This window comes from Lacinutrix undariae, assembly GCF_052934785.1.
Genome location: NZ_CM128809.1, coordinates 376029 through 433699, shown reverse-complemented (window position 1 = coordinate 433699; position 57671 = coordinate 376029). Strand labels below are relative to the sequence as shown.

General features: G+C 32.0%; 55 protein-coding genes and 6 tRNA genes (1 of these 61 only partly in view). 47 read left to right on the top strand and 14 right to left on the bottom strand.

All coding sequences use genetic code 11. From position 1 onward, the window contains the following. On the bottom strand, positions 1–732 hold the 5' portion of the coding sequence (locus ACU4C5_RS02050; RefSeq protein ID WP_446845387.1) for an exo-beta-N-acetylmuramidase NamZ family protein. 507 nt of this gene lie to the left of the window's left edge; the window shows 732 of its 1239 coding nt (coding positions 1–732); it begins with the start codon at positions 730–732; the stop codon falls past the left edge of the window. An 8-nt stretch (positions 733–740) separates the two neighbouring features. Here ACU4C5_RS02050 and ACU4C5_RS02045 point away from each other — a divergent pair, with 8 nt between their 5' ends. The 27 genes from ACU4C5_RS02045 (at position 741) to ACU4C5_RS01915 (ending at position 26846) form a co-directional block, all read left to right on the top strand. Continuing rightward, positions 741–1979 (top strand): ABC transporter permease, encoded by a 1239-nt coding sequence (locus ACU4C5_RS02045; RefSeq protein ID WP_446845386.1) that lies wholly within the window; start codon positions 741–743, stop codon positions 1977–1979. A 118-nt stretch (positions 1980–2097) separates the two neighbouring features. Further along, positions 2098–3078, top strand: coding sequence for a PLP-dependent cysteine synthase family protein (locus ACU4C5_RS02040; protein ID WP_446845385.1), 981 nt, complete (start codon positions 2098–2100; stop codon positions 3076–3078). Between the two features lie 106 nt (positions 3079–3184). Further along, a complete protein-coding gene (locus tag ACU4C5_RS02035) occupies positions 3185–4456 on the top strand; it encodes a DUF2851 family protein (protein WP_446845384.1) in 1272 nt (423 codons plus the stop codon). 17 nt (positions 4457–4473) lie between these two features. Next, positions 4474–4701 (top strand): PspC domain-containing protein, encoded by a 228-nt coding sequence (locus ACU4C5_RS02030; RefSeq protein ID WP_446845383.1) that lies wholly within the window; start codon positions 4474–4476, stop codon positions 4699–4701. 2 nt (positions 4702–4703) lie between these two features. Beyond that, positions 4704–5726 (top strand): potassium channel family protein, encoded by a 1023-nt coding sequence (locus ACU4C5_RS02025; RefSeq protein WP_446845382.1) that lies wholly within the window; start codon positions 4704–4706, stop codon positions 5724–5726. Positions 5727–5832: 106 nt separating this feature from the next. Then, positions 5833–7518 (top strand): alanine/glycine:cation symporter family protein, encoded by a 1686-nt coding sequence (locus tag ACU4C5_RS02020; RefSeq protein WP_446845381.1) that lies wholly within the window; start codon positions 5833–5835, stop codon positions 7516–7518. Positions 7519–7532: 14 nt separating this feature from the next. Beyond that, positions 7533–8405: a ComEA family DNA-binding protein gene (locus ACU4C5_RS02015; RefSeq protein WP_446845380.1), complete on the top strand. Its 873-nt coding sequence runs from the start codon at positions 7533–7535 to the stop codon at positions 8403–8405. Positions 8406–8417: 12 nt separating this feature from the next. Further along, the gene (locus tag ACU4C5_RS02010) at positions 8418–9590 is read left to right on the top strand and encodes an acyl-CoA dehydrogenase family protein (RefSeq protein WP_446845379.1); all 1173 of its coding nucleotides are present in this window, start codon (positions 8418–8420) and stop codon (positions 9588–9590) included. Between the two features lie 361 nt (positions 9591–9951). Beyond that, complete coding sequence (locus tag ACU4C5_RS02005) at positions 9952–11379, top strand: carboxypeptidase-like regulatory domain-containing protein (RefSeq protein WP_446845378.1); 1428 nt, start codon at positions 9952–9954, stop codon at positions 11377–11379. A gap of 87 nt (positions 11380–11466) precedes the next feature. Further along, the gene (gene rpsU, locus ACU4C5_RS02000; protein ID WP_446845377.1) at positions 11467–11661 is read left to right on the top strand and encodes a 30S ribosomal protein S21; all 195 of its coding nucleotides are present in this window, start codon (positions 11467–11469) and stop codon (positions 11659–11661) included. Positions 11662–11775: 114 nt separating this feature from the next. Next, positions 11776–12663, top strand: a complete 888-nt coding sequence (locus ACU4C5_RS01995; RefSeq protein WP_446845376.1) for a tyrosine-type recombinase/integrase — start codon at positions 11776–11778, stop codon at positions 12661–12663. A gap of 40 nt (positions 12664–12703) precedes the next feature. Further along, positions 12704–13006: a ribosome hibernation-promoting factor, HPF/YfiA family gene (hpf, locus tag ACU4C5_RS01990; protein ID WP_446845375.1), complete on the top strand. Its 303-nt coding sequence runs from the start codon at positions 12704–12706 to the stop codon at positions 13004–13006. Positions 13007–13107: 101 nt separating this feature from the next. Beyond that, a tRNA-Thr gene (locus ACU4C5_RS01985) sits at positions 13108–13181 on the top strand. A 70-nt stretch (positions 13182–13251) separates the two neighbouring features. After that, positions 13252–13333: transfer RNA gene (locus tag ACU4C5_RS01980), tRNA-Tyr, on the top strand. A gap of 148 nt (positions 13334–13481) precedes the next feature. Then, positions 13482–13554: transfer RNA gene (locus ACU4C5_RS01975), tRNA-Gly, on the top strand. Between the two features lie 81 nt (positions 13555–13635). Beyond that, positions 13636–13707: transfer RNA gene (locus tag ACU4C5_RS01970), tRNA-Thr, on the top strand. Between the two features lie 65 nt (positions 13708–13772). Further along, a complete protein-coding gene (gene tuf / locus ACU4C5_RS01965) occupies positions 13773–14960 on the top strand; it encodes an elongation factor Tu (RefSeq protein WP_446845374.1) in 1188 nt (395 codons plus the stop codon). Positions 14961–15019: 59 nt separating this feature from the next. Continuing rightward, positions 15020–15092 (top strand) — tRNA-Trp (locus tag ACU4C5_RS01960). 15 nt (positions 15093–15107) lie between these two features. After that, complete coding sequence (secE, locus tag ACU4C5_RS01955; protein WP_446845373.1) at positions 15108–15305, top strand: preprotein translocase subunit SecE; 198 nt, start codon at positions 15108–15110, stop codon at positions 15303–15305. 14 nt (positions 15306–15319) lie between these two features. Beyond that, complete coding sequence (gene nusG, locus ACU4C5_RS01950) at positions 15320–15877, top strand: transcription termination/antitermination protein NusG (RefSeq protein WP_446845372.1); 558 nt, start codon at positions 15320–15322, stop codon at positions 15875–15877. A gap of 73 nt (positions 15878–15950) precedes the next feature. Further along, positions 15951–16391, top strand: coding sequence for a 50S ribosomal protein L11 (rplK, locus tag ACU4C5_RS01945; RefSeq protein WP_446845371.1), 441 nt, complete (start codon positions 15951–15953; stop codon positions 16389–16391). A gap of 12 nt (positions 16392–16403) precedes the next feature. Continuing rightward, entirely contained in the window at positions 16404–17093 is a 690-nt protein-coding gene (gene rplA / locus ACU4C5_RS01940) for a 50S ribosomal protein L1 (protein ID WP_446845370.1), read from the top strand. An 18-nt stretch (positions 17094–17111) separates the two neighbouring features. After that, positions 17112–17633 carry a 50S ribosomal protein L10 gene (gene rplJ, locus ACU4C5_RS01935; protein WP_446845369.1) on the top strand — a complete coding sequence of 174 codons (522 nt, stop codon included), beginning with the start codon at positions 17112–17114 and terminating at the stop codon, positions 17631–17633. Between the two features lie 64 nt (positions 17634–17697). After that, positions 17698–18072: a 50S ribosomal protein L7/L12 gene (gene rplL, locus ACU4C5_RS01930; RefSeq protein ID WP_446845368.1), complete on the top strand. Its 375-nt coding sequence runs from the start codon at positions 17698–17700 to the stop codon at positions 18070–18072. A gap of 122 nt (positions 18073–18194) precedes the next feature. After that, on the top strand, positions 18195–22007 hold the full coding sequence (gene rpoB, locus ACU4C5_RS01925; RefSeq protein WP_446845367.1) for a DNA-directed RNA polymerase subunit beta: 3813 nt from the start codon (positions 18195–18197) through the stop codon (positions 22005–22007). Between the two features lie 75 nt (positions 22008–22082). Beyond that, the gene (gene rpoC / locus ACU4C5_RS01920) at positions 22083–26384 is read left to right on the top strand and encodes a DNA-directed RNA polymerase subunit beta' (RefSeq protein WP_446845366.1); all 4302 of its coding nucleotides are present in this window, start codon (positions 22083–22085) and stop codon (positions 26382–26384) included. A gap of 144 nt (positions 26385–26528) precedes the next feature. Then, positions 26529–26846 (top strand): DUF3467 domain-containing protein, encoded by a 318-nt coding sequence (locus ACU4C5_RS01915; RefSeq protein WP_446845365.1) that lies wholly within the window; start codon positions 26529–26531, stop codon positions 26844–26846. An 87-nt stretch (positions 26847–26933) separates the two neighbouring features. On the opposite strand, the gene ACU4C5_RS01910 is transcribed toward ACU4C5_RS01915, so the two are convergent. Continuing rightward, a complete protein-coding gene (locus ACU4C5_RS01910) occupies positions 26934–28523 on the bottom strand; it encodes a peptide chain release factor 3 (protein WP_446845364.1) in 1590 nt (529 codons plus the stop codon). 129 nt (positions 28524–28652) lie between these two features. Here ACU4C5_RS01910 and idi point away from each other — a divergent pair, with 129 nt between their 5' ends. The 3 genes from idi to ACU4C5_RS01895 are packed head-to-tail and all read left to right on the top strand — an operon-like array spanning position 28653 to position 30555. Continuing rightward, complete coding sequence (gene idi, locus ACU4C5_RS01905; RefSeq protein ID WP_446845363.1) at positions 28653–29174, top strand: isopentenyl-diphosphate Delta-isomerase; 522 nt, start codon at positions 28653–28655, stop codon at positions 29172–29174. Further along, the gene (locus ACU4C5_RS01900) at positions 29174–29584 is read left to right on the top strand and encodes a 6-pyruvoyl trahydropterin synthase family protein (RefSeq protein WP_446845362.1); all 411 of its coding nucleotides are present in this window, start codon (positions 29174–29176) and stop codon (positions 29582–29584) included. Before idi ends, ACU4C5_RS01900 begins: the two co-directional genes overlap by 1 nt. After that, entirely contained in the window at positions 29584–30555 is a 972-nt protein-coding gene (locus ACU4C5_RS01895) for a type I phosphomannose isomerase catalytic subunit (RefSeq protein ID WP_446845361.1), read from the top strand. The genes ACU4C5_RS01900 and ACU4C5_RS01895 overlap by 1 nt, the downstream gene beginning before the upstream one ends. 51 nt (positions 30556–30606) lie before the next feature. Here ACU4C5_RS01895 and ACU4C5_RS01890 read toward each other — a convergent pair whose 3' ends face one another. Further along, positions 30607–30987: a hypothetical protein gene (locus tag ACU4C5_RS01890; protein WP_446845360.1), complete on the bottom strand. Its 381-nt coding sequence runs from the start codon at positions 30985–30987 to the stop codon at positions 30607–30609. Between the two features lie 455 nt (positions 30988–31442). On the opposite strand from ACU4C5_RS01890, the gene ACU4C5_RS01885 reads away from it, so the two are divergent. After that, a complete protein-coding gene (locus ACU4C5_RS01885; protein ID WP_446845359.1) occupies positions 31443–31712 on the top strand; it encodes a hypothetical protein in 270 nt (89 codons plus the stop codon). Between the two features lie 59 nt (positions 31713–31771). Beyond that, positions 31772–31845: transfer RNA gene (locus ACU4C5_RS01880), tRNA-Thr, on the top strand. Between the two features lie 189 nt (positions 31846–32034). Here the strand turns inward: ACU4C5_RS01880 and ACU4C5_RS01875 are convergent. The 3 genes from ACU4C5_RS01875 to ACU4C5_RS01865 all read right to left on the bottom strand — a co-directional run bounded on the left by ACU4C5_RS01875 (position 32035) and on the right by ACU4C5_RS01865 (position 35244). Then, positions 32035–32736 carry a DUF4369 domain-containing protein gene (locus ACU4C5_RS01875; RefSeq protein ID WP_446845358.1) on the bottom strand — a complete coding sequence of 234 codons (702 nt, stop codon included), beginning with the start codon at positions 32734–32736 and terminating at the stop codon, positions 32035–32037. Positions 32737–32787: 51 nt separating this feature from the next. After that, positions 32788–34053: a DUF819 family protein gene (locus ACU4C5_RS01870; protein WP_446845357.1), complete on the bottom strand. Its 1266-nt coding sequence runs from the start codon at positions 34051–34053 to the stop codon at positions 32788–32790. A 258-nt stretch (positions 34054–34311) separates the two neighbouring features. Then, entirely contained in the window at positions 34312–35244 is a 933-nt protein-coding gene (locus ACU4C5_RS01865) for an alpha/beta hydrolase (RefSeq protein ID WP_446845356.1), read from the bottom strand. Positions 35245–35720: 476 nt separating this feature from the next. Between ACU4C5_RS01865 and ACU4C5_RS01860 the strand changes: the two genes are divergently transcribed. Then, the gene (locus ACU4C5_RS01860) at positions 35721–36401 is read left to right on the top strand and encodes a M15 family metallopeptidase (protein WP_446845355.1); all 681 of its coding nucleotides are present in this window, start codon (positions 35721–35723) and stop codon (positions 36399–36401) included. A 2-nt stretch (positions 36402–36403) separates the two neighbouring features. Here the strand turns inward: ACU4C5_RS01860 and ACU4C5_RS01855 are convergent, their stop codons facing one another. The 6 genes from ACU4C5_RS01855 to htpG all read right to left on the bottom strand — a co-directional run bounded on the left by ACU4C5_RS01855 (position 36404) and on the right by htpG (position 42723). Then, positions 36404–36757, bottom strand: coding sequence for a DoxX family protein (locus ACU4C5_RS01855; RefSeq protein WP_446845354.1), 354 nt, complete (start codon positions 36755–36757; stop codon positions 36404–36406). Beyond that, positions 36750–37733, bottom strand: coding sequence for a hypothetical protein (locus ACU4C5_RS01850; RefSeq protein ID WP_446845353.1), 984 nt, complete (start codon positions 37731–37733; stop codon positions 36750–36752). Before ACU4C5_RS01850 ends, ACU4C5_RS01855 begins: the two co-directional genes overlap by 8 nt. 105 nt (positions 37734–37838) lie before the next feature. Continuing rightward, positions 37839–38777 carry a sterol desaturase family protein gene (locus ACU4C5_RS01845; RefSeq protein WP_446845352.1) on the bottom strand — a complete coding sequence of 313 codons (939 nt, stop codon included), beginning with the start codon at positions 38775–38777 and terminating at the stop codon, positions 37839–37841. A 184-nt stretch (positions 38778–38961) separates the two neighbouring features. Further along, entirely contained in the window at positions 38962–40203 is a 1242-nt protein-coding gene (locus ACU4C5_RS01840) for a DEAD/DEAH box helicase (protein WP_446845351.1), read from the bottom strand. Positions 40204–40247: 44 nt separating this feature from the next. Further along, positions 40248–40724: a nucleoside deaminase gene (locus ACU4C5_RS01835; RefSeq protein WP_446845350.1), complete on the bottom strand. Its 477-nt coding sequence runs from the start codon at positions 40722–40724 to the stop codon at positions 40248–40250. Between the two features lie 82 nt (positions 40725–40806). Next, positions 40807–42723: a molecular chaperone HtpG gene (gene htpG, locus ACU4C5_RS01830; protein ID WP_446845349.1), complete on the bottom strand. Its 1917-nt coding sequence runs from the start codon at positions 42721–42723 to the stop codon at positions 40807–40809. A 192-nt stretch (positions 42724–42915) separates the two neighbouring features. On the opposite strand from htpG, the gene ACU4C5_RS01825 reads away from it, so the two are divergent. The 10 genes from ACU4C5_RS01825 (at position 42916) to ACU4C5_RS01780 (ending at position 52697) form a co-directional block, all read left to right on the top strand. Further along, the gene (locus ACU4C5_RS01825) at positions 42916–43926 is read left to right on the top strand and encodes a 3-oxoacyl-ACP synthase III family protein (RefSeq protein ID WP_446845348.1); all 1011 of its coding nucleotides are present in this window, start codon (positions 42916–42918) and stop codon (positions 43924–43926) included. Between the two features lie 285 nt (positions 43927–44211). Beyond that, complete coding sequence (locus ACU4C5_RS01820) at positions 44212–44958, top strand: hypothetical protein (RefSeq protein WP_446845347.1); 747 nt, start codon at positions 44212–44214, stop codon at positions 44956–44958. A 213-nt stretch (positions 44959–45171) separates the two neighbouring features. Next, complete coding sequence (gene xerA / locus ACU4C5_RS01815; protein WP_446845346.1) at positions 45172–46338, top strand: site-specific tyrosine recombinase/integron integrase; 1167 nt, start codon at positions 45172–45174, stop codon at positions 46336–46338. Between the two features lie 66 nt (positions 46339–46404). Continuing rightward, the gene (locus ACU4C5_RS01810; protein ID WP_446845345.1) at positions 46405–47430 is read left to right on the top strand and encodes a hypothetical protein; all 1026 of its coding nucleotides are present in this window, start codon (positions 46405–46407) and stop codon (positions 47428–47430) included. Between the two features lie 7 nt (positions 47431–47437). Next, on the top strand, positions 47438–47569 hold the full coding sequence (locus ACU4C5_RS01805) for a hypothetical protein (RefSeq protein ID WP_446845344.1): 132 nt from the start codon (positions 47438–47440) through the stop codon (positions 47567–47569). Between the two features lie 147 nt (positions 47570–47716). Further along, positions 47717–48274 (top strand): hypothetical protein, encoded by a 558-nt coding sequence (locus tag ACU4C5_RS01800; protein ID WP_446845343.1) that lies wholly within the window; start codon positions 47717–47719, stop codon positions 48272–48274. Between the two features lie 158 nt (positions 48275–48432). Next, positions 48433–48822, top strand: coding sequence for a hypothetical protein (locus ACU4C5_RS01795; RefSeq protein WP_446845342.1), 390 nt, complete (start codon positions 48433–48435; stop codon positions 48820–48822). Positions 48823–48976: 154 nt separating this feature from the next. After that, positions 48977–49798 carry a hypothetical protein gene (locus ACU4C5_RS01790; RefSeq protein ID WP_193701527.1) on the top strand — a complete coding sequence of 274 codons (822 nt, stop codon included), beginning with the start codon at positions 48977–48979 and terminating at the stop codon, positions 49796–49798. 350 nt (positions 49799–50148) lie between these two features. After that, positions 50149–50520 carry a hypothetical protein gene (locus ACU4C5_RS01785; RefSeq protein WP_446845341.1) on the top strand — a complete coding sequence of 124 codons (372 nt, stop codon included), beginning with the start codon at positions 50149–50151 and terminating at the stop codon, positions 50518–50520. Positions 50521–50678: 158 nt separating this feature from the next. Continuing rightward, on the top strand, positions 50679–52697 hold the full coding sequence (locus ACU4C5_RS01780) for a reverse transcriptase domain-containing protein (protein WP_446845340.1): 2019 nt from the start codon (positions 50679–50681) through the stop codon (positions 52695–52697). A gap of 46 nt (positions 52698–52743) precedes the next feature. Here ACU4C5_RS01780 and ACU4C5_RS01775 read toward each other — a convergent pair whose 3' ends face one another. Beyond that, the gene (locus tag ACU4C5_RS01775; protein ID WP_446845339.1) at positions 52744–53715 is read right to left on the bottom strand and encodes an IS110 family RNA-guided transposase; all 972 of its coding nucleotides are present in this window, start codon (positions 53713–53715) and stop codon (positions 52744–52746) included. 361 nt (positions 53716–54076) lie between these two features. Here ACU4C5_RS01775 and ACU4C5_RS01770 point away from each other — a divergent pair, with 361 nt between their 5' ends. The 3 genes from ACU4C5_RS01770 (at position 54077) to ACU4C5_RS01760 (ending at position 55639) form a co-directional block, all read left to right on the top strand. Then, on the top strand, positions 54077–54358 hold the full coding sequence (locus tag ACU4C5_RS01770) for a hypothetical protein (RefSeq protein WP_446845338.1): 282 nt from the start codon (positions 54077–54079) through the stop codon (positions 54356–54358). 11 nt (positions 54359–54369) lie between these two features. Beyond that, complete coding sequence (locus ACU4C5_RS01765) at positions 54370–54888, top strand: hypothetical protein (RefSeq protein WP_446845336.1); 519 nt, start codon at positions 54370–54372, stop codon at positions 54886–54888. Positions 54889–55042: 154 nt separating this feature from the next. Next, positions 55043–55639: a hypothetical protein gene (locus ACU4C5_RS01760; protein ID WP_446845335.1), complete on the top strand. Its 597-nt coding sequence runs from the start codon at positions 55043–55045 to the stop codon at positions 55637–55639. Between the two features lie 7 nt (positions 55640–55646). Here the strand turns inward: ACU4C5_RS01760 and ACU4C5_RS01755 are convergent, their stop codons facing one another. Further along, entirely contained in the window at positions 55647–56618 is a 972-nt protein-coding gene (locus ACU4C5_RS01755; protein ID WP_446843784.1) for an IS110 family RNA-guided transposase, read from the bottom strand. A 343-nt stretch (positions 56619–56961) separates the two neighbouring features. Here ACU4C5_RS01755 and ACU4C5_RS01750 point away from each other — a divergent pair, with 343 nt between their 5' ends. Then, on the top strand, positions 56962–57579 hold the full coding sequence (locus ACU4C5_RS01750; protein WP_446845334.1) for a hypothetical protein: 618 nt from the start codon (positions 56962–56964) through the stop codon (positions 57577–57579). The last annotated feature ends 92 nt before the right edge of the window (positions 57580–57671 follow it).

Sequence of the window (57671 nt, the reverse complement as noted above, 5' to 3'; positions counted from 1 at the left end):
AATTTTTAATTCACATTTTACATTGTTTTCTAGCCAGTTTTCACCATTTATCATTTGTGCATATTCTCCAATTGTCATCCCATGAACTACAGGAACAGGATGCATACCTACAAAACTTTTGTGAGCAGCTTCCAAAATTGGTCCGTCAGTATAATGACCGTTTGGATTAGGACGATCTAAAATTAATACCGGAATATTAGCTTCAGCACAAGCTTCCATGACATAATGTAAAGAAGAAATGTATGTGTAAAAACGTGCGCCAACATCTTGAATATCAAAAATCATCACCTCAATATCTTTTAATTGAGCTGCCGATGGTTTTTTATTTTTTCCGTAAAGCGACACTAAAGGTAAGCCTGTTTTGGTATCAATACCATCTTTTATATGCTCGCCAGCATCTGCAGTTCCTCTAAAACCGTGTTCGGGAGCAAAAACTTTAGTGACATTTATATTTGTAGCTAATAAAGAATCTACCAAATGGGTATAACCTTCAGTTTTAAAAATCACACTAGTTTGGTTGGCAACAATTCCAACTTTTTTATCTTTAAGAAAAGGAAGATAGTTTTCAGTTTGATTCGCACCAACAATTGGCGAGTTGTTAATAACTAATTTACTTTCAGAACTTGCTAATTGTGCAGAATTTGTAGCCGTTTCTTCTTTAGATTTAGAACCGCAGGAAATTCCTATTAAAACAAATAATAAAACTGTATTTTTGAGCATCTTTAATTGCATATTATATTTTGAATTACGAATTTTTTATAGCTAAACGCATTATTAGTAGTAAAGCGTATAAAAGTAGTGTATCGGCACCAATAATAAAAATTGGAATTACCGCAATTACTATTGGAATTATAGTAATGCTTATTGCAATTGCTACTGGATTAGGGCTGCAACAAAAAGTACGCGATAAAGTAGTGGCTTTTAATGGTCATGTAAATATTACAAATTACGATTCTAACGTATCAGATGAATCTGATATTCCTATAGATATTAATCAAGAATTTTATCCTGAATTTAAAAGTGTAACCGGAGTTTCTCATGTGCAAGCGGTTGCTAAAAAATTTGGAATTATTAGAACTACTACAGATTTTGAAGGTGTGGTTTTAAAAGGTGTTGGTGCAGATTATGATTGGCATTATCTTGAAGAGTTTTTAGTTGAAGGTCGCCTGCCACAATATACTGATGAAATAAGTAACGATGTCTTGATTTCTAGTTACCTAGCAAACCGATTAGATTTTAAAGTAGATGACAGTTTTCAAATGGTTTTTGGAAAAGAAACTGTAAATAAATTACCAACGGTAAGACAATTTAATATAATAGGGATTTTTAATTCTGGATTTCAAGAATTTGATAAAACCTTTATTGTTGGAGATTTAAAACATGTGCAACGTCTTAATAAATGGAAAGCTAATGAAATTGGAAACTTTGAAGTTTTTATTGATAACTTTTCTGATTTAGATAGAAAAGGTGTCGAAATATACCAAGCTACACCATCGCTTTTAAATGCAGAAACCATTACTCAAAAATACTATTCAATTTTCGAATGGATAAAAATATTTGACAGTAATACTTACGGGATTATTTTTATAATGATTGTAGTTGCCGGAATTAATATGATTACCACATTATTAGTACTTATTTTAGAACGCACACAAATGATTGGTATCTTAAAAGCCTTAGGAAGCTCAAATTGGAGCATCCGAAAAATGTTTCTTTACAACGCGGCTTACTTAGTAGGATTAGGGTTGTTTTGGGGAAATCTTATAGGAATTAGTTTATTATTCTTACAAAATCATTTTGGATGGTTACAATTTCCAAACCCCGAAGAGTATTATATGACGGTTATTCCGGTGCATATAGCCTTAGATTATATCATACTATTAAATGTAGGAACTTTTATCGCTTGTTTAATTATGTTGTTGATTCCTTCAATAATAATTTCAAAAATATCACCAGTTAAGGCTATAAAATTTCAATAATTTTTAAGAATTCTTAACATAATAAAAATAAAGTTTATGGTTTAGTCTTTAACTTTTACTGTAAATTTGCACGTTCGTATTGTGTAGTAATTCACGCACTACTTCAAAAAAATAAAATATGGAATACGCAAATAATATACTTGAAACCATTGGGAATACGCCATTGGTAAAATTAAATAAATTAACAGCAGAATTACCTTGCTTAGTCTTATCTAAATATGAAACTTTTAACCCAGGTAACTCGGTAAAAGATCGTATGGCTTTAAAAATGATTGAAGATGCAGAAGCAGATGGTCGCCTAAAACCAGGAGGAACTATTATTGAAGGAACTTCAGGAAATACAGGAATGGGGCTTGCACTTGCAGCAGTTGTAAAAGGTTACAAATGTATTTTTGTAATGGCAGATAAGCAAAGTAAAGAAAAAGTAGATATGCTTAAAGCTGTTGGAGCAGAAGTTGTAGTTTGTCCTACAGCCGTTGAGCCAGAAGATCCGCGTTCTTATTATTCAGTATCAAAAAGATTAGGGGAAGAAACACCAAATTCTTGGTATGTAAACCAATATGATAATCCAAGTAATGCTGCAGCACATTATGAAAGCACAGGTCCAGAAATTTGGAAACAAACCGAAGGGAAAATCACACATTTTGTAGCAGGAGTTGGTACAGGTGGAACAATTTCTGGTGTGGGAAAATACTTAAAAGAGAAAAATCCTAATATTAAAATTTGGGGAATTGATACTTACGGAAGTGTATTTAAAAAATACCACGAAACAGGTGAGTTTGATGAAAATGAAATTTACCCTTATGTAACCGAAGGTATTGGTGAAGATATATTACCAAAAAATGTAAACTTTGATATTATTGATGGTTTTACAAAAGTAACCGATAAAGACGCCGCAGTTTACACACAAAGACTAGCTAAAGAAGAAGGTATGTTTTTAGGAAACAGTGCTGGTGCAGCTATAAAAGGAATATTACAACTTAAAGAACACTTTACTAAAGATGATGTTGTAGTCGTGTTATTTCATGATCACGGAAGTCGTTATGTTGGTAAAATGTTTAATGACGAATGGATGAAAGAAATGGGTTATATTGAATAATAAAATCCTTAAAATATAATTAAAGCCTGAACGAAAGTTTGGGCTTTTTTGTTTCAAAATCAGAACGTTATTGATAATTTAATCAAAATTGTATACCTTTAGTTGCATGCAAGAAGACGTTTTACATTATATCTGGCAATATAAAAAGTTTGACAGTTCACAATTAGAAACCACACAACATGAACGTGTAAGCCTTTTGCATGTTGGTGAACATAATTTTAATTCGGGACCAGATTTTTTTAATGCACAACTTAAAATCGATGCCCAACTTTGGGCAGGTAATGTTGAAATTCATGTAAAATCTTCCGATTGGTTTGTACATCATCATGAACAAGATCCCGCTTATGATAATGTGATTTTACATGTGGTTTGGGAACATGATACAGATGTCTTTAGAAAAAATAATACAGTAATTCCTACTCTAGAATTAAAAGATGTTGTGGATTCTCAACTTATCAACAATTATAAAACTTTAATGAATAGTCATGAAAAGTGGATTAATTGTGAAACAGACTTTAAGGATATTGATGAATTTGTATTTAATAATTGGATGGAGCGTTTGTATTTTGAACGATTAGAGCGAAAATCAAATACCATTAATACACTTTTACAAGAATCTCAAAACAATTGGGAAGCTGTCTTATTTAAAATGTTGGCTAAAAATTTCGGATTAAAAGTAAATGGTGATGCATTTTATAGTTTAGCACAATCGGTAGATTTTTCAATAATTAGAAAATCGCAAAGCAAAATCATACAATTAGAAGCGTTGTTTTTTGGACAATCAGGTTTATTAGACGCAGATGAAGAAAGTGGATATTTTAAAAACCTTTCAGATGAATATCAATTTTTAAAACAGAAATTTCAATTATCAAATACTCATGTATTGCCTTTTCAGTTTTTTAGATTAAGACCGCCAAATTTCCCAACTATTCGTTTGTCTCAGTTGGCAAATTTATACCATGAGCATACTAATTTGTTTTCAAAAATTATAGAAACGAATACCTTAAATGACTTTTATGAATTATTTAAAGTTGACACCTCTCCGTTTTGGAAAACACATTATACCTTCGGAAAAACCTCAAAACCACTTTTAAAAACACTTACAAAATCATTTATAGATTTACTGTTAATAAATACCGTGTTGCCAATTAAGTTCTGTTATTCAAAACAAAACGGACATGCTATTGATGAGTTGTTGCTAGGAATTGTAAAACAAATTACCCCCGAAAAGAACAGTATCATTAAAAGTTTTAATGAATTAAAGCCAGTTTCAAAAACAGCTATGGACTCTCAAGCGTTACTTCAGCTTAAAACAGAATATTGCGATAAAAATAAATGTTTACATTGTGCGATAGGGAATGCCTTAATCATTAAATAAAATTATTACATTGCAATATGAATATTTTTTACAAAGCACTGCTATATTTTCAAAAGCGAGGATATTATGTTTGCCAACGTATTGCCGATAGATTAGGGATACGAGCAAAAGTAGTGCGCACCTCTTTTATGTATCTCACCTTTGTGACCTTAGGTTTTGGTTTCGCTTTGTATTTGTTTTTTGCCTTTTGGATGAAAATAAAAGATTTGTTATACACAAAACGCTCTTCGGTATTTGATTTATAAATATGATAAATCCACTTATAAAATTTTTTAGAACCAAAATATATATGGCAGTTTTACTGCTGTCTGTTTTATTATGTATAGGCGTTTTGGGTTTTAAAATAATGTCTCATTACTCTTGGGTTGATGCCCTTTACATGACGGTTATCACTATTACCACAGTTGGTTTTGGTGAAGTTCAACCTTTAGACGATACTTCAAAAATATTTACAGTTTTTTTAATTTTAGCAAGTGTGATTATTGTGGGGTATGCCTTAACAATTATTACGGAATATATTTTGAGTAAAAATGATATTGAAGAATTAAAACAAAAGAAAATGCAGAAAAAAATAGATGGTTTTTCTAATCATATTATTATTTGTGGATATGGTCGTAACGGAAAACAAGCAGCTGTAAAGTTGCTAGCTTACAACAAAGCATTTGTGGTTATTGAACAAAACAAAGAATTGATTGATAAACATGAAAATGAAAATATTCCCTTTGTTTTAGGAAATGCAAATGAAGATGAAATTTTATTACAAGCAGGAATTGATAAGGCAAGTACATTAATAAGCGCACTACCTAATGATGCCGATAATTTATTTGTGGTTCTATCTGCACGACAAATTAATAAAACAATGAATATTATTAGTCGTGCATCACAAGAAACTTCTTATAAGAAATTAAAACTTGCAGGCGCAAATAATGTAATTCTTCCAGATAGAATTGGTGGTGATCACATGGCGTCTTTAGTTGTAGTTCCAGATTTAATCGAATTTATTGATAATTTATCTATCGTGGGGGAGTCAAACATTAATATTGAAGAAGTCGCTGTTGAAAAACTATACGATATTTCAGAGCTTAAAACCATTAAAGATTTAGATCTTCGTAACAAAACCGGCTGTAACGTAATTGGTTATAAGGCCGCTAATGGAGAATATATTGTAAATCCTGAAGCTGAAATGCAGTTGGGAGTTGGCTCTAAAATCATTGTTTTAGGACGACCAGAGCAAATTCAAAAACTTAATTACACCTATAATATTACCTAAAGACGCAGTCTTTTTAACAACAGATGTTTTAAAAAATCGATTTTTTTTAGCATATTGTAAACTTTAACTGAATTTTAATTAAAATCTAACTAACAATTACCTTATTATGAAGAAATATCTTCTTTCAATTTTTACCTTAATATTACCATTTATTTCTATAGCTCAAGATGCTCAGGAGAAAGGAATAGATGAAAAAATAAATGATGCTTTTATGCCTGTTGCAAAATGGTGGGAGGGCTTTGTTTTAACAACGGTACCAATTGGAGAGCATGATATCCCTTTTGTTGTAATACTACTTGTTTTAGGAGCTACTTTTTTTACTATTTATTTTAGATTTCCTGCATTTACTAAATTTATTACTGCAATAAATACAGTAAGAGGAAAATATGTTGATATTGAAAAGCATGGTGTAGATAAATTATATAATAACGACGAGGCACTAGCCGAAGAAGATATTCAAGATACTATAAGAGATGAAAGTGCTCATGGAGAAGTCTCTCACTTTCAAGCCTTAGCTACTGCCGTTTCTGGAACTGTAGGTTTAGGTAACATCGCGGGTGTAGCTGTAGCTATCGCATTAGGTGGTCCTGGAGCAACGTTTTGGATGATAGTTTGTGGATTAATAGGTATGTCTACAAAATTTGTAGAATGTACATTAGGTGTTAAATATAGAGATGTAGGTGAGGATGGAACTATTTACGGAGGTCCAATGTATTACCTATCAAAAGGGTTAAAAGATATTGGATTTACTGGTGCAGGTAAAATATTAGGAGGGTTATTCGCTATACTTTGTGTGGGTGCTTCTTTTGGAGGTGGTAACGCATTTCAATCTAACCAAGCTACAGTACAATTAATTTCATTATTTGGATTAAAAGGTGGGTCTTCAGGATTTATTATAGGTATCATATTAGCTATTTTAGTAGGTATTGTAATTATTGGAGGAATAAAGCGTATTGCTAAAATTACCGAAAAAATTGTACCATTTATGGCAGGTATTTATGTGATAGCATCATTAATCATCATTTTTGCTCACATTTCTTATATTGATGACGCATTTGTTTTAATATTTGAAGGTGCTTTTACACCTATGGCAGGGCTAGGTGGTGTTGTAGGAGTTATTATTGTAGGATTTCAACGTGCAGCTTTCTCAAATGAAGCAGGAGCAGGATCTGCAGCAATTGCACATTCAGCAGTACGTACAAAATATCCAGCTTCAGAAGGTGTTGTTGCGCTTTTAGAACCCTTTATTGATACGGTTGTAATTTGTACAATGACAGCTTTAGTAATTATCTTTTTTAATATTGATGGAGATAATATGCAAAGTATATTTCAATACGGTGCAAGTGGAGGATCAGGAAGTAGCGTACTTTTAAATGATGGTTCTGGAGCAATTGGAGGTGTAGATTTAACATCTATGGCGTTTGATGCTGTTATACCAGGTTTCTCATACATACTTACTATTGCAATTGTATTATTTGCATTTTCAACTATGGTATCTTGGTCATACTACGGACTACAATCTTGGAAATATTTATTCGGAAGAGGTAAAGCTGCAGATATCGTTTACAAAATTTTATTCTTAATCTTTATCGTCATTGGAGCTGCAGTAACATTAGATGCTGTAATTAAATTCTCTGATGCCATGATATTAGCATTAGTATTCCCTAATATGATTGGTCTATTATTCTTATTCCCAAAAGTAAGAGAAGAAATGAAACGTTATATTAGAGCAATCACAATTAAAAAAGACGCTTTAGAGGATGGCCATGAAGACATCACCAAGCATATGTAACATAAACACATAATATGAATCACATAAAATCCCATTTTACGTTTACTAAAAAGCAACGGAATGGGATTTTGTGGTTATTAACTTTAGTTATTATTGGTCAGGTTGCGTATTATTTTTTTGATTTTCCTTCGGAAGATATAAACGTAGATACCCATAAATTAGCCGTTTTTCAGCATGAAATCGATTCACTTAAAGCGGTAAAGACTATTGAAAATAAACCGAAGATTTATCCCTTCAACCCTAATTTTATAACCGATTATAAAGGTTATACTTTAGGAATGACTCCAGAAGAAATAGATAGATTACATCGCTTTAGGGAAAAAGATAAGTGGGTGAATTCTATTAAAGATTTTCAGAAAGTAACTCAGGTGTCTGATTCTCTTCTAGCAGAAATCTCTCCATTTTTTAAGTTTCCAGAATGGGTCACTAATCCTAAAAAACAATACACAGCATCTTTCAAAACAAATAAACCAAAATCCGAAGCGCAGAAAATAGATTTAAACATTGCAACTTCAACCCAGCTACAAAAGGTTTACGGAATAGGTGAGTACTACGCAAATAGTATTATTAACTACAGAACAAAACATAACGGATTTGCATCTATTGTGGAACTGAATGAAATTTATGGTCTAAAACCAGAAACTATTGAGGAGCTAAAAAAATCTTTCAGTTTAAAAACTCCAAAAGCAATTACTAAAATTAATTTAAACACAGCATCAAAAGACGAATTAGTAACTATTAAATTTATAGATTATGAAATAGCTCATAACATTATAGAGTATAGAACACTACATGAAGGATTTGACTCTTTTGAGGATTTAGTAAAAGTTATAGACTTTCCGCTTAAAAAATTAGAGATAATTAAGTTATATTTACGGCTTAACTAGAATATAATAAAAATGGACAATAGATACTTCACTGAAGAGCATAATTTATTTAGACAAAGTTTAGCCGATTTTTTAAATAAAGAAGTTGTGCCTCACATTGAAAAATGGGAAAAAACAGGTCATATAGAACGTTTTATATGGGAGAAATTTGGTGAAATGGGGTTTTTCGGAATCGCATATCCTGAAGCTTATGGAGGTATGGATTTAGATTTGTTTTATACCGTTATCTTCTTAGAAGAACTTCAAAAAGTGAATTCTGGAGGTTTTGCAGCAGCAATGTGGGCACATGCTTACTTAGCAATGACGCATGTTAATGCAGAAGGAAGCGAAGAAATAAAACAAAAATATCTAACAAAAAGTATTACAGGAGAGTTTATTGGTGCTATGGCAGTAACCGAACCTTTTGGAGGTAGTGATGTTGCAGGAATGCGCACTACAGCTGTGAAAAAAGGAGATACCTACGTTATTAATGGCTCTAAAACATTTATTACAAACGGTGTGTATAGCGACTATATCGTTGTTGCAGCCAAAACAAGTCCTGAACTTGGTAATAAAGGAATAAGTATGTTTATTGTAGATAGAGATACAAAAGGAGTTAGCGCAACTAAGTTAGATAAATTAGGTTGGAGAGCTAGTGATACCGGAGAAATAGCTTTCGATAATGTTATAATTCCTGCAAGCCATTTAATGGGTGAAGAAGGAAAAGGTTTTCCATACATTATGCAACATTTTGCTTTCGAACGTTTAATTATGGGAATTAATGCACATGCTAAAGCTGAATTTGCTTTAGAATATGCTGTGAAATATATGGGTGAACGTCAAGCATTTGGGCAATCAATAAATAAATTTCAAGCACTTCGTCATACAATGGCAGATTGCTATGCAGATATGGAAGTGTGTAAAGAATTTAATTACACAGTAGCCGCGAGATTAGATAAAAATGAATACGTTGTAAAAGAAGCAACTATTTCTAAACTACGTTCTACAAAAATGTCAGATGAAGTTATTTATCAATGTCTTCAAATGTTAGGAGGTTATGGTTATATGGAAGATTATCCAATGGCACGCTTAGCTCGTGATAGTAGATTAGGACCAATTGGAGGAGGAACTTCTGAAATCCTTAGAGAGATTATCGCTAAAATGGTAATCGATAAGAAAGAGTACAAGCCAGCGGTTAAGCATTAATTAGATTGGTGTTTTAGCGAAAATTATTTTCAATTTTCTAAAATGGTAATCGATAAGAAAGAGTATAAGCCAGCGGTTAAGCATTAATTAGATTGGTGTTTTAGCGAAAATTATTTTTTATTTGCTAAAATGGTAATCGATAAGAAAGAGTACAAGCCAGCGGTTAAGCATTAATTATATTAGCATTTTAGCAAAAATTATTTTTTATTTGCTAAAATAATAATGATATAAACTTACTGTCTGTTCAAGCGGAGTTAAGAACTATCGCTAATCCAGAATTATAAATATTAAAAACCTGCTTTTAAGTAGGTTTTTTTTTAAACCAATTTTTTTATAATATCTTAGATATAAAATAATAACTATGAAATTCAACATTACAAAACAACTGTTTACTGTAAGCGTATTTTTATTTACAATTTTTGCAACTTCACAAACCGAAGTGAAAAATAAAATTGTAGACTTCACCTCTCTAATTCCAATTGAGAGCGCAAGTATATATGTAAAAAACACAACTATTGGTACAGTAAGTAATCAAGATGGGAAATTTGTATTGCAAGTACCTCAAGAATTTGCAACCGATACACTTATTATATCTTCTATAGGTTATAAAAGTTACAAAATACCTGTTAATGAATTTGATAATTCTTTTGATGTTTACCTTGAAGAAGACGTTGCTGCTTTAGATGAAATTATCCTAATTGCCGAAAAACGTCCTAAAACTGGTAATGATATTATGCTTAAAGCACTTGAGAAATTACCAGAAAACTTGCCCGATTCAGCATATATTCAAAAAGGATTTTTACGTCATAAAGAACGAAATACTAAAGAATTTAAATGGCTTATTGAGAGTGCAATTACAATTTATGATTCAGGATATGCTGCACCATCAAAAGATTTCTTAAAGGTAAATGTTGATGAGATGCGTAAAAGTTACGATTTACGTGAAGTAGATAGTCTGTTTTCATATTATTCATACTTAAAACGAAATAAAGCCAATAAAAATCTAAAATCAACAGGATTAAGACGAGACACCATTAAAACATCGTCATTAGTGAAAGCTATAAAATGGAATGACACCAGAATTAACGGATTAGAAAACCTTTTTCAAGGAAAACTAAATGTTATAAGAAATTCAAATGTTGAAAATGCACTATTTGGTCCTGATATGTTGAAAAAACATCATTTTGAATTAGATACTGTATTGGTTGATAATGCAAGAAAAATCTATAAAATTAAAATTTCAGAAGGTCTAGAATTTGTTGGATTAGATACCGAAGGAATTTATAACGAAGGTTTTCATCCCCAAGGTTGGATTTATGTTTACTGGGATAATTATGCTATTAAAAAGTTGGAGTATGAATTAGTAGCAGCTTCAAAACCGCAAAAAAGCAGAAGCAAAACGCTTTTTGGAACACAGTTAAATCATAAATTGGTAATTACCTATATGGAATACAATGAAAAAATGTATCCTAATTATATGTATTACGAAACGCCAAAGCTGGTTAACGTAGGATATAAATCTAAAGAAAAAGTAAGCGAAGCAGAAAAAAATAAATATTTTAATGAAAAACGCTACTATTATGCGATTCAAGAAATACTATTTTCAGAAATTATAGAAGACAAACAAATCATCGCTAAAACACTAGAAGGTAAATGGGATGCCGATATTTTTTCAGCAAAACCTTATAATAAAGATTTTTGGTTAAATTATAACATTTTATTAGAGAGTGAAGAAGATGAGCAACTCATAAAAGACTTAACGCAAAGAGCCTCTTTATTTAAACAATAATATTTTTAAAGTTTTTAATTGTTAGTCATAAAATACTTTTTATATTTGCAGCCTTAAAAATTCTAAAAGAGAGGAGGTTAAGACACTATGTTAATAATACCAATTAAAGAAGGAGAAAATATAGATAGAGCATTAAAACGTTACAAGCGAAAGTTTATGAAAACGGGAGCTAAACGCGCACTACAAACAGGTAAAGAGTTTACTAAACCATCTGTAGCGAAAAGAGCACAAGTTCAAAAAGCTCAATATGTTCAAAACTTAAGAGATCGAGAAGCAATATAATTGCAATTATATTTCAAAGTAAAAAGTCCTGCATAATCGCAGGACTTTTTTTATACCATAACTTTAACATAATATCAGCGCAAATTTCTTACCTTCATTTTTCATATTATATATATGCCCGTACACTCATTTACAGAATATCTACTACACGAAAAAAACTATTCGTTACTCACTATTAAATCTTACACCAAAGATTTGCGAGATTTCTCAGAATTTATTCAAGCTGAATATGAAACTGGTATTGTGGCCATAAACTATCAGCAAATAAGACCATGGATTGTATCTTTAGTAGATAAAGGGCTTTCAAACCGTACTATTAATAGAAAAATATCAACACTCAATACGTTTTATAAATTTTTACTTAAAGTAGAAATGATCTCCGATAACCCATTAGAGAAACATAAAGCATTAAAAGTGAAGAAAACCATTCAAATTCCGTTTTCAGAAAATGAAATAAATACAGTCTTACAAGAATTAAAAAATGAAACCTCTTTTGAAGGTGTAAGAAACCGGTTAATAGTAGAATTGTTTTATGCCACAGGAATAAGACGTATTGAACTCGTACAATTACAACTCACAGATATTGATCTTTCAAACCAGACTTTAAAAGTTTTAGGAAAACGAAATAAAGAAAGATACATCCCTTTAATTCCATCGGTATGCGATACTATAAAAGAGTATTTAAGCCTAAGGATTAATTTAGAGACAATTACAGATTACACACAATTATTTTTAACAAAAAAGGGTGTGAAAATTTACGAAAGACTTGTGTACAGAATTATAAATGATTATTTTAGTAAAGCATCTACAAAGGTAAAAACGAGTCCGCATATAATAAGGCACTCATTTGCAACTCATTTACTAAATCAAGGTGCAAATTTAAATGCTGTAAAAGAACTTCTAGGACATTCAAGTCTAGCAGCAACTCAGGTTTATACGCATAATAGTATAGCCGAATTAAAAAAAGTGTACGCAAATACACACCCAAGAAGTAAGAAATGACAATAAAAGATTATGTCTAACCACTTAAAAAAAGAAGAGTATGAAAGTAAACACGCAATCAGTCAACTTTAACGCAGATCAAAAGTTAATAGACTTCATTCAAAAGCGTATGGACAAGTTAGATTTATTTTACGATAAAATAATTCAGTCGGATGTGTACCTAAAAGTCGAAAACACAAGCGAGAAAGAAAATAAAATATTTGAAGCAACAGTAAGTATCCCTGGAGATACACTAGTTGTGAAGAAACAATGTAAAACCTTTGAAGAGGGAGTAGACGTTGCCGTTTCGTCGCTTGAAAGACAGTTAAAAAAGAAAAAAGAAAAATTAAGAGCACATTTATAATAAAAATATTAAAAAAATGTTTTGATTAAATAAATATTTTTCTACATTTGCAGTCCGTTAGAAATAGCGGGCTTTTTTAATGATAAGAAAGTAATTAAAAAGCCGATGTAGCTCAGCTGGCTAGAGCAGCTGATTTGTAATCAGCAGGTCGTGGGTTCGAGTCCCTCCATCGGCTCTTTTTAAAGTTCTTTTGAAGTACTGAAATAAAAAAGATTAAAATTTATTTTTTAAGTTTTAATCGTATTGGGGAGATACTCAAGCGGCCAACGAGGGCAGACTGTAAATCTGCTGACTACGTCTTCGCAGGTTCGAATCCTGCTCTCCCCACAAATTTTATTAGATTAACTCAAAGTAAAAGCGTATTTTTGCACACGTTAATCAAAACAAAGTGATTTAAGCTCGTCTTAAATAGGGTTAAAAATCAATCCACACATTAAAATATTGAAAACCATTAGTTACGAAAGTAATTATAAATGCGAGAGTAGCTCAGTTGGTAGAGCGTCAGCCTTCCAAGCTGAATGTCGCCAGTTCGAACCTGGTCTCTCGCTCTAAGTTCTTACGAAAGTAAGCATCCTTTTTTTGAAGTCATTAATGTGGTTTTAAAAGCAGATAGGGAATGAAAACTTTACGCCGGTGTAGCTCAGGGGTAGAGCGTTTCCTTGGTAAGGAAGAGGTCACGAGTTCAATTCTCGTCATTGGCTCAACTAAAAGAAACAAAATTAAATTTTTGAACATTAATATTAAATAAGATTAAAATAAATTAAACATGGCAAAGGCAACTTTCGATCGTTCAAAACCACATTTAAATATTGGTACAATTGGACACGTAGATCACGGTAAAACAACTTTAACTGCTGCTATTACTAAAGTATTAGCTGATGCAGGTTTATCAGAAGCAAGAGATTTCGATCAAATTGATAACGCTCCAGAAGAAAAAGAAAGAGGTATAACAATTAATACTTCACACGTAGAGTACGCAACAGAAAATCGTCATTACGCACACGTTGACTGTCCAGGTCACGCCGATTACGTAAAGAACATGGTAACTGGTGCTGCACAAATGGATGGTGCTATCTTAGTAGTAGCTGCAACTGATGGTCCTATGCCACAAACACGTGAGCACATCTTATTAGGTCGTCAGGTAGGAATTCCTCGTATGGTTGTATTCATGAATAAAGTGGATATGGTTGATGATGAAGAGTTACTAGAATTAGTAGAAATGGAAATCAGAGATTTATTATCTTTCTATGAGTATGATGGAGATAATGGACCTGTAGTAGCTGGATCTGCATTAGGAGCACTTAACGGTGAGCAAAAATGGGTTGATACAGTAATGGAATTGATGGCTCAAGTTGATGCTTGGATCGAAGAACCATTAAGAGAAGTTGATAAAGATTTCCTTATGCCTATTGAAGATGTATTTTCAATTACAGGACGTGGAACTGTAGCAACAGGACGTATCGAAACTGGTATCGCTAATACAGGAGATCCTGTAGAGATTATTGGTATGGGTGCTGAAAAATTAACATCTACTATTACAGGAATCGAAATGTTCCGTCAAATATTAGATAGAGGAGAAGCTGGAGATAACGCTGGTATCTTATTAAGAGGAATTGAGAAATCTCAAATCTCTAGAGGTATGGTAATCGTTAAGCCAGGATCTGTAACACCACATAAAAAATTCAAAGCTGAGGTTTATATCCTTAAGAAAGAAGAAGGTGGACGTCACACTCCATTCCATAACAACTACCGTCCACAGTTTTACGTACGTACAACGGATGTAACTGGTAACATTATGCTTCCTGATGGAGTTGAAATGGTAATGCCAGGAGATAACCTTACAATTACAGTTGAGTTAATTCAAACAATTGCAATGAACATAGGTTTACGTTTCGCTATCCGTGAAGGTGGTAGAACAGTAGGTGCTGGTCAGGTAACTGAAATTTTAGATTAAATTATAAAATCAAATATTATAATTAAGGCGTCTCTAACGAGATGCCTTGATTAATATTTACGGGCGTAGCTCAGTTGGTAGAGCACTGGTCTCCAAAACCAGGTGTCGGGAGTTCGAGTCTCTCCGCCCGTGCTAATAAAAAAACAGATGGCAGGAATTGTAAATTACGTAAAGGAATCTTTTGATGAATTAAAAAACAACGTGACGTGGCCAACATGGGCAGAAGCGCAAAGTTTAACAGTACTAGTTGCTGTGTTTTCTATTGTATTCGCTCTTACTGTTTGGGGTATTGACACTGTTTTTAGTAATGTTATTGAAACCTATTTTAGTTGGATTAAGAACTAAAGAAAAATAATTGAATGTCTGAAACTAGTGTAAATAAGAAGTGGTACGTAGTTAGAGCTGTAAGCGGTCAAGAAAATAAGATTAAAGCTTATATTGAGAGTGAAATTTCTCGATTAGGTTTAGAAGATTATGTTGATCAAGTTTTAGTTCCTACAGAGAAAGTGATTCAGATACGTAATGGGAAAAAATTACACAAAGAACGTGTATATTTTCCAGGTTACATTATGATTCAAGCCAACTTAAGTGGAGAAATACCACATATTATCAAATCAATAACTAACGTTATTGGTTTTCTTGGTGAAGTAAAAGGAGGAGATCCTGTACCATTAAGACAATCTGAAGTAAATAGAATGTTAGGTAAAGTTGATGAACTTACTGTTGATGCTGATGCAAATGTAGCAATACCATTTACATTAGGAGAAACAGTTAAAGTTATTGATGGACCATTTAATGGATTCGATGGTACTATCGAGAAGATAAACGAAGAAAAACGCAAACTTGAAGTAATGGTAAAAATATTTGGAAGAAAAACACCATTAGAATTAAGTTATATGCAAGTTGAAAAAATTTAATAATTGTTACATACAAAGCCGTATGTCTTTTTTGCTTCCACAATAAAAGATATACAAAACAAAACACAGTAAAATGGCAAAAGAATTAAGTAAAGTAGTTAAATTACAAGTTCGGGGAGGTGCTGCGAATCCATCGCCACCGGTAGGACCCGCTTTAGGAGCTGCTGGAGTTAATATTATGGAGTTTTGTAAACAGTTCAACGCTAGAACCCAGGATAAAGCTGGAAAAGTTCTACCTGTTGTTATATCTGTTTTCAAAGACAAATCATTTGATTTCGTAATAAAAACACCACCAGCTGCAGTACAATTATTAGAAGCGGCCAAAGTAAAAAAAGGATCTGGAGAACCGAACAGAAAGAAAGTAGCTAAAGTAACTTGGGATCAAGTTAAAGCAATAGCAGAAGATAAGATGCAAGATTTAAATGCATTTACAATTGAATCTGCTATGAAAATGGTTGCAGGAACTGCAAGATCAATGGGTATCACTGTTAATGGCGGTGAAGCACCTAACTAAAAAATTTTTGAAATGGCAAGAATGACAAAAAATCAAAAAGACGCAAGAGCTAAAGTTGAGAAAAACAAAACTTACTCTCTTGAAGAAGCTTCGGCTTTATTAAAAGAAATAACTTACACGAAATTTGACGCGTCAGTAGATTTAGCTATTAGATTAGGAGTAGATCCACGTAAAGCAAATCAAATGGTAAGAGGTGTAGTTTCTCTTCCTCATGGAACAGGTAAAGATATGAAAGTATTAGCACTTGTTACTCCAGATAAGGAAGAAGAAGCAAAAGCTGCAGGAGCAGACTACGTAGGTTTAGACGAATATTTACAAAAAATCAAAGATGGTTGGACAGATGTTGACGTTATCGTTACAATGCCAAGTATCATGGGTAAATTAGGTCCATTAGGACGTGTTTTAGGGCCAAGAGGTTTAATGCCTAATCCTAAAACAGGAACTGTAACTATGGATGTTGCTAAAGCTGTAAGCGAAGTAAAAGCAGGGAAAATAGATTTCAAAGTAGACAAAACAGGTATTATTCACGCTCCTATTGGGAAAGCGTCATTTACTGCAGATAAACTTGTAGGAAATGCTGAAGAATTGTTATCTACAATAATGAAACTTAAACCTACTGCTGCTAAAGGAACATACGTAAAAAGCATCTTTATGTCTTCTACTATGAGTCCAAGTATATCAATAGATACTAAAATTGGTTAGTAGTTAAACTTTTATATTATGACAAGAGAAGAAAAATCACAAGTAATTGAAGAGTTGACTGCTCAATTAGCAGATAATGCAAATATATATCTTGCAGATATGTCTGGATTAAATGCAGGAAACACTTCAGATTTACGTCGTGCTTGTTTTAAAGCAAACGTAAAATTAGCTGTAGTAAAAAATACATTATTATCTAAGGCTATGGAAGCTTCAGACCGTGAGTTTGGAAATTTACCATCAGTACTTAAAGGCAATACGTCTGTAATGTATTCTGAAACTGGAAACGCACCAGCAAAAGTAATCAAAGCATTTCGTAAAAAATCTGATAAGCCATTGCTTAAAGGAGCTTTTATTGAAGAAGCAGTTTACATTGGTGATGATCAGTTAGACATGTTAGTTGATATCAAATCTAAAGAAGAGTTAATTGGAGATGTAATAGCATTATTACAATCACCAGCTAAGAACGTTGTTTCAGCTCTTAAATCTAGTGGAGGTAAACTAGCAGGTATTCTTAAAACACTTTCTGAGAAATCAGAATAGTATTAAATAGTACGCACTTTATTACAATTATATTATTATTAAAATTTATTAAAACGATAGAAAAATGGCAGATTTAAAAGATTTCGCAGAACAATTAGTTAACTTAACAGTAAAAGAAGTTAACGAATTAGCAACTATATTAAAAGATGAGTACGGTATTGAGCCTGCTGCTGCTGCTGTAGCAGTTGCTGCTGGAGGTGCTGCAGGTGGTGAAGCTGCCGATGAGCAAACTGAATTCGATGTTATCTTAAAAGCAGCAGGTGCTTCTAAGTTAGCAGTTGTAAAATTAGTTAAAGAATTAACTGGTTTAGGATTAAAAGAAGCTAAAGGATTAGTTGATGGAGCACCAAGCCCTATCAAAGAAGCAGTTTCTAAAGATGAAGCTGAAGCATTAAAAGCACAGTTAGAAGAAGCAGGAGCTGAGGTTGAGCTTAAGTAAGCACAACTCATAACAAATTATGGTTTAGGTCTAGAGATTGTCTCTAAGACCTAAACCCTTTTGTGTATATAAAGGTATACATAGAAAAAACAATTTTTTTTTAATCAAAATCTCGTTCATCGATGTTAGCAAAAAAAGCTGAAAGATTAAATTTCTCTTCTATTGTAAATAGAACTGAATATCCCGATTTCTTGGATATTCAAATCAAATCCTTCCAGGATTTTTTCCAATTAGAGACTAAATCTGAAGAAAGAGGGAATGAAGGTCTGTATAACACCTTCATGGAAAATTTCCCTATTACAGACACACGTAATCAATTTGTTTTGGAATTCCTGGATTACTTTATTGATCCACCAAGATACTGTCTTGAAGAATGTATTGAAAGAGGTCTAACTTACAGTGTTCCGTTAAAAGCAAGGTTAAAATTGTATTGTACAGATCCTGAACATGAAGACTTCGAAACTATCGTTCAAGATGTATACTTAGGTACAATTCCTTACATGACACCTAGTGGTACTTTCTGTATTAATGGAGCAGAACGTGTTGTTGTTTCTCAATTACACAGATCTCCAGGAGTATTCTTTAGTCAGTCATTCCACGCGAATGGAACCAAATTATATTCTGCCAGAGTAATCCCTTTTAAAGGATCTTGGATAGAATTCGCCACAGATATCAATCAAGTAATGTATGCTTACATTGATAGAAAGAAAAAATTACCTGTAACTACTTTATTCAGAGCAATCGGTTTTGAACGCGATAAAGATATTCTTGAGATTTTTGATCTTGCAGAAGAAGTAAAAGTTTCTAAATCAGGATTAAAAAAAGTAATAGGTCGTAAACTTGCTGCACGTGTACTTAACACATGGCATGAAGATTTCGTTGATGAAGATACTGGTGAAGTAGTATCTATTGAACGTAACGAAATTGTTTTAGATCGTGATACAATAATAGATAAAGATAATATAGAAGAAATTCTTGACGCAGGTGTAAAAACTATTCTTTTACATAAAGAAAGTGCACAACAAGGAGATTACGCTATTATACATAATACACTTCAAAAGGATCCAACCAATTCTGAAAAAGAAGCTGTAGAACACATTTACCGTCAACTACGTAATGCTGAGCCGCCAGATGAGGAGACAGCGCGTGGTATTATTGACAAATTATTCTTTTCTGACCAACGTTATTCTCTTGGAGAAGTTGGACGTTACAGAATGAACAAAAAATTACAGTTAGATATCGGTATGGATAAGCAAGTGCTTACCAAAGAAGATATCATTACTATCATAAAATATTTAATCGAGCTTATCAACTCAAAAGCTGAGATTGATGATATTGATCACTTATCTAACCGTCGTGTACGTACAGTAGGTGAACAATTATCTTCTCAATTTGGTGTTGGTTTAGCACGTATGGCACGTACAATTCGTGAACGTATGAACGTTCGTGATAACGAAGTATTTACACCTATTGATTTAATTAATGCGAAAACATTATCATCAGTAATTAATTCATTCTTCGGTACCAACCAGTTATCTCAATTTATGGATCAAACCAATCCTCTTGCAGAGATTACGCACAAGCGTCGTCTTTCAGCATTAGGACCTGGAGGTTTATCAAGAGAAAGAGCAGGTTTTGAGGTACGTGATGTTCACTATACACACTACGGAAGACTTTGTCCAATTGAAACTCCTGAGGGACCAAATATTGGATTGATATCTTCATTATCTGTTTATGCGAAAGTAAACGGAATGGGATTCATTGAAACCCCATATAGAAAATCTGAAAATGGAGTTGTTGACATTAAAAATGCACCAACTTATTTAAGTGCTGAAGAAGAAGAAGGTATGCTTATCGCTCAAGCCAATATTAAAATTGATGAGAACGGTAAAATACTAGAAGACAAAATTATTTCGAGACAAGAAGGTGATTTCCCGGTAATAGATCCTGTAAATGTAAATTATACAGATGTAGCACCAAATCAAATTGCTTCAATCTCGGCATCTTTAATTCCTTTCTTAGAGCATGATGATGCAAATAGAGCCCTGATGGGATCTAATATGATGCGTCAAGCAGTACCGTTATTAAAACCACAAGCACCAATTGTAGGTACAGGTTTAGAACGTCAAGTTGCAAGAGACTCTAGAGTTTTAATTAATGCAGAAGGCGCAGGAACTGTTGAGTATGTAGATGCTCAAAAAGTAACTATTAGATATGAACGTACTGAAGAAGCTGCAATGGTTAGCTTTGAAAGTGACACTAAAACATATCCTTTAGTAAAATTCAGAAAAACCAATCAAGGTACCAATATCAACCTTAAACCTATCGTTGTGAAAGGTGATAAAGTTGAAAAAGGACAAGTACTTTGTGAAGGTTATGCAACTGAAAATGGAGAGTTAGCACTTGGTAGAAATATGAAAGTAGCCTTTATGCCTTGGAAAGGGTATAACTTTGAGGATGCAATTGTAATTTCAGAAAAAGTTGTTAGAGACGATGTATTTACATCTATCCATATTGATGAATACTCATTAGAAGTAAGAGATACAAAATTAGGAAACGAAGAGTTAACTAATGATATCCCTAACGTATCGGAAGAGGCTACAAAAGACCTTGACGAAAATGGTATGATTCGTATTGGAGCAGAAATTAAACCAGGTGATATCCTTATCGGAAAAATTACACCAAAAGGGGAATCTGATCCAACACCAGAAGAAAAACTTCTTAGAGCAATTTTTGGAGATAAAGCAGGAGATGTAAAAGATGCTTCGCTTAAAGCTTCACCATCATTACATGGTGTAGTTATCGATAAAAAATTATTTGCTAGAGCAGTAAAAGATAAACGTAAGAGAGCTAAAGATAAAGAAGATATCGAAGCTTTAGAGAACATTTACTACAGAAAATTTGACGAATTAAAAGAAGTTTTAATTGAAAAATTATTTGTAATCGTAAACGGAAAAACTGCACAAGGTATCTTTAACGATTTAGGTGAAGAAATTATTCCAAAAGGTAAAAAATATACCTTAAAAATGCTAAACGCTGTAGATGACTATACGCACTTAACATCAGGAATTTGGACAACCGACGATCATATTAACGCACTTGTTGCTGATTTAATTCACAACTACAAAATAAAAGAAAACGACTTACAAGGTTCATTAAGACGTGAGAAGTTTACTATATCTGTAGGAGATGAGTTACCAGCAGGAATCATCAAACTTGCTAAAGTATACGTTGCCAAAAAACGTAAACTTAAAGTAGGGGATAAAATGGCAGGACGTCACGGTAATAAAGGTATTGTTGCACGTATTGTACGTCAAGAAGATATGCCTTTCTTAGCAGACGGAACTCCAGTAGATATTGTATTAAATCCGTTAGGTGTACCATCTCGTATGAACATTGGACAGATCTATGAAACTGTATTAGGTTGGGCAGGACAAAAATTAGGACGTACTTATGCGACACCAATTTTTGACGGAGCTACTTTAGATCAAATTAATGGATTTACAGACGAAGCTGGTGTACCAAGATTTGGTCATACTTACCTATACGATGGTGGAACAGGAGATCGTTTTGATCAACCTGCAACTGTTGGGGTAATTTATATGATTAAATTAGGTCACATGATTGATGATAAGATGCACGCACGTTCAATAGGACCATACTCACTTATTACACAACAACCACTTGGAGGTAAAGCTCAATTTGGGGGTCAACGTTTTGGAGAGATGGAAGTTTGGGCACTAGAGGCTTATGGAGCTTCAGCAACTTTACGTGAGATCTTAACAGTAAAATCTGATGATGTTATAGGTAGAGCTAAAACTTACGAAGCTATCGTAAAAGGAGAGCCAATGCCAGAACCAGGACTACCTGAATCTTTCAACGTACTTATGCACGAATTGAAAGGACTAGGGTTAGATATTAGATTAGAAGAATAAATTTTAGTACGTAGTTGTAGTCTTCATTTATAAAGTAACTGAAGACTACACACTACAACTGATTACTATAAAATTATGGCAAAAAAACAAGATAAAAATACAGTACAGAGATTTAATAAAATCTCTATTGGTTTAGCATCGCCTGAGTCTGTTTTAGCAGCATCTAGAGGAGAGGTTTTAAAACCTGAAACTATTAATTATCGAACACATAAACCAGAAAGAGATGGTTTATTCTGTGAGCGTATTTTTGGTCCTGTTAAGGATTTTGAATGTGCTTGTGGTAAATATAAAAGAATACGTTACAAAGGAATTGTTTGTGACCGTTGTGGTGTTGAAGTAACAGAGAAAAAAGTACGTAGAGACAGAGTAGGACACATTAATTTAGTGGTTCCTGTAGCTCATATCTGGTATTTCCGTTCTTTACCAAACAAAATAGGATACTTATTAGGATTACCATCTAAGAAATTAGATATGATTATTTACTACGAACGTTATGTAGTAATTCAACCAGGTAACGCTAATAATGCCGAAGGTGAACCTCTTCAAAAAATGGACTTCTTAACAGAAGAAGAATATTTAAATGTTTTAGAGACTTTACCGCAAGATAACCAATATCTTGATGATACAGACCCAAACAAGTTTATCGCTAAAATGGGAGCAGAATGTTTAATAGACATTTTAGGACGTATCAATTTAGATGAATTATCTTATGATTTACGTCATAAAGCAAATAACGAAACCTCTAAACAACGTAAAACCGAAGCGTTAAAACGTTTACAAGTTGTTGAAGCGTTTAGAGATTCTAATGCACACCGTGAGAATAGACCAGAATGGATGATAATGAAAGCCATTCCAATCATTCCGCCAGAATTACGTCCATTAGTACCATTAGATGGTGGTCGTTTTGCAACATCAGATTTAAATGATCTTTATCGTCGTGTAATTATCCGTAACAACCGTCTTAAAAGATTAGTTGAGATAAAAGCACCAGAAGTGATTTTACGTAATGAAAAACGTATGTTACAAGAATCAGTAGATTCATTATTTGATAACACACGTAAATCATCTGCAGTAAAAACAGATTCTAACAGACCATTAAAATCATTATCAGATTCACTTAAAGGTAAGCAAGGGCGTTTCCGTCAAAACTTACTTGGTAAGCGTGTTGATTATTCTGCACGTTCTGTAATTGTTGTAGGACCTGAATTAAAATTATACGAATGTGGATTGCCTAAAAATATGGCAGCTGAACTTTACAAACCTTTTGTAATTAGAAAACTAATTGAAAGAGGAATTGTAAAAACAGTAAAATCTGCAAAGAAAATTATAGACCGTAAAGAACCTGTAGTTTGGGATATCTTAGAAAATGTTTTAAAAGGACATCCAGTTCTTTTAAATCGTGCTCCTACGTTACACAGACTTGGTATCCAAGCGTTCCAACCTAAATTAATTGAAGGAAAAGCTATTCAACTTCACCCATTAGTGTGTACTGCATTTAATGCCGATTTTGATGGTGACCAGATGGCAGTTCACTTGCCGTTAGGACCTGAAGCTATTTTAGAGGCGCAAATGTTAATGTTAGCATCTCACAATATCTTAAACCCTGCAAATGGTGCTCCAGTTACTGTACCATCTCAGGATATGGTACTTGGTCTTTACTATATGACCAAGCACAGATTAAATACTGCAGATTATACAGTATTAGGTGAAGGCTTAACATTTTATTCTCCAGAAGAGGTAACTATTGCTTACAATGAGAAAAAGGTAGAACTTAATGCCGGTATCAAAGTAAGAACACATGATGTTAACGAAGAAGGAGAACACATTACAAGAATTATAGAAACTACTGTAGGACGTGTACTTTTCAACGAAAAAGTTCCAGCTGCAGCAGGATATATAAATGAAGTCTTAACAAAAAAATCTCTTAGAGATATTATCCATGGCATTTTAAAAGCTACAAGTGTACCGGAAACGGCTGATTTTCTTGATGAGATAAAAACTCTAGGTTATAAATTTGCATTCCAAGGTGGATTATCATTCAGTTTAGGTGACATTATTATTCCTGCTGAAAAACCAGCTCTTATTGACAAAGCTAACGGTTTAGTTGATGGTATTATGGGTAACTATAATATGGGACTTATTACAAATAACGAACGTTATAACCAGGTTATTGATATTTGGACGTCTACAAATGCTGAATTGACTGAACTGTCAATGAAACGTATTCGTGAAGACCAACAAGGATTCAACTCGGTGTTTATGATGCTTGATTCTGGTGCAAGGGGTTCTAAAGAACAAATTCGTCAGTTAACAGGTATGCGTGGATTAATGGCGAAACCTAAAAAATCTACCGCAGGTGGGGGATCTATTATTGAAAATCCAATTCTTTCTAACTTTAAGGAAGGTCTTTCAATTTTAGAATACTTTATCTCTACTCACGGTGCTCGTAAAGGACTTGCCGATACAGCACTTAAAACTGCCGATGCAGGTTACTTAACACGTCGTTTAGTAGATGTATCTCAAGATGTAATTATTTACAGTGAAGACTGTGGAACATTAAGAGGTATTTCAGTATCAGCATTAAAGAAAAATGAAGAGATTGTTGAAAAATTAGAAGACAGAATTGTTGGGCGTACGTCATTAAACGATGTATATGATCCAATAACAGAAGAACTTTTAGTTGCAGCAGGAGATCATATTCACGATAATATAGCAAAACGTATTGGAGCCTCTGCATTAGAGTCTATCGAAGTACGTTCAGCATTATCATGTGAAGCTAAAAAAGGAATTTGCTCTAAATGTTACGGACGTAACCTTGCAACCGGTAAAATGGTACAAAGAGGTGAAGCTGTAGGTGTAGTTGCTGCACAATCAATTGGAGAACCTGGTACACAGTTAACACTTCGTACATTCCACGTAGGGGGTATTGCAGGAAACATTTCAGAAGACAACAAACTAACAGTTAAGTTTGATGGTATTGCTGAAATAGAAGACCTAAAAACTGTAAAATCAACAGACAACGAAGGGAATGAAGTAGATGTAGTAATATCTCGTACTTCTGAACTTAAATTGGTAGATGCTAAAACAGGTATCACATTAAGTAATAACAACATTCCTTACGGATCATTTGTATATGTTAAGAATGGAGATAAAGTTAAGAAAGATGATGTAATTTGTGCATGGGATCCATATAATGGTGTTATTATTTCGGAATTTGCTGGTAAAGTACGTTACGAAAACATCGAACAAGGGATAACTTACCAAGTTGAAATTGATGAACAAACAGGATTCCAAGAAAAAGTAATTTCTGAATCTAGAAATAAAAAGTTAATCCCAACACTTCATATTGATGATGCAAAAGGAGAAACTATTCGTTCATACAATTTACCAGTAGGTGCTCACATCATGGTAGATACCGATGAGAAAATTGAAATCGGTAAGATTTTAGTTAAAATTCCTCGTACTTCTGCTAAAGCAGGGGATATTACAGGAGGTTTACCACGTGTAACTGAATTATTTGAAGCACGTAATCCTTCTAACCCAGCAGTAGTAAGTGCTATTGATGGTGTTGTATCTTTCGGTAAAATTAAACGTGGTAATCGTGAGATTATTATAGAATCTAAAACAGGAGATATTAAGAAATACTTAGTTAAATTATCAAGTCAGATTCTTGTACAAGAAAATGATTTTGTAAAAGCTGGTATTCCTTTATCTGATGGTTCTATAACACCAAACGATATCTTAAACATTAAAGGGCCATCTGCAGTACAACAATACTTAGTAAACGAAGTACAAGAAGTATACCGTTTACAAGGTGTGAAAATTAATGATAAGCACTTTGAGGTTGTTGTAAGACAAATGATGCGTAAAGTAAAAATTATTGATTCTGGAGATACAATATTCTTAGAAGATCAATTAGCTCATAAAGCTGACTTTATTGAAGAAAATGATAAAATTTTCGGATTAAAAGTAGTTGAAGATGCTGGTGACTCTAGTACACTTAAACCAGGTCAGATTATTACATTACGTGAATTAAGAGACGAAAACTCAATATTACGTAGAGAGGACAAACAATTAGCTACTGCTCGTGAAGCGCAACCAGCTACTGCAACTCCAATCTTACAAGGTATTACAAGAGCATCGTTACAAACTAAATCGTTTATATCTGCTGCATCATTCCAGGAAACTACTAAGGTTCTTAATGAAGCTGCTGTAAATGGTAAGATTGATTACCTTGAAGGTCTTAAAGAAAATGTAATTGTTGGTCATAGAATTCCTGCAGGAACCGGTGTAAGAAGATACGAAAGTATTATCGTTGGATCTAAAGCAGAATTTAATGAGATGATGAAAGCTAAAGAAGAAATGAATTTTAACTAAATAGAACATAGGTTTATTACACTAGTTTTAAACCTATAGTTTAGTTGCCTTATTTAAAAAGGGAACATTCATTATATCATAAAAACCTTAAAATCCCGTTAATAGCGGGATTTTATGTTATATAACAACACTTAAAAATATATTATGGCAGACGATAATAAACAAAACAAACCAGGACAAATAAATATTGAATTAGATGAGAAAATTGCTGAAGGGACCTATTCTAACTTAGCAATTATAAATCATTCGGTTTCAGAATTTGTAGTAGATTTTGTAAGCATTATGCCTGGTACCCCTAAAAGTAAAGTGAAATCTAGAATTATATTAACACCACAACATGCAAAACGTTTATTAAAAGCGCTTGCAGAAAATGTTAATAAATTTGAAAGTGCCCATGGCGAAATCAAAGATTATGAGCAACCCCCTATACCTTTAAACTTTGGTCCAACAGGCCAAGCTTAATTTATAGAACAAAAAAATCGCAAAATTTACATTTTGCGATTTTTTTGTTCTAATAATAAATCTAGTTTTATACTCGTTTACAAATTCTTATTTAAACTCACTTACAAAGTGGAATTTTATACTTGGATATTTTTGTTGCGTCATTTGTAACGAAAAAGATGAATCGGCTAAAAATACCAATTGATTTTGTTTGTCTTTGGCTAAATAACGTTGTTTCACTCTTACAAATTCTTTGTATTCGTCATTTTTAGGATCTTCTGGTTCTACCCAGCAGGCCTTAAATACATTTAGATTTTCATAAGTACATTTGGCACCATATTCATGTTCCAAACGGTATTGTATTACTTCGTATTGCAGTGCTCCAACAGTACCAATTACTTTTCTACCATTAAGTTCTAAAGTAAATAATTGTGCTACTCCTTCATCCATTAATTGATCAATCCCTTTAAATAATTGTTTTGATTTTAACGGATCAGCATTATTAATGTATCTAAAATGTTCTGGTGAAAAACTTGGAACACCTTTATAGTTAAGAATTTCTCCTTCAGTTAAAGTATCTCCAATTTTAAAGGTCCCGGTATCTTGTAAACCAACAATATCACCAGGATATGAGATGTCTACAATTTCCTTTTTCTCAGCAAAAAAGGCATTCGGACTAGAAAATTTTACTTTTTTATTATGGCGTACATGCAAGTAAGGCGCATTTCTTTTAAATTCACCCGAAACAATTTTCACAAAGGCTAAACGATTACGGTGATTAGGATCCATGTTGGCGTGTATTTTAAATACAAACCCCGAAAACTTATCTTCGGTAGGTAATACCAAACGTTCTTCACTTTGCTTAGGTCTTGGTGTAGGCGCAATGTCTACAAAACAGTCTAATAACTCTCTAACACCAAAATTATTTAATGCCGAACCAAAAAACACAGGTTGTTGTTCACCGTTTAGGTAGCTTTCTTTATTAAATTCAGGATAAATTCCTTCTACTAATTCTATTTCTTCTCTAAGCGTATCGGCAGCAGTTTTTCCTACAATCTCATCTAATTTTGAATCTGATAAATCTGAAATTTCAACAGTTTCTTCAATATCTTTTCTACTATCACCACTAAAAAGATTAACATTTTTTTCCCAAATGTTATAGATACCTTTAAAATCATAACCCATTCCAATAGGAAAACTTAGCGGTACTACTTTTAAACCTAATTTTTGTTCAACTTCATCCAATAAATCAAAGGCATCTTTACCTTCTCTATCCATTTTATTAATGAATACAATCATTGGAATGTTTCGCATACGGCAAACTTCAACTAATTTCTCAGTTTGTTCCTCAACCCCTTTTGCAACATCTATAACAACAATTACACTATCTACAGCAGTAAGTGTTCTAAAGGTATCTTCAGCAAAATCCTTGTGACCAGGAGTATCAAGAATGTTTATTTTTATACCATTATATTCAAAAGCTAAAACTGACGTTGCTACCGAAATTCCACGCTGACGTTCAATTTCCATAAAGTCACTTGTAGCTCCTTTTTTTATTTTATTACTTTTTACTGCACCAGCTTCTTGGATGGCCCCACCAAATAATAATAATTTTTCTGTTAAAGTGGTTTTTCCGGCATCGGGATGCGAGATAATTCCAAAGGTTCTTCGCCTGTTAATTTCTTTTATAAAACTCATAGTATTCTTCAAAAAATAGGTTGCAAAGATACTATTATTAAATGCAATAAAAATGTTTGTGCTTATCGCTTTTATAATTTTATCATATAGATACGGTTTATTTTAAATTTTACTTGGTATTTTTACGATATGAAAGAAGAGCAGGTAATTCTCGTTAACGAAAAGGATGAACAAATAGGCCTTATGGCTAAAATGGAAGCACACGAAAAAGCATTGCTACATCGTGCCTTTTCAGTATTTGTTTTTAATGATAAAAATGAATTGATGTTGCAACAACGCGCAGCACATAAATACCACTCACCATTACTTTGGACCAACACTTGTTGTAGCCATCAACGTGAAGGTGAAAGTAATATTGAAGCAGGAAAACGCCGTTTAATGGAAGAAATGGGTTTTGTTACAGACTTAAAAGAAACCATATCTTTTATTTACAAAGCACCATTTGATAACGGATTGACAGAACATGAATTTGATCATATTATGTTAGGCCATTTTAATGAAAATCCTAATATTAATCCAGATGAAGTTGAAGCATGGAAATGGATGGATTTAGAAGCTGTTAAAACCGATATTGAAAGACAACCAGAACTATATACCGCATGGTTTAAAATTATTTTCGAGAAGTTTTACCAACATATAAACATTACATAATGAAAGTAACCGTTAGTAGAAAGGCTCATTTTAATGCCGCACACAGATTGTACAGAAAAGACTGGAGTTTTGAAAAGAACGATGCCATTTTTGGAAAATGTAATAACCCTAACTTTCATGGGCATAACTACGATTTAATTGTAAGTGTTACAGGTGAAATTAATCAGGAAACGGGTTATGTAATTGACATGAAGATTTTAAAAGAGATTATTAAAATTGAAATTGAAGATGCTTTTGACCATAAAAATTTAAACCTTGATGTTGAAGAGTTTAAAGACTTAAATCCTACAGCCGAAAACATAGCAGTTGTTATTTATAACAAAATAAATTGTAAATTAGATGATGATTTAAGTCTAGAAATCACTTTATACGAAACTCCTAGAAATTTTGTAACTTATTCAGGCGACTAATGAAAACACCACTCTATCCTCTAAAATTTCAACCCATTTTAAAAGAAAAAATTTGGGGCGGACAAAAATTAAAACATATTTTACATAAAGATACTGTATCGCTTCATGCTGGTGAAAGTTGGGAAATTAGTGATGTAGAAGGTGATACTTCTGTTGTTGCTAATGGCGTACTAAAAGGCACTTCTTTAAAAGTATTGTTAGAGCGGTATCAAGGTGATTTAATAGGAACCGATAATTATAATACCTTCGGAAATACATTTCCACTACTTATAAAATTTATAGACGCAAAACAAGATTTATCAATCCAGTTGCACCCTAATGATGCATTGGCGGCAAAACGACATAATTCATTTGGAAAAACTGAAATGTGGTACGTTATACAAGCTGATGAAGCTTCTAATTTAATTGTAGGTTTTAATCGAGACATGAATGCTGAAACTTACTTGAAACATCTTGACGCTAAAACATTACCAGAAATTTTAAATATCGATAAAGTAAAAGCAGGAGACACTTATTTTATTGATGTAGGTCGTGTACATGCTATTGGAGCAGGGGTTATGCTTGCTGAAATTCAACAAACTAGTGATATCACTTATCGTGTATATGATTGGGATCGTGTAGATGATCAAGGTAATGAGCGTGAGTTACATAACGATTTAGCGATTGATGCTTTTAATTTTGATATGGAAGACAACTTTAGAGTCAACTATTCAAAAGCAGAAAACACATCTAATACTATGGTAAGTTGTCCATACTTTACAACTAATTATATGGATGTAAATAATTGTTTAGATAAAGCAAACACTCATAATTCATTTCTTATATATATCTGTGTTGAAGGCGAAGCTAAAATCATAACGGCTAACGGCATAGAAACTATTAATCAAGGAGAAACTATACTGCTTCCAGCGGCAATAAAAACATTTCAAATAGAAGCTTCTCAAGCAAAACTACTTGAAGTTTACGTGTAATATTTAGATAAAAAAACTCCCGAGTATGACACATATACTCGGGAATTTTATTTAGCAAGCTGTTTTATTATTCTGATAAGCGATTTCATCATCTAAACTAGCACCAAATAAGGCACTACAAATTGTTTCTTGAGTTTTAGAGGCTGTTCTAGCTTTTGTCACAATAATATTAATTAAATAACCATTTGCATCTTGTTTTACCAATTGCGCTTGTATGGTTAATTCATCATTTATAAATGCATTTTTATGCATCTTAAATTTATAATCTTTTAATTGAGGAACATCCTGTAAATAAAATTCCTTTATAGGGTAGGTCGCTACAGTTTTAACTTTGCTATATAATGTATGAGGTAATAAAAACCCATTAGCATTACTGTTTTTTTTAGAGACCGTGAAGTTGACGTTTGTAGATCTGTTTTTTTGCGTTTTCATAATAGTATAAGTTTATGGGTATAATAATAAATGCGTGAGTTTGTAGTTGTAATACATGCTATGCATCATGCGAATGCAATTAGATAAATAGATAGAAAAAATGTTCTGTTTTAATACGGACTTAATGGTTTTCATAATTTTTAAATTTTAAAAAGGTTAAATGATTAAAAACAAAAAAGGTGCTTTTTTATAAAAAGCACCTTTTTTGTATAGGGTTGTTGTGTAAATTATAGTTTATTCAACGAGGTGCATTGGTATTTTATTTTTCAACATACATGAAATCGCCCACATCATTTGCTTAGATGTGCGGTTAATATGTTGTTGATATGTATGATTTAATGCATTCATTACTGTAAATCTAAGAATTAAATTGATATAGAAGTAATATTTAAAGTTTTTATAACATATTTTATTCATATTAGTTTAATTTTGCAGAAATAAATTTATTTTAAATTATGGCAAATAAAAGAGAGCTTAAAAAAGATATCAATTACGTAATAGGAGATATCATTGAAGCAGTATACGTTTGGGAATATACAAACACAGACAAAGACAATACAAAGAGTGAAGAGATCATAGATGAAGCAATTGCTACTTTTGATGGTTTAATTGCAAAAGTTAATGACAGAAGTGTTGAAAATAAAAAAGCACACTTTAAGACTATTAATGAGGAACTTGAGAGTAAAGGAAGAGCTTTAATTGAAAAAATTAATGCTTTAAGCTAAAATTTTTTTAAAAAAAGTTTGCAGATATGATAAAAGGTCTTATATTTGCAAACTCTTTCGCCGATGTAGCTCAGCTGGCTAGAGCAGCTGATTTGTAATCAGCAGGTCGTGGGTTCGAGTCCCTCCATCGGCTCTTAATAAATTACTCCAATACTTTTTAAAGTGTTGGAGTTTTTTTATGTCTAAAAACTCCCATTTTTAAAGGGTTTAGTGGCGCTTAAATGTTTTTTGTAACTAGATATATATTTACTTTGTGTAATGCCATAAAAAAACCTCTCAGAATTCTGAGAGGTTTAATTTTTTATAAAAGGTATTGTAATATTTACAATGTGTCTTCTGTTTTACGAGTTTCAATAGTGGTTTTTAATTGTTTTCCGTATTTAGACGATTTTATAGTATCATCTAAAGCATCATATATAGTTTCTAAATATTTAACCGTTGTGTTTGGGATTTCACTTAAAGCCAAATAAGGCGATACCTCGCTATCTTTGTGATTTACGGCAAAGTTAATTGTGTAAAGATACTTTCGCTTTAAAAGGCTATTGTATTCCGTCTCAAAATCAAAATCTGTAGAGTCAACAGTCTTGTTAGCTTCAAAACTTTCTTTAATCAGATCTAAATTTCTATCATTAAATTTAGACATCATTAATAAATACTCGTCTAAAACTGTTTGTTGTTTGCTACCTGTAATATTAGCATCAATACTAAAGTTTTTTAATGTTGAATTTACTTGGGTAATTCCTTTATCAGCAAAAAACACAACTGTGGCATCATCAGAATCATTTTTATCTAATTTTAAAAATAAAACTTCAGGTTCTTCAAGATCACTATGTAATTTAAAATTATCGTTTCCGTTAATTTCTAGAGAATCTATAGTTACCATTGTGCTGTCTTGTTGTCTTTGCAAGTACACAGTTCCTTTTTTTAATCCTTTTATATGACCTTGTAAAGTGAAATTATGATTTGTATCATTTCCACAAGACATCATTAATATTGCTATAGCTAAAACGCTTAATTTTTTCATTGTTATTGTTTAAAAAGTAGGTGTAAATATCTTATAATTATTGATTAAATACTAACCTGCAGCGGCTATTCTCATGAGTTCTGCACAAAGTATAGCGCCATAGGTTCCTACAACATATCCAAATACAGCTAATAAAGCGCCAACAGTTGCTAGTGAAGGGTGAAATGCTGCTGCAACAACTGGAGCAGATGCGGCTCCACCAACGTTGGCTTGACTTCCTACCGCTAAAAAGAAAAATGGTGCGCGTATAAGTTTGGCAACCAAAATAAGTAAACCTGCGTGAATAGCCATCCATACAAGACCAATTAAAATTAATCCTGGGTTTTCAAATAGTTTTCCTAAATCCATTTTCATTCCAATAGTAGCTACTAAAATGTATATAAAAACACTACCTATTTTACTAGCTCCCGCACCTTCGTAATTTTTAGCTTTAGTGAATGATAATAGGATTCCTATTATTGTTGCTATTGAAATTAGCCAGAAAAATTTACTACCAAATGACGATAAAGCACTTTTAGGATCGCTTACGGCTTCAAAGTTTTCAGATAAGAATGTAGATACTATTTCTGCTCCAAAATGTGCAATTCCAACTGCTACAAACGCAAACATTATAATCATCATTAGATCTGTTAATGTTGGGTTTCTAGTAATTTTCTCACTAAAATTTTGCATTTTATCTTGTAGGTCATTAATAGCTGTGTTGTCTGCTTTTAACCAGTTATCTATTTTTTTACGTTTTCCGATACCTAATAAAAGTACAGCCATCCAAATATTTGCCACTACAATATCTACAAGTACCATTCCTCCGTAAAGTTCTTGGTTAAATTCGTAAATTTCTAACATTGCCGCTTGGTTTGCGCCACCACCAATCCAACTTCCTGCAAGTGTAGCAAGACCTCTCCATACGGCATCAAAACCAACACCTCCAACAGATTCAGGAGAAAATGTAGAGATAATTAATATGGCAATTGGTCCTCCAATTACAATCCCTATAGTTCCGGTAAAGAACATGACTAGAGCTTTCCAACCAAGATTAAATACAGCTTTTAGATCGATACTTATAGTTAATAATACTAAAGATGCTGGTAAGAGGTAGCGACTTGCTACATAATAAGTTTGTGATACTTCTGCTGAGATAATTCCTAACGAATTAAAAATAGCAGGAATTAAATAGCACATAAGTAAGCCTGGGATGTACTTGTAAAATATTTTCCAGAAGCCTGTTTTTTTTGATTCTGTATAAAATACAAAACCTAATGATAGCATAAGTATACCAAAAACGATAGCATCGTTTGTAAAATAAGGTTGGTTTTCCATATATAGTTTTATTTGAGCCTGCAAAATACCAAAATTAAAGGGTATAAAAAAAGCAAGGTTTACTGTCCTGTTATTGTTTTTGTAATAAAGTTATCTTAAAACTGCGATTATTGTAATTCTCTAAATTGTTTTGGCACGCAGTTTGTATAATAGTTAATGTAATTGTTTTTAGTAGAAACGTATAAATTACATTTGGTTGGTTAGTTATAAAAAAGGCTCCTTAGTTTTAAGGAGCCTTTTTGTGTGCAATATTGAGAGTTATTTTATAAATGTAATCAGGGTTGTAATTAGTTGTTCTGAAATTTTTCTAGCAGACTCATTGTAAGATTTTGAGTTTTCTAAATCATTACCTTCAATAGTTACCAAAATATGATTCATTTGCTCTATAATTTTTAATTCGGCAGTTTTTGAGGCGTCTTTTAATAGTTGTGCTTCGTTAACATTTACTTGCAAATCTTTAGTACCGTTAACAATTAATATAGGCATATTAAGTGTTTTAATTATGTCTTGTGGATTGTGAGAGATCCAGTTTATCATAAATGGTTGGGTTGCAGGATTAAAAATAGCGCCTAAAGCAATAGGGTAGGTGTCTGTAGTTTTTCCAGCTTTAAGTTGGGCTAATGCAGCTTTTGTACCTTCAATAAGTTTAGTATCCATTTTTGCTATTTGTTCCATAATCACATTATCAATACTTTGTCCTGCTCCGGCAAGAGATACAAAACCATCTACATTTTGGGTTGCAGCAAGCATACCAACAAGACTTCCTTGACTATGACCAAGTACATAAATTTTAGAAAACTCCTTTTGAGATTTAAAATATGTGATTACAGATTTTGCATCGGTTACAAAATCGTCAAACATAATATTAGGATCTACATGTCTTTGTTGAATTTGTTTTACGATGCGTTTGTCGTACCTAAAAGTTGCAATACCTTTATTTGAAAGCGCTTCGGCTAATTTTTTAAGTGAATTATTTTTAACAAAATTTTGATTTCCGTTTCTATCCGTTGGACCAGAACCCGCTATAATAATGGCTAAAATGGGTTTTTTTACGGCATTTGGACTTAATAAAGTACCATCAATCATTTTATTTATAGCCACTTCTTGAGCCGTATAATTTATGTCTTGGGCTTGAATCGTATTACTAAGCGCTGTAGCTATTAAAACAATATATAGAAAAATGTATTTCATAGGATGTGTTTTTATTCAAATTTACATAAAAGGAACGTTTTTAGATGCGTAAATGTTATTTTATGTATGTTTAAAAGATTGTTAGTTTTTTTATAAAAAGCCTGCGATTTTTCATTTAAAAAAGGTGTTTTGCGTTTACATGATAAAACATGATGTATTTTAACGATTTTTTATGTATTTCATCAGGTTTACTGAAAGAATATTCTTATATTTGTAATGAATTAATTAAAGACTGTGTTATGTTATATTATTAGAATTTCTAATTTTAAAACATTAAGTAATACAGAATACAAAACCAAGATTGAGGGATCTTGGTTTTTTTATGCCTTATTTTTTAGGTTTATGAAGTTTTTTTTAAATTTAAGAGGCCTTAAATTACCATTATAAATCATATTAGTATTAGTAGATTTTAAAACGGTTTTTCTTCTGAAAATAAGTCCGTAGACTAATTTTTTATCTAATTTAGCAGTTCAATTATGAAGTACAAAATAATATATATCGTTTTAATTGTAATAGGCTTTAGCTTTACAATTCAAGAAAAACAACAATTACCAGAAGGTTTTGTGTCTGTTAAATCTCTTATCCCCGATCTAGATGTTAATTTAAGATATTTTAGTTCTCATAATTTTGTAGGTGATACCATTACGGGGTATAAAGCGAATCGGTTAATTTTAACTGAAGCGACTGCACAAGCTTTAAAATTGGTGCAAAACGATTTGCAACAACAAAATTTGTGCTTAAAAGTGTATGATGGTTACCGTCCGCAACGTGCTGTTAATCATTTTATCACTTGGGCGAAAGATTTAAACGACACTATTAATAAAGCAGAATTTTATCCTAATGTCAATAAACGTCATTTGTTTAGAGATGGATATATTGCCTCACGATCTGGACACAGTAGAGGTAGTACTGTAGATTTAACAATTATTGATGGTATTACCGGTGAACCTTTAGATATGGGAAGTCCGTATGATTTTTTTGGAGAACCATCTTGGGTGAATTACGGTGAAATTACCGAAACTCAAAAAGCCAATAGACTATTGCTTAAAGAGATTATGCTGAAACATAATTTTAGAAATTACTCTAAAGAATGGTGGCATTTTACCTTACGTTGGGAAGCTTTTCCTAAAACGTATTTTGATTTTGAAATAGAATAATCTTACAAATATGACCATGCCCAATACATGAGTACAAATTGTAAGGGTAACCGTAACATTAAAATCCATTTAGGAATTTTAGCAGCAGCTTTTTTGTTAGATAACATATAAAAATGTACTAATAGAAAGACGGCTAGCATAGCAATAAAACCGTAGATAGCATATGGTTTTGTGGCTTCAAAGCAAATAGCAATTCCAAGAACAATTTCGGCAATACCACTTAAATACACTAATAATTTATGATTAGGTAAATATTTGGGCATGATACGGGTATACATTTTAGGTTTTATAAAATGATAAACGCCAGCAATAATATAGAGTGCCGACATGATATATAAATGCCAAGGATTATTCATCTTTATAAATTTTATAAGTGATCCCAACACCGTAATTATTGAGTCCGGTTTTTAATAATGTTGACGATACGCTACTGCCTTTTTCAAATTTCACCCACGAATTTTTTTGTAAAAACACACGCTTTATAAAGGTATTATTTTGTGAAATTTCGTCTGTAAACGGTAGTAAGGGACGAAAATTGGTAGGTATTTTTACGGTGCGATTTCCGGTTGTAATTTCTTTATATTTTTTATTAGGTAATAGTTTTCCAACTTTATCTGTATAGCCTAATACCTGTAATGATACAAAAAATCCATTTTCAGGAATAAATATATGATGTTCAGAAATATCTAAATTATATACGTCTCCATGTTTTTCGGTGGCTCTAAAAACAATATTAGTTGTATTTATGATTTCTCCAGGATAGCCGCCTTCATTTTTATAGATGTTTACTTTAAATAGGGTAGAGAACGGTTGTTTATCTGCATTTGAGCGTTTGCGTTTCCCCCAGTTTTTAGATTCTAAAGCAATAGGAAAATGAATTTCGCTTAGTTGTTTTAATTTGGGGTTTTCAGTCTTAAAAAACACGGCAATTTCGCTCTCTATGGTTGGGAGCCAACATTTGTAATAATCGTCGTCTAGGTAAGGTTTAATGGTTTCTTCTTTAAATTTTCTATCAATTTTTACATGAATTAATACTTCGTCTAAAACATCATGTTCAATATCTAAATGAATTGTTTTTGGTAAATTATCAGTTGATAATGCAACATCTTTATAGCCTAATGCAGAAATGAAAAGAGAATCAATATCTGGATATATTTTCTTTGTAAATATAAAAGTCCCTTCATCATCTGCAAAAATCCCTTGTCCGTCACCAAATGAAACCGTAGCGTAAGATACAGGGTATTTAGTTTCGTTATCTTTTATTAATGTTTGTGCATAATTAAGACTAAAACTTAAAAAGAGTATAAAGGATAAAATAGATTTTATATGCATATATAAGATTACAATGAATTTTAAAGATACACATTTAAAATATTCAAGGTGAAAAAAAAATGGTTTTGTTTCAGACTGATGTCTTACGCAAAACCATTTGGTATATTAATTATTAGTAGCTAATGCTTCTTCTTTTTGTAAGCGTCGTATTTCTTTTATTGTAAGAGTACTTTTATCATGACTCCAACCTGGAGCTCCAAAAGCATACATAAATTTATGTCCCCAATTTTTAGAACGTTTCATGTCGTTCCAAATATCTTTATATTCATGGGTTAAAATAATTAACGGATTGTAAGAATTTGGCGGTTTTGTAACACCGTATTCAATGTCAATATCTTCATCTAGCTCTTTCCAAGTTCCAAACATTCTATCAAAAATATTTAAAAACCCACCATGATTTTTATCCATGTATTCTAGGTTTCTAGCATGGTGTACTTGGTGCATAGTATGTGTATTGAAGATCTTATCGAAAATCCCTAATTTAGGAATTAGTACGGTATGTAATTGAAATTGCCATAGGGCTTCAATACCTAAACAAACCACAACCATTTCTGGCGGAAAGCCTATAATTGGCAACCAGATATAGAAAAAAGGTTTGTATAAAATAGTAAACCAACCATTTCTTACTGCGGTCCCTAAGTTAAAGTTATCTGATGAATGGTGAACAATATGTGCCGCCCAAAAGAAGCGTACCATGTGGTTGGCTCTGTGGAACCAGTAGTATGAAAAATCATCTAAAAACTGGCATAAAAACCAAACAGGTAATGCGTATCCAAAAGATTCCCATCCCATAATATTTGTACGTACACCATCAACCATAGGATTAAAAATCTCATAAGCTATATTGAAAATAATAATAGCAGAAATTGTTTTAATTAAAGGCGCTATGATTGCAGACCCAATTCCCATGGCTAAACTAGAAGCTAAATCTTTCCAGTCGTATAAATCTTTTTTATCGGTTGATGTTTTGCTGTAGGTAAGTTCTAGTAAAATGAGTCCAAGAAAACAGGGTACTCCATAAACTAACGGGTTTGTAAAATCCATTTTTAATATTAATTTTTATAAGGTTTTGGCCTAAATAAGGCGATAAATATTGTTTCTGTAAGTTTTCGAAGATACTATTTTTAGTAACTTTAAAAGCATAAAACGATAGGAATTGAGATATATTATATAAAAAAAGGCCCTATTAGTTAATAGCGCCTTTTTATAAATATGAATATTGTGGTTTTTAATACCAGCGTTTCTTTTTCTTTTTTGAACCTTCTCCTTTACGACCTTTACGGTGTTTGCTTCCGGTTTTATTAGATTTATGAACCATAGGAACGGCTTTAGGATCTAATGGATAAGGATGATCTTCTTCAACAGGAATTTGAACACTAATTAATTGCTGAATACTTTTTACATATTCTTTTTCATCAGCAGAACATAATGAGTAAGCTGTTCCTAAGTTACCAGCACGACCTGTTCTACCAATACGGTGTACATAGGTTTCTGGGATGTTTGGTAAATCGAAGTTTAAAACATTATCTAATTCGTTAATGTCAATACCACGAGCAGCAACATCTGTAGCAATTAAGACAGTAACCTCTCCTTTTTTGAATTTATTTAAAGCTTCATGACGTAAATCTTGAGCTTTATCTCCGTGGATAGTATCTACTTTATAGCCATTTCTAAGTAAGGTTTGTTCTAACTTATCGACACCATATTTTGTACGTCTAAAAATTAAAACATTTCCTTTAATAGTGTTTCTAAGTAAATGTAAACACAGTTCTATTTTATTCTGTTTAGGAACAAAATATAATACCTGACTTACATTTTTTGCAGCTGAAGATGTTGGTGTAACCTCAACACGTTCTGGAGTTTTTAAAATAGTTTTAGCTAATTGTTCAACCTTAAAAGGCATGGTTGCCGAAAAGAGTAAAATTTGTTTGTCTTTAGGACATAAGCGTTCTATTTTTTTAACATCGTCTACAAAACCCATATCTAACATTAAATCGGCCTCATCGAGAACTAATGTTTCAATGTAGTCGAGATTAATGATGTCTTGTTTGTGTAAATCTAACAAACGCCCAGGTGTTGCAATTAAGATATCAACTCCTTTTTTTAAAGTTTCTATTTGCGGTTCAATACTTGTTCCTCCAAAAATAACCGTGCTTTTTAGGTTGGTATATTTGGCATAGGTTTCAAAATTGTCATTTATTTGAGTAGCTAATTCACGAGTAGGACTTACAATTAAAGCTTTTATTTGTCTACCTTTTTTTGAAGGCTCCTGTCTGTCGTACAATTTTTGTAGTATAGGTAGGGCAAAAGCAGCAGTTTTACCTGTTCCGGTTTGGGCAGATGTAATGACGTCCTTTTGGTTTAATACCAAAGGTATTGTACGTTCTTGCACCAATGTTGGGTTATCGTAACCCGCCTCGGCGATGGCTCTTAAAAGCGGTTTGTTAAGTTGTAAGTCTTTAAATGACATTTAAATATATTTTAGGTAAAGGTACTGTAAATAAACAGGTAATATTAATACTCAGTTCTATCTATTTTTTCTGTCCATTTTTCAAAGACTTTTACAGCTTCTACTTGTAGGATTTGCTCAAAAGGAATATTACGTCCGGTGATAGGTTTATCTAACTCTTCGTAGATAAAGTTGTCGTCAAAATCAATATTTGCAGCATCTACTTTATCACAACCGTAAAACACTTTTTTAGGTCTTGCCCAGTAAATGGCACCTAAACACATTGGGCAAGGTTCGCAAGAGGTGTAAACGATACAGTCGTCTAATTGAAATGTTCCTAAAGCTTCGCAAGCTTTTCTGATGGCTACAACTTCGGCATGTGCTGTTGGATCGTTAGTTGATGTTACACAATTGTGTCCTTCTGCAATAATTTTTCCATCTTTTACAATTACAGCTCCAAATGGACCTCCTGCGTTAGCATTCATTCCTTTTGCTGCCATATCAATAGCGCGTTGCATAAATTGTTTGTCTTGTTCTGTCATTGGTGTTCTTTTTAGTGTAAAAAACCACTTCGTTTTCACAAAGTGGTTTTGGGTTTTTATGGTTTCCGCGTAAGCGAAAAAATTATTTTAGCATGTTATAGCTACGGTTAATGAAGTTGGTTAATTCTTCACCTTTAAGTAAACCTTGAGATAATCTTGCTAAGTCTAAACTTTGCGTGATTAAACGTTTTTGTTCGTCTTTATCTGTAGCGTTTAAAATATCGTTTACTAATGTAGCATTTGTGTTTACCACTAGATTATGCATATCTGGCATTTGACCAAACATTTGCATACCACCACCGCCACCAGTTTGTTGCATCTCTTTCATACGACGCATAAATTCTGGTTGAGTAATCATAAATGGAGTTGCATCGCTATCCATTGGTTCTAATTGTACTGAGAATTTTTCGGCAGGAATTACAGCTTTTAAAGCGGTTTCTAATTCTGCTTGTTGTTCGTCAGATAATTTAGAAATTTTAGTTTCGTCTTTCTTAATTAAATTGTCAACGTGATCTGCATCAACTCGTACAAAAGAAATATTTTCTTTAGAGCTTTCTAATTTTTGCATTAAGTGACTTACAATAGGAGAATCTAAAAATAATACTTCGTATCCTTTTGCTTTTGCTGCAGCAGTATAGCTGTGTTGTGCGTCTTTGTTTGATGCATATAAGATAACCAATTTACCATCTTTATCGGTTTGGTTAGCTTTTATTTTGTTGAATAACTCATCGTAAGTGAAATAAGTATCATCTACAGTTGGGTATAATGCAAATGCATCTGCTTTTTCAAAGAATTTATCTTCAGAAAGCATTCCGTATTCAATAACAATTTTAATGTCATTCCATTTGGCTTCAAAATCTTCTCTATTACTGTTGAATAAAGATTTTAATTTATCGGCAACTTTACGTGTAATGTAAGAAGAGATCTTTTTTACAGCACCATCGGCTTGTAGGTAAGAACGCGATACATTTAATGGGATATCTGGTGAATCAATTACACCACGTAACATTGTTAAAAATTCTGGTACAATACCTTCTACATTATCTGTAACGTAAACTTGGTTTTGGTAGAGTTGAATTTTGTCTTTTTGTACGCTTAAATCGTTTGTCATCTTCGGGAAGTATAAAACTCCAGTAAGATTAAATGGGTAATCTACGTTTAAGTGAATGTGAAATAAAGGATCTTCAAATTGAGAAGGGTATAATTCTCTGTAGAAGTTTTTATAATCTTCATCTTCTAATTCTGTTGGTTGTTTTGTCCAAGCTGGATTAGGGTTATTGATGATATTATCTACTGTTATTTGCTTTTGAGGCTCAGTAGTTTCTTTACCTTCTGCGTCTTTAGTTGTTTCAGGTGTATGATTAGGATCGTTAACTTCTTTAGTTCCAAATTTAATTGGCACCGGCATAAACTTGTTATACTTGTTTAATAAGTTATCAATTCTAGCTTCTTCTAAGAACTCTAATGAATCTTCAGCGATGTGAAGAATAATTTCTGTTCCTCTATCTGTTTTGTCTGCTGCTTCTAAAGTAAATTCAGGAGAACCGTCACACATCCAATGTGCAGCAGTAGTTCCTTCTTTATGAGATTTTGTAATGATTTCTACTTTTTCAGCTACCATAAATGCAGAATAGAAACCAAGACCAAAATGCCCAATAATACCAGAGTCTTTTGCAGAGTCTTTATATTTATCTAAAAATTCTTCAGCTCCAGAAAATGCTACTTGGTTGATGTATTTTTCAACTTCATCTGCAGTCATTCCTAAACCTTGATCGATAATATGAAGTTTTTTACCTTCTTTATCTATTTTGATTTCAATTTTAGGATCTCCGTATTCTGAAGTAGACTCCCCAATAGTTGTTAAGTGTTTTAGTTTTAAAGTAGCATCTGTACCATTACTAATTAATTCACGTAAAAATATTTCGTGATCACTATATAAAAATTTCTTGATTAATGGGAAAATGTTTTCAACTGAAACATTAATTTTTCCTTTTGACATGATATATACGTTTTATTGAGTTTGTATTTATAGTTTATGTAGAGACAAAAAAAGTACCAAGAGTAAAAAGGTGACAAAGTGACATTTTACCGTCATATATTATGCATGCATAATTATTGGGTGTTAAATAGTGTCTCAATTTCTACTGAAAAGTGTAAATTTGGGCAATTATTACGATAACAAAACTAGATAATGTACAATTCAAAAATAATAGGTTTAGGGCATTATGTGCCAGATAATATAGTTACAAATGAAGATTTGTCTGAATTAATGGACACTAATGACGCTTGGATTCAGGAAAGAACAGGGATAAAAGAACGTCGTTGGGTAAAAAAAGGATCGGGAGATACTACAGCAACAATGGGAGTGAAAGCTGCTAAAGTGGCTATTGAACGTGCTAAAATTGATAAAGATGATATAGATTTTATCATTTTTGCAACCTTAAGTCCTGATATGTATTTTCCTGGACCAGGAGTACAAGTACAACACGCTTTAGATATTAAAACGGTTGGAGCTTTAGATGTACGTAATCAATGTTCTGGATTTGTATATGCGCTTTCTGTAGCCGATAATTTTATTAAAACAGGGATGTATAAAAACATCTTGGTTATTGGTAGTGAGTTACATTCTCAAGGATTAGATAAAACAACACGAGGTCGTGGTGTTTCGGTAATTTTTGGAGATGGGGCAGGAGCTGCAATTTTATCAAGAGAAGAAGATAATAGTAAAGGAATTTTATCAACACATTTACATTCGCAAGGTGAGCATGCTGAGGAATTAGTATTGGTAGCTCCAGGAATGGGGAAACGTTGGGTAAGTGATATTATAGCTGAAAACAATCCTGATGACGTGAGTTATTTTCCTTATATGAATGGGCAATTTGTATTTAAAAATGCTGTAGTTCGTTTTAGTGAAGTAATTAACGAAGGGTTAGTAAAAAACAATCTTAATGTTGATGCTATTGATATGTTAATTCCGCATCAAGCGAACTTACGTATCGCACAGTTTATTCAAAAGAAATTTAAATTAGAAGACGATCAGGTTTTTAATAATATTCAAAAATACGGAAATACAACCGCTGCTTCCATTCCGATAGCTTTATCTGAGGCTTGGGAACAAGGAAAAATTAAAGAAGGTGATACTGTAGTGTTAGCTGCTTTTGGTAGTGGATTTACTTGGGGAAGTGTGATTATAAAATGGTAATATTTTAGAGTGAGGTTGTTTAGCGAAAGCGGATAACTTGTTATATAAATAGAAAAGGCAGTCTTTAATAAGGCTGCCTTTTTGTGTTGTAATTGATATGGGCGTGTTATTTATTGGCTTTATTTAAGGTATTGAAACTGTAGTTATATAGGCTTTAGTAGGCATAATAGTCGGTATAAAGTCGGCATATAGTTGGCATATAGTTGGTATATATATGAATGGATGAGGTTTGTTTTGAATTTTAAATATTTAATATTATATTTAAGTGTTGTAAATGAGTGTGTTATGGCTAAACAGAAAGGGATTGTATTTTTGGAAGGTACTATTGGAGGTGTAAATTTTTATTATAGAGAAGGTGTGCCTACTGCTCGGGTTGCTGGCGGGGGTTTTACTAAGGAGGCTATTAAGCATAGTCCTAATATGGTTAGGGTTCGTGAGAGTAATAATGAATTTGGGATGTGTGCAGTGGTGAACAAGGTGTTTAAGCAGGCTATTAGGCCTTTTTTATTGGGTTATAAAGATGGGACATTGCATAGTAGATTGATGCGTTTGTTTTTGAAAATTAAGGATTGTGATGTGGTTTCGGCACGCGGAAAGCGTCGTGTGTTTTTAGGGTTATCTAATGCTGTTGGTAGGGGGCTTATGCAAGCATTTGTGTTTACGCCTAAGCGTGCTATGTTGTTATCTTGTAAGTATCATTTTGACTGGGATGGGTTGTTGTTTAGTACGTCTGGTTTTAATATTGATGTGGTTGTTTTTCCTAAGGAAGCAGATTATATGGAGGTTGTTTTTGGGGTACTTCGTTTTGATTTTGAGACGTTAAGCTATACGCGAGTTATTGCTTCGCCTTTGTTGATAGGTCGTGATTATACAGGTGATACTTTTGATATTTTGGTAGAGGAGTTGCCAGGTGGTACAGGTATTTTGTTTGGGATGTTGCGTGTTGCCTTTTACCAGGAGGTAAATGGAGTACGTTATTTATTGTCTGGCGCTAAGAGTTTTGGTGTTGAGGTGGTTTCTGTTAAGGCTTAGTGTTTTTACTATTTTGATGATTATTTGGTTTGTGGTTATTAGGTAAGCTATTTGTTTAATTTTTAAAAATGGCGTGTTGGATTAAGCAGGTTGGTAATTGCATTGTTTTTATATAGGTGTATTGTGACCTGATTTTATGTGTATGTGTTTGATAACTGTTTTTGGGATTTTTTTAAACAATTTTACTCCTTAATATTTTTTATATCTTTTACTATGGTAGTTATAACTTTAGAGTTTTTTATTCATCGTTCACAAAAATGTGTTGCTATTAAATTTGATTATAATTTTGAAATTAAAGCATTTATTAAAAGGTTTGATGGTGTGTTTTGGTCTAAGACGCATGGTGTTTTTTATATTTATTATGATGCGGTACGTTTGCGGGCTTTGAGGTTGTATGTTTTAAAAAAGGGTTTAAAGCTTATAGATGGTTGTAATGAAATGGTTTATCCTATTGCAGCAGCTGTTGTAGATTTTAGATTTATTCCATTAGATAGTGACAGGCTTGCAGTGTATGATGAATTTTTAGAATTTCTTAAGGGAAAAAGGTTTAGTAAACGTACTATAGGATCTTATGGTCATTTTATATTAGATTTTTTACGTTTTACAAAGGATAAATCATTAGATGATTTGGATGATAACGATGTTAGACTTTACGTTGAGTGGGCTATAAAAACGTTTGATTATGCTATTAGTACTCATAGGCAACTGGTAAGTGCTTTAAAGCATTTTGCTTATTTTTATCCGGCATGTACTATAACAATAGATGCTATTTATATGCCTAAGAAGGATAAAAAGTTACCTATTGTTTTAAGTCTTGAAGAGGTGCTTATGCTTTTGCAAAAGACCAAGAATTTAAAACACCGTGTAATTATTGCGATGTTATATGGATCGGGACTTCGGGTAGGGGAGGTTGTTGATTTGAAGCTTAGTGATTTTGATTTTAAGCGTAAGCAGTTGTTTATAAAAAATGCAAAGGGTAGAAAGGATAGGTATACTACGATAGCAGAAAGTATTTTTCCTTTATTAAAGAATTACCATAATACCTATAGACCTAAAAGCTATTTTATAGAAAACCCGAAAGGGGGTAAGTATAGTGCGGCATCTATACGGGCATTTTTAAAGAAGAGTGTAAAAGCTGCAGGTATAGAAAAGGCTGTAACGCCTCATACATTACGTCATAGTTACGCCACGCATATGCTAGAGCAAGGTACTGATATTAGGTACATACAGGAGCTTTTAGGCCATAGTCGTCCTGAAACGACAATGATATATACTCATGTTACTAGGAAAGATTTACAACAGATAACGAGTCCTTTGGATATTGCTGTAAAACAATTATATTTACGGGATAACAATACTAACAAACCTAGCATATCCTGATTCATTTACGGGATATCAGTAATAAAAGTAATTATATAACGAGTTGTAAACAATTACCAAAAAACTGTGAAAGAAATAAAAATACATCGACCAATTCAAAAATCTGCAAATGTAGCTAAATTGACAAATTCCGATTTGACAAATACACATTCAAATATTTTTGACAATTTTAAAACAAAAAACACGAATGACTTTGACAATGCGAATAGAACAGTTTTAGGTTTTTTAAAACAAATACCTTCTTACGCAGAGTTTTTCGAGAAATCTGGGAAAAATTATAAAAACTTTGAAGTTGTTTTTCCTAAAGGTATCTTGAAAAAGATTAAAAACGGAGAATATCTATTAAATAAAAAAGTTGGAACAGATGAATTTTTAGCTTTTGTAAAAGATAAAAAAACAAATAACATTGTTAAACAACTTCGCCTAAAAGAAATTACAAATACTGAAAAATTAAATAATTTACTGCCATCATTGCAAAATATGGCAGTTATGAACTCTTTAAATCAATTAAGCAGTCAACTTGAACTTATTGAGAAAAAGCTATCTGATATTCATAAAGAGTTTAATAATGACAGAATAGGAAAAATACAAGCTGGTTATAGTGCTTATTTAGATGCTATACAAATGTCTGACAATAACAAACGAGAAATTGCACTTTTATCTGCACATAAATCATTGAACGAGGGAAGAAGTCAACTAATTGAAAGTGCAAAACAAAGATTAAGTAATATAGAAGTTGGTTTTTGGAAATCACTTTTTAAAGAGTTAAAAGCTTGGAATTACAAAAAAACACAAGAAGAAAACATAAAGGAGTTTATTAAAGAAGTTTTTTACATTCAACGTTCATCTCAAATTATTTTGACAATTTATCAAGAATTAAATGAGCCTCAATCTTTAATACAATCATTAGCACCTTTTAAGGATTTTATGGAGCATATTAATGACGACACAAGAGTTTATAAAATTAACGAATGGGAAACATCTGAAAATAATTGGAAACAAATTTCCAGTTCATCATTGAAAGCAATTCAAAATATCCCAAGTTATAACGAAATAGAAAACGCAGAAATTAAATTAGAAATAGATAAATAAAAGCGATATGAGTAATTCAAAAAACGGAAGTTTAGTAGGACAAATAATTAAAGGAGCTGTTAGTTTAGTAGCTATATTATTCACAGCGAAACAAGGTCATAATAAGTGGAAAGATAGAAATAAAGGTAAGAATAGTTAAATAACTGTTTACAACACCGTATATAATTTATTGCTGGCTTTTTGCTTACTTACGAAAGTCCTCGCGGACTTTCTTGGTTGGTAAATATTTACTAAATTAGTTGCTTGAAACACGCAACAAACCATATACAACAACGTTAGCAAACATATGACCAAACAGCCACTAATAATAATAATAATAATTGGAATTCTTATTTCGCTAAATTCTTGTAAACAAACCGAATCAAAAAAAATGGTTGAATCGGAAGTAAAAGAAGTTGTGGAAACAAAAACAGAAACCTCTAAATCGAATTCTGTTACAGAATTGTACATTGAAAATGATAGTTTGGTAATTGAACTAATGTCAGAATTAGAAAGAATTGCTCTTAACGAAAAGTTTGCGGTTGAGAAAAAACCAATAAAAAACAAACACGTTGAAAATTTAGTAGATACAATAATCACTCGAACTTTTGAAAACACAAAACTGACTTCTTATAAAGCTCTAAATAAAGAATGGATTTATAAAGCTAAAATCGAGAATCCTGAATTTGAGTTAAATGATTTTGTAAAAGTTGGAACGAAAAAATATGTTGTTGAAAAATCTCTTGCAGAAGGAATACAAAATGACACTTTAAAAATCGGAAATTTAGAACAAACCTCTGTTTTTAATTTAATATTTGAAAATGGAATTTTGAAAATGATAACATACGAAGGATATATAGACTAAAATACGTTTGCTAACACCGTATAAACTTTATTGCTGGTTTTGGCTCACTTGGGAAATTCCTCCGGAATTTCGCCGTTCGTGTTTTATTTACTAAATTCACTGCTGAAACAACGCAACAAAGCTTATACATCAACGTTAGCACACATTTGAGAAAAACTATGAGAATATTAATAATCCTTACTTTAATTTTCGGAATTAGCTCTTGCACAGCGCAATCTGAATCTGAAAAAAAACTAATCGGAAAATGGATTTTAGTTGCGGAAACGAACTCTTTCCCTGACGATATTGAGCCACTTACGGAAAATGACTCTAAATCGGAATCTGACTCAAAAACGGAATTGGAAACCACTCTGACTTTTAATAAGGACAAAACAATATTTATTAACCAAATGGGAAATGAATATGATGCGACTTACAAATCGACTGACTCAATTCTGACTATTGGAAATCGGAATTATATTCTGATTGAAGTTGACAAAAAGAAACTGATTTATAAAAATAAAGGCGGATTGTTTGACAAGCAATACGAATATAAAAAATCGGAATAAAAACGTGTGCTAACACCGTATAAAAATAATTACGGCTTAGTGCTTAATCAAAGGTCGTTGCGTGTTTGTAACATCTGATTTTCCTTCGGAAAATCCTCGCATACAAAACCGCAACTATTCTTATACATAAACGTTGTGCCACATTAAACAAACTATGAATAAAGAAGAATATTTTTTTGACGAATTGAAAAAAAGAGCTGATAATCTTCATTCAAACTCAGATAGAGATAATGAATCAAGTCGTCACGATTTACTTATATATCCTACTATAACAAGCGAATATGGACTTGGTTGGAATCCAATTGATTTGATTTCTCAATCAACTATTAAAATTCCTAAAGAAATTGAAGACAGTCATATCTTCAGAGGTGCAGTTCCTAAAATTCGAAAACCAGATATACTAATTTTTCCAAATGAAATTATAAAAAATGTTGCAGTTATTGAGGAAAAGAAAAGACAAGAAAGTGTTCAATCTCTTGCTAATCATAAACTTCAGCTTAGTGAATATCAAGCACTTTATGAATGTACTTGGGGAGTTTTAACTGATGGTGAAAAATGGATTATAAAAAGAAATTTCGAGACATTTCACGAATTTTCGACAATAGACGAATTACGAAAAGGTATTAAAGATTTTAGACACTGCATTGGAAGTAAAGAAATAATAAATAGATATAATCAATACAATACTTTTGATTACATAATAATATCACCTTTCCTTAATAATTTCAAGACTGCATTTCCTGAATTTGATAATATTCCAGTAGTTGTTTGTGGAATAAATAAAGGTAAAGTTACCGAAAATGGAAGCGGATTTAAGAATTACAAAAATTTAAAAAGCGCATTATTAGAATACCCTGATTTACACCCAAAACTTCATACGAAAAGATTTACTTGGGCTATAAAGGAAAAAGAAAATGACAAGATAAAAAAATTAAGATTTGAGAGTTGGATAGCTAATGATGTTTACTCAAGATAAAAAAAACGTGGCACAACACCGTATATAATTTATTGCTGGCTTCTCGCATACTTACGAAAGTCCTCGCGGACTTTCTTGGTCGGTAATTATTTACTAAATTAGTTGCTTGAAACACGCAACAAACCATATACAACAACGTTGGCAATAATATAAAATTACCGAATGAAACCATTTTTAATACTAACATTTCTAATTATAGCCTTTTGGTCAGTGATAACAACTTTTAGAGCAATCTATCTGATTTTAACAAAAGAATTTAATGGAAACAAGACAACTTGGATTTTGATTTCAATGATTGGAATTATTGGTCCAATAATATGGATTACAAAAGGAAAAAAATTAGTTTCTAAATGAAATACAGTATTCCAGATACAAGAGAATTAACAAAATCCGAAATTGAATTTCTGACTTATCTGTTTGGGAAAGAAAAATCGGAATGGACTAATTTAATCGGAAATCTGAAAGTTATTGCGAGATGTGGTTGTGGAAAATGTCCGACTATAATGTTTGGAAAAACATTTGACTCGGAAATTCAAAAAGGAAATTTAATAATAGATTACGCTGGAAAAGGTAAAAACGGAGAACTAATTGGAATATCTCTATTCGGAACTGACCAAATGCCGACTGAATTGGAATTTTACTCAATAGATGGAGAATCTAAAATCACGGAAATACCAAAAATTGAAACTCTGAAAACTATAACGGAAAATCTAACTGAATAAAAAATACTATTGCCAACACCGTATAAAAATAATTGCGGTTTAGTGCTTAATCAAAGGTCGTTGCGTGTTTGTAACGTCTGATTTTCCTTCGGAAAATCCTCGCATACAAACCCGCAACTATTCTTATACATAAACGTTAGCATACATTAAAAAAAAATATGGCAAGAGAATTTCATCTAGGGCATTTTTTAAAAGAACATCATTTTGAGAAATCTGTTCTTCTTTTAAAGAAACAATTAAAACAGACAAGCCCACTATATAACAATCTAGATTTCACACTGTATCGTCAATCTGAAATCGACACAATTAATGTTTCAGAGTTTTATAAAGACTACATCAAAAGAGACTCTCTTTATTATTTTGAAAATAAATTTTATTCAAAAAAATATTTTGGTGTACAAAGAGCTTATAAAACAAGAGAGTTTCATTATTTATCTCTCTCATCTTTAATAACATACTATGCTTTAGGAATGTACGTCAGAGAGTTGTTAGACAAAAAAATTGGGTTAGACAGAGAAATTAATAAATCTAAAAAAATCGATGTTTTTTATGGTGGTAGATTAAATTTCGAAAACCCAACAAACTCTAAAATTTTCTATTATGAAGATTATAAAGAATTTATTGGTTTAAAAGAAAGTTTAACAAAACCAATCGAAGGAAAGGTAAAATATGCAATTTCTCTTGACATTAAATCTTTTTTCTATACAATTGACCATAAAATTCTATTTGATTTAATTGATTCAAATTGTACACCAACCTTAAAGCAAAAGCTAAACTTTAATGAAATAACCAAAGAATCTATTGTGACTCTACTTCGCTTTTTTCAGCAAAATAATTTAGGGTTACCAGTATCAAATCAAAATTTAATATCAAGTTTTTTAAGCTCAATATACTTCTCAAGATTTGACCAATATGTTGCGGACAAATACCTACAAGATTCAAATTTCAGTTATATAAGATACGTTGATGATTTTTATCTAATTTTTGAAGAAGATAGCTCAACTTCATTAGAAGATGTAAGACAAAAAATATATGATATTGAAAATGATTTCTCTGAATATTTAATCAATAAATTAAATCTTTCAGTGAGTAGCTCTAAATGTGACAGATTTTGCATATCCGATAACGATAGTCAACTTGAATTTTTAAATGCTAGTAGTTTGGATAGTCCGTTTGATCTTGAATTTGACCTCGAAGATTTATACAAAGATTCTATTCTAAGTATAGAAATTCAGGACAAGAAAATCCCAGAAATATTTGACGAGTGCATTTCTATAATCGAAAAACTAAAAAGTCAATCTACTGAATTGCCCCAATTAAGTATTGACACAAAAGAATCAGCTTACCTAAATTATATTCTCATACTAAAAGCTTGTTTATCCTACTCAAAAAGTGATGAAGCAATTCAAAAAATCAAAGAGTCTAAGATTTTCGACAATATTCAAGCCTTAGATTTTATCCTTATCAAGCCTAAAGTGTTTTTTCACTTAATGACTTTGGCACAAGAAGGAAGAGATTCATTATTTCAACTTATAAAAACAAACTTAGAGTCAACCGGAAGTACTACACAAAAATTGACAATTTTAGACAAGTTTTTTCACCAAATAACTTTTCTAATATCAGAAAACACAAACGAAATCAAAGCTAATTTAATAACAGATTTTACCAAATACAAAAACGAGATACTTCCAATCTTATTAGCTATAAAAGTTAATGATATCTATGATTTAGAATACCTTAATTTAATAATTAATTCTTTAGATTCTAGTAACAACCTATCTGCATTTAGTCCAGTATATAATACTAGTTTTCTAAATTTAAATGATTCAATTCCTTTAACTCAACAAATAAAATTGAGAAGAATAAATGAGCTTTTGCTTAATTATAATGTTTGTTTTAATCATTTATTAAATGAATTTCAGTCCTTATTTGAGAGAGCATATTTTTCTGGAGAATCAAAAAAAGCTTCTGATATTAGGCTAAAAATGTCAGACGAGCATTTTGATGGTGATGAAATACATTTCATTTCTAACTTTTTTGAAAGGAGGAATCAAAACTCTATTTCACACACGAATGAAAATGATATTGGAGTTTGGGGTGTAAACCTAGATGAGTACATAGAATATAAAAATAATGTTTTACCTATATTGGCAAAAATCAACATATCGTTAAATTAAAACGTATGCTAACAAAGTACTGTGGTAAAAAACAAGTAAAAACTCATTAATTTCTCACTAAAACACTTCTGTAATTGTTGTCGTATGTTAATCCTGATTTTGCGATAGCAAAAGCCTGTTTTAGTAGCTTATTACAAACCGCAATTAAGGCTAGTTTTTTGCTCTTTCCTTTGGCTACCAATCGCTCATAAATTGCCTTGCAAGCATGGTTATATTTACACGCATTAAAACTGCACATAAATAATAAATTTCGAAGTTTTTGATTCCCTATTTTACTAATTCTCGGACGTCCTTTTACGCTACTTCCACTTTGCCGAATCACGGGAGTTAAACCTGCGTAACTACACAATTCACTGCCGCTTGTAAAACGATCAAAACCATCGGTTAGAACAACTAGCATTAGGGATGTTTTTGGTCCAATTCCTGGAATACTTTTTAAGCGAGTTAAAACATCTTGATGTACTTCTTTTACCAAAATAAGTAATTTATCTTCTATCGTTTTCATCTCTTTTTGAACCTGTTTTAAATTTCGTTTTAAAGAGCTCACAACTGCTTTACTTGGATTGCCTAAAACAGCTTCTCCATGTAGTTTATTTTTAAGCATGGTGCTTTGTTTTGTATACACAGAAAGGAGTCTGGTCATTTGAAGACATTCTAATTGATGTTTTGAGTTGCCTTTCCATAGCTTTAATTCTACATGTTTAGCATACTCACATATTAATTTCGAATCGCTTTTATCGGTCTTAATTTTTGATAGTTTCATCTGAATAAATCGTTTTACCGATAATGGATTTTCTACCGAAACTTTAATGCCTTCTTCTTGTAAATAATAGGCCAATTGGTAATGATAATAACCTGTGGCTTCCATCACACAATGGCTATTAAAATCTAACAGTTTTACGAACTTTTTAAAGCCCGAACTATTATTTTTAAACTGGTAATAATTCCCTTGGGAATCTGTAACATCAAAAACTAAATGACTGATGTCAAGTCCAAAATATTTTATATCTTTATTCATAAGAAATGTTTTTTTGAAAGGACAAGCTACGCGAGTTTCAACGACTTAAAATCGAGGTCTAAAGCCTCATAGAACTGTACGAAATCTGTGTAGTAAAAGAGAGGGGATTTTCAATGTTGACGAGATCTATAGTCTCTGCGTATATAATAACCTTATTCCTCTCTTTTGTCTTTTCTAATTATGTATCTAATTTAATAAAAAACAAACTTAAGCCGTATATAATTTATTGCTGGCTTCTCGCCTATTTACGAAAGTCCTCGCGGACTTTCTTGGTCGGTAATTATTTACTAAATTAGTTGCTTAAACCACGCAACAAACCATATACAAACACGTTGTAAAACATTTAACAGAAACATTATCAATGATTTGGACAGACGAGGAATTTAAAGAAGAAGCTTTAGTTTTTTGGAATAAAAACTGGAAATATTTAAACGAAGATTATCCTTTTGACATTGCGTCAATGGCTTATGAATATGTTAGAAATAATAAAGATTTTAAATATAAAGACCACGTTGAAGCTGGAGTATTAGTAACGTGTTTAGTGAACTATGGCTACATTGAATTCACTAAAAGAGAAAACAACGTTAGATATCATTCCCTAACAGAGAAAGGATTAAATTTTATAAAAGAAAAAAATCAATAGAATCCTGAATTTTGAAAGACATTATTAAACAAAAATTAGTAATAGATATTGATACTGCACCGAATTGGGACAAAGTCTATAGCGGAATTTGTTTAATTGCTAATTCTGAAATAGTACTGCTTCTGAATTTTAATGACGAGACTGCCGAATTTGACGGGTTTTCAATACTTAAAAACAAGGATTTTGAAAAATATCGTGTTTGGGAAAAAGAAGATTATGCCGAATTAAAAAATGACAACTCTACGGAACTGCTTAAATCAATCAATATTGAGAATTTCAGCGATTTAAAGTCATCTTTAAAGCACTTAATGTCTGAACTTATAGCAATTTATACTTACGATGACGAAGATTCTTATTTCGTAGGTAAAGTATTATCGATTAATGACAGTTCGATTGAATTAAAATTAATTGATAAAGATTCAAAATGGACTGATAATGAAAAGATAAAATTAAAAGAAATAAGTTACGTCGGATTTAGAACTTCCTATGAAACGAAATTAATAAAAAACGTTTTACAACACCGTATATAATTTATTGCTGGTTCTAGCCTGCTTACGAAAACCCTCGCGGATTTTCTATTCGGTTTTTATTTGCTAAATTACGTTCTTAAACACGCAACAAACCATATACAAACACGTTGTGCGTCATTTAAGAGCAGAACGAAAACAAAAATAAATTAAGAAAATGAAACCTGATTATCTGAAAATAATTATAGATTCTTTCCCTAAAAATCTAAAGTCAGATGTTATAAAAGTTTTCAGCATTATTCCTTTAGAAAGTAAATACAAATTTGATTTAATAAGTTCTGATACTTACAATGTAAAAGTAAGTGGAGAAATATTAAAAATCCCAGGAAGAATTTATTTTGACGAACCAAAATCACAAAACGAAAATCAACTGACCGAAAAACAGAAAGATATTTTGAATTGTTTTTTTACCAGACATCATAATGGATTTATAAGAGAGAAAAGATTAAATAAAATATCTGGAAAACCAGAAAAATGGAAAACACCTTTTTTAGTGCAATTATTAGGAGAATATATTTATGAATTGTTTCCGATTATTGACAAAAAAGTAAATAACGATACATTGGAATTTTATAAAGAATTCAAAAATGAAAATCCAAAATATTGGGAACAGACCGAAAGTCGAATAGCAAGTTATTGGAATGAATATTATAGATATAAATTTCCGAAATTAAAAGAATATTTAGGAATTGAAATTATTAACCGAATAAAAAAAACGAACGCACAACAAAGTACTGTGGTAAAAAACAAGTAAAAACTCATTAATTTCTCACTAAAACACTTCTGTAATTGTTGTCGTATGTTAATCCTGATTTTGCGATAGCAAAAGCCTGTTTTAGTAGCTTATTACAAACCGCAATTAAGGCTAGTTTTTTGCTCTTTCCTTTGGCTACCAATCGCTCATAAATTGCCTTGCAAGCATGGTTATATTTACACGCATTAAAACTGCACATAAATAATAAATTTCGAAGTTTTTGATTCCCTATTTTACTAATTCTCGGACGTCCTTTTACGCTACTTCCACTTTGCCGAATCACGGGAGTTAAACCTGCGTAACTACACAATTCACTGCCGCTTGTAAAACGATCAAAACCATCGGTTAGAACAACTAGCATTAGGGATGTTTTTGGACCTATTCCTGGAATACTTTTTAAGCGAGTTAAAACATCTTGATGTGCTTCTTTTACCAAAATAAGTAATTTATCTTCTATCGTTTTCATCTCTTTCTGAACCTGTTTTAAATTTCGTTTTAAGGAGCTCACAACTGCTTTACTTGGATTGCCTAAAACAGCTTCTCCATGTAGTTTATTTTTAAGCATGGTGCTTTGTTTTGTATACACAGAAAGGAGTCTGGTCATTTGAAGACATTCTAATTGATGTTTTGAGTTGCCTTTCCATAGCTTTAATTCTACATGTTTAGCATACTCACATATTAATTTCGAATCGCTTTTATCGGTCTTAATTTTTGATAGTTTCATCTGAATAAATCGTTTTACCGATAATGGATTTTCTACCGAAACTTTAATGCCTTCTTCTTGTAAATAATAGGCCAATTGGTAATGATAATAACCTGTGGCTTCCATCACACAATGGCTATTAAAATCTAACAGTTTTACGAACTTTTTAAAGCCCGAACTATTATTTTTAAACTGGTAATAATTCCCTTGGGAATCTGTAACATCAAAAACTAAATGACTGATGTCAAGTCCAAAATATTTTATATCTTTATTCATAAGAAATGTTTTTTTGAAAGGACAAGCTACGCGAGTTTCAACGACTTAAAATCGAGGTCTAAAGCCTCATAGAACTGTACGAAATCTGTGTAGTAAAAGAGAGGGGATTTTCAATGTTGACGAGATCTATAGTCTCTGCGTATATAATAACCTTATTCCTCTCTTTTGTCTTTTCTAATTATGTATCTAATTTAATAAAAAACAAACTTAAGCCGTATATAATTTATTGCTAGTTCTTGCCTGCTTACGAAAACCCTCGCGGATTTTCTATTCGGTTTTTATTTGCTAAATTAGGTGCTTAAACACGCCACTAATCATACACAAACACGTTAGCAAACATTTAATGAACAACCTCAAAATCACATACATACTATTATTTTTTTGCCTAATCTCATGTAAAAAGTCAACGGACTTAAAAACTGAAAAAGTCACTCTGAATAAAACAGAAATTGACACTTCTAAACGTTACCAAAGAATTAATATTCCTTATTATGACAATGGCGAATTAGTTGGAGAAAACGAAGCATATGTTTCTAAAAAACTAGATACCTTTTGGAATACTTGGCTTTTTTACAAAAAAGGAGTGATAGATAGTTCTAAAAGTAAATTTTTTGATTTCAATATTACTGGAAATAAAAAAGACTCAATTCTGAAAGGGAAAATCAGTATTTACTCGCCTGCTGATAGTATTCCTAAATCAAAAATTAGTTCAAGAGAAATAACATTAGTTTTTCTACAAAAAGAAAACGATTCTGTAATTGTTAAAGAAATTAAATCACAAAAAAGCACGTTTGAATTTAACTATAAAAATTTTGAAAACTATGGATTTGAAGGTTTTGTAATGGACTTACGTTTTATTAAAATAGATTCAACTTCTGAAAAATTACTTCTGAATAGAAACTATTTTGCGTTGGACACAAAACTTTCAACTAACAACGTTTATGTAGAATTATTAGAATAAAAACGATTTGCTAACACCGTATATAATTTATTGCTAGTTCTAGCCTGCTTACGAAAACCCTCGCGGATTTTCTATTCGGTTTTTATTTGCTA

What these genes read in the sequence shown, in the direction of transcription:
- ACU4C5_RS02040 (WP_446845385.1), top strand. Translation starts at nt 2,098, where the DNA reads ATGGAATACGCAAATAATATACTTGAAACCATTGGGAATACGCCATTG.
- ACU4C5_RS02035 (WP_446845384.1), top strand. Translation starts at nt 3,185, where the DNA reads ATGCAAGAAGACGTTTTACATTATATCTGGCAATATAAAAAGTTTGAC.
- ACU4C5_RS02030 (WP_446845383.1), top strand. Translation starts at nt 4,474, where the DNA reads ATGAATATTTTTTACAAAGCACTGCTATATTTTCAAAAGCGAGGATAT.
- ACU4C5_RS02025 (WP_446845382.1), top strand. Translation starts at nt 4,704, where the DNA reads ATGATAAATCCACTTATAAAATTTTTTAGAACCAAAATATATATGGCA.
- ACU4C5_RS02020 (WP_446845381.1), top strand. Translation starts at nt 5,833, where the DNA reads ATGAAGAAATATCTTCTTTCAATTTTTACCTTAATATTACCATTTATT.
- ACU4C5_RS02015 (WP_446845380.1), top strand. Translation starts at nt 7,533, where the DNA reads ATGAATCACATAAAATCCCATTTTACGTTTACTAAAAAGCAACGGAAT.
- ACU4C5_RS02010 (WP_446845379.1), top strand. Translation starts at nt 8,418, where the DNA reads ATGGACAATAGATACTTCACTGAAGAGCATAATTTATTTAGACAAAGT.
- ACU4C5_RS02005 (WP_446845378.1), top strand. Translation starts at nt 9,952, where the DNA reads ATGAAATTCAACATTACAAAACAACTGTTTACTGTAAGCGTATTTTTA.
- rpsU (WP_446845377.1), top strand. Translation starts at nt 11,467, where the DNA reads ATGTTAATAATACCAATTAAAGAAGGAGAAAATATAGATAGAGCATTA.
- ACU4C5_RS01995 (WP_446845376.1), top strand. Translation starts at nt 11,776, where the DNA reads ATGCCCGTACACTCATTTACAGAATATCTACTACACGAAAAAAACTAT.
- hpf (WP_446845375.1), top strand. Translation starts at nt 12,704, where the DNA reads ATGAAAGTAAACACGCAATCAGTCAACTTTAACGCAGATCAAAAGTTA.
- tuf (WP_446845374.1), top strand. Translation starts at nt 13,773, where the DNA reads ATGGCAAAGGCAACTTTCGATCGTTCAAAACCACATTTAAATATTGGT.
- secE (WP_446845373.1), top strand. Translation starts at nt 15,108, where the DNA reads ATGGCAGGAATTGTAAATTACGTAAAGGAATCTTTTGATGAATTAAAA.
- nusG (WP_446845372.1), top strand. Translation starts at nt 15,320, where the DNA reads ATGTCTGAAACTAGTGTAAATAAGAAGTGGTACGTAGTTAGAGCTGTA.
- rplK (WP_446845371.1), top strand. Translation starts at nt 15,951, where the DNA reads ATGGCAAAAGAATTAAGTAAAGTAGTTAAATTACAAGTTCGGGGAGGT.
- rplA (WP_446845370.1), top strand. Translation starts at nt 16,404, where the DNA reads ATGGCAAGAATGACAAAAAATCAAAAAGACGCAAGAGCTAAAGTTGAG.
- rplJ (WP_446845369.1), top strand. Translation starts at nt 17,112, where the DNA reads ATGACAAGAGAAGAAAAATCACAAGTAATTGAAGAGTTGACTGCTCAA.
- rplL (WP_446845368.1), top strand. Translation starts at nt 17,698, where the DNA reads ATGGCAGATTTAAAAGATTTCGCAGAACAATTAGTTAACTTAACAGTA.
- rpoB (WP_446845367.1), top strand. Translation starts at nt 18,195, where the DNA reads ATGTTAGCAAAAAAAGCTGAAAGATTAAATTTCTCTTCTATTGTAAAT.
- rpoC (WP_446845366.1), top strand. Translation starts at nt 22,083, where the DNA reads ATGGCAAAAAAACAAGATAAAAATACAGTACAGAGATTTAATAAAATC.
- ACU4C5_RS01915 (WP_446845365.1), top strand. Translation starts at nt 26,529, where the DNA reads ATGGCAGACGATAATAAACAAAACAAACCAGGACAAATAAATATTGAA.
- ACU4C5_RS01910 (WP_446845364.1), bottom strand. Translation starts at nt 28,523, where the DNA reads ATGAGTTTTATAAAAGAAATTAACAGGCGAAGAACCTTTGGAATTATC.
- idi (WP_446845363.1), top strand. Translation starts at nt 28,653, where the DNA reads ATGAAAGAAGAGCAGGTAATTCTCGTTAACGAAAAGGATGAACAAATA.
- ACU4C5_RS01900 (WP_446845362.1), top strand. Translation starts at nt 29,174, where the DNA reads ATGAAAGTAACCGTTAGTAGAAAGGCTCATTTTAATGCCGCACACAGA.
- ACU4C5_RS01895 (WP_446845361.1), top strand. Translation starts at nt 29,584, where the DNA reads ATGAAAACACCACTCTATCCTCTAAAATTTCAACCCATTTTAAAAGAA.
- ACU4C5_RS01890 (WP_446845360.1), bottom strand. Translation starts at nt 30,987, where the DNA reads ATGAAAACGCAAAAAAACAGATCTACAAACGTCAACTTCACGGTCTCT.
- ACU4C5_RS01885 (WP_446845359.1), top strand. Translation starts at nt 31,443, where the DNA reads ATGGCAAATAAAAGAGAGCTTAAAAAAGATATCAATTACGTAATAGGA.
- ACU4C5_RS01875 (WP_446845358.1), bottom strand. Translation starts at nt 32,736, where the DNA reads ATGAAAAAATTAAGCGTTTTAGCTATAGCAATATTAATGATGTCTTGT.
- ACU4C5_RS01870 (WP_446845357.1), bottom strand. Translation starts at nt 34,053, where the DNA reads ATGGAAAACCAACCTTATTTTACAAACGATGCTATCGTTTTTGGTATA.
- ACU4C5_RS01865 (WP_446845356.1), bottom strand. Translation starts at nt 35,244, where the DNA reads ATGAAATACATTTTTCTATATATTGTTTTAATAGCTACAGCGCTTAGT.
- ACU4C5_RS01860 (WP_446845355.1), top strand. Translation starts at nt 35,721, where the DNA reads ATGAAGTACAAAATAATATATATCGTTTTAATTGTAATAGGCTTTAGC.
- ACU4C5_RS01855 (WP_446845354.1), bottom strand. Translation starts at nt 36,757, where the DNA reads ATGAATAATCCTTGGCATTTATATATCATGTCGGCACTCTATATTATT.
- ACU4C5_RS01850 (WP_446845353.1), bottom strand. Translation starts at nt 37,733, where the DNA reads ATGCATATAAAATCTATTTTATCCTTTATACTCTTTTTAAGTTTTAGT.
- ACU4C5_RS01845 (WP_446845352.1), bottom strand. Translation starts at nt 38,777, where the DNA reads ATGGATTTTACAAACCCGTTAGTTTATGGAGTACCCTGTTTTCTTGGA.
- ACU4C5_RS01840 (WP_446845351.1), bottom strand. Translation starts at nt 40,203, where the DNA reads ATGTCATTTAAAGACTTACAACTTAACAAACCGCTTTTAAGAGCCATC.
- ACU4C5_RS01835 (WP_446845350.1), bottom strand. Translation starts at nt 40,724, where the DNA reads ATGACAGAACAAGACAAACAATTTATGCAACGCGCTATTGATATGGCA.
- htpG (WP_446845349.1), bottom strand. Translation starts at nt 42,723, where the DNA reads ATGTCAAAAGGAAAAATTAATGTTTCAGTTGAAAACATTTTCCCATTA.
- ACU4C5_RS01825 (WP_446845348.1), top strand. Translation starts at nt 42,916, where the DNA reads ATGTACAATTCAAAAATAATAGGTTTAGGGCATTATGTGCCAGATAAT.
- ACU4C5_RS01820 (WP_446845347.1), top strand. Translation starts at nt 44,212, where the DNA reads ATGGCTAAACAGAAAGGGATTGTATTTTTGGAAGGTACTATTGGAGGT.
- xerA (WP_446845346.1), top strand. Translation starts at nt 45,172, where the DNA reads ATGGTAGTTATAACTTTAGAGTTTTTTATTCATCGTTCACAAAAATGT.
- ACU4C5_RS01805 (WP_446845344.1), top strand. Translation starts at nt 47,438, where the DNA reads ATGAGTAATTCAAAAAACGGAAGTTTAGTAGGACAAATAATTAAAGGA.
- ACU4C5_RS01800 (WP_446845343.1), top strand. Translation starts at nt 47,717, where the DNA reads ATGACCAAACAGCCACTAATAATAATAATAATAATTGGAATTCTTATT.
- ACU4C5_RS01795 (WP_446845342.1), top strand. Translation starts at nt 48,433, where the DNA reads ATGAGAATATTAATAATCCTTACTTTAATTTTCGGAATTAGCTCTTGC.
- ACU4C5_RS01790 (WP_193701527.1), top strand. Translation starts at nt 48,977, where the DNA reads ATGAATAAAGAAGAATATTTTTTTGACGAATTGAAAAAAAGAGCTGAT.
- ACU4C5_RS01785 (WP_446845341.1), top strand. Translation starts at nt 50,149, where the DNA reads ATGAAATACAGTATTCCAGATACAAGAGAATTAACAAAATCCGAAATT.
- ACU4C5_RS01780 (WP_446845340.1), top strand. Translation starts at nt 50,679, where the DNA reads ATGGCAAGAGAATTTCATCTAGGGCATTTTTTAAAAGAACATCATTTT.
- ACU4C5_RS01775 (WP_446845339.1), bottom strand. Translation starts at nt 53,715, where the DNA reads ATGAATAAAGATATAAAATATTTTGGACTTGACATCAGTCATTTAGTT.
- ACU4C5_RS01770 (WP_446845338.1), top strand. Translation starts at nt 54,077, where the DNA reads ATGATTTGGACAGACGAGGAATTTAAAGAAGAAGCTTTAGTTTTTTGG.
- ACU4C5_RS01760 (WP_446845335.1), top strand. Translation starts at nt 55,043, where the DNA reads ATGAAACCTGATTATCTGAAAATAATTATAGATTCTTTCCCTAAAAAT.
- ACU4C5_RS01755 (WP_446843784.1), bottom strand. Translation starts at nt 56,618, where the DNA reads ATGAATAAAGATATAAAATATTTTGGACTTGACATCAGTCATTTAGTT.
- ACU4C5_RS01750 (WP_446845334.1), top strand. Translation starts at nt 56,962, where the DNA reads ATGAACAACCTCAAAATCACATACATACTATTATTTTTTTGCCTAATC.